The following is a 56,653-nucleotide window of genomic DNA, read 5'->3' on the forward strand; positions in this document are numbered from 1 at the left end:
TGGTAGTGTGGGGTCTCCCCATGTGAGAGTAGGTCATTTCCAGGCGCCTAATAAAGCAAAAAGCCCTAGCCTAAAACGCTAGGGCTTTTTGCTTTCTATGCTCGCCTAAATTGCTCCTGCAATTTATGGCACTTCATACATCCATGTAGGTCGCGCGAAAGCATCTACTTCACCTGCAGTCCAAAGCTGCTTACGCAGTGTGGCAGTTTATTGTTCCATTCATAAACTGCATTTCCGCAATCCTTGGCGGTCAGGCCCCTCAGCTTGCTGCTTAGCCGCTTCGCGCTACAGCCATCCATCAAGCTTCGCTTGATAAGCGGATGCCTTACGCCCCCATGTGAGGTGAGTGTTGTAGCAGTATCTAATTTTTCCTCGAAGCTGGTCATGACAGGCGCCTAATAAGACTCTACATGCAGCGAAAAGCTATTCATGCAGTGTGGCAGTTTATTGTTCCATTCATAGACTGCATTTCCGCTATCCTTGGCGGTTAGGTAGGCTAGCTGATTCGTGCTGCAGGCATCCATGTGAGAGCTGATTGGTTGCCGAATTTAACTACATCTGAACAAGATTCTCACAGTGAAACCTAGGTTTTTATCTCTTTTACTATTAGGTGGGGCTAATCTTTATGAGATCTCAGAATAATGCTGTGATCTTAATGGCTAACAAGCTACACAAATATAGGTATAATGCCGTATGAATTGTCGTCTAGGATGTGGTGCTTGCTGTATAGCGCCGTCGATCACCAGCCCTATCCCTGGCATGCCTAAAGGCAAGCCTGCCGGCGTGCGTTGCATCCAGTTAGATGAGCAGAATCTTTGTAAGATATTCGGTCATCCTGAGCGCCCTGCGCTGTGTGATCGTTTTATTGCCGAACCAGAGGTCTGCGGTTCGACGGCAGAAGAGGCACTTTGGTTGATTACATCTTTAGAAGCGGCGACGCAGTCTTAGAAGGTAGGTTATGCAGTTAACTCGTTATACAGATTTTGGTATTCGTACGTTAATGTACTTGGCCTTATCGCCAGAGAGAGAAACCCTGTTTAGAATCGCAGAGGTCACCGAGGTGTTCGATCTGTCGGCTAACCATGTGTCTAAGATAGTGCACCATCTTGGCAAAGAGGGTTATTTGCAGACGGTGCGCGGTAAGGCCGGTGGTTTTAAGTTAGGTAAGCCGGCGGACCAGATCAACATTGGCGTCCTGGTGCGCACGCTGGAAAACTCGCTCTCGCCTATCGATTGTAGCAAGCCCTATTGCCGCTTCTCGCCTGCCTGTCAGCTTAAGGGCGTGCTCGCCGAAGCGGTTGATGCCTATCTTGCCGTGTTAGACAAATACTCATTGGCCGATGTCGTCAGTAATCGTGACGAGTTAAAGGCCTTACTACCGGATCTTTCTATTCCGGTTTTAGAGCTTTAACCTCGCCCTATCTTAAATGCACCTTGTCGCTGGCCGCGGGTTCCTTCTGCGCGAGGCGATAAGGCAGCAGCCTGGAAGTATTCACTAAGGTGATCCCCTCTTCTGTAAGGCGAGGCAGATTCGCCTTTAAGAAGCTGATGGTCTCGGGATAGGGGTGAGCTATCACTATGAGTTGCCCTTCCTTATGTGCCTTCTGAATCAACTGATTAAACTGTCTCTCCAGAGCCTGGGGGGATACATCGTTATCTAAGAAGAGTTGTCTTTTCAATAAGGGAATGCCCTGCTTGTTTGCTGCGGCGCTCGCCTTGCTGTACCTGGTGGTCATGCTATCGACAAAATAGTTATCTTGCTGCTTAAGGCTTTCCATTAACCAGGTCATGGGGTCGTCGAGCTGTGTCAGCAGGCTGCCCATATGGTTATTGACGCCTTTGGCATAGGGGACACTCTTGAAAGCATCCTCGATAGCCTGCTTGAGAGACTGTTCGCCCATCTGATTTGTTAGTCCGCCGGGGCCCATCTCCTTGCCATTCAAAGCCTGCATGGGCAGGTGCAGCATGATCTCGTGGCCCTTGTCGTGGGCGATGGCGGCAAGCCTTTCTCCCAGAGGAGTATGGGGCAGTACTGAGAGGGTGATATTGCTTGGCAGCGCCAGCACCGCCTCATCGGTCTGACGATAACCTATGTCGTCAATGATGATGGAGACTTGGGCGGCGAAGCTATGTGGTGTGGTAAATAAGACAGCTAATAAGAGTAATAAGCGCACTGTTTTTGTTATTCACTAACTATTTGTTTTTATCCATGAGATCGCCGATTCGATAACCCTATCGTGGGCGCTATCATCATGGGGTGATTGCTCCTCGATTATAGGCATACTTTGTCCGGCAGTCATAGTCTCGCCAGGGATATTTATATCCGGCTTTATACCGATGGCATGTATGTCTCTGCCTTTTGGTGTGGTGTAGTGGGCTATGGTGAGCTTGATGGCATTGCCCTCGATAAGCGTGGGGATCAGGCTCTGCACCGTGCCCTTACCGAAGCTCTTTTCGCCGATTAGCGTGGCCCGCTGGTTTTCCTGCAGCGCCGCGGCCAGCACTTCTGAGGCTGAGGCCGACCCCTTGTTGATCAATACCGTGAGTGGCAGCTTGGAGAACATAGTCTGCGGCGAGGCGAAGTAGTCTGAGTTGGCATCGAAGAAACGCCCCCGGGTGGAGACGATGCGTCCCTTGGCGAGGAAGATGTCGGCTATCTTGATCGCCTGATCCAGCAGGCCGCCTGGATTGTTGCGCAGATCCAGTATCAGGCCTGTGACAGGCTCATTTTGCCACTGGGTCAGTAGCTTAATGAGATCTTCGGTGGAGTCATCCTGAAAGCTGGAGAGCTTGATATAGCCGATACCGTTATCGAGTAATTCACCCTCTACCGAGTTGACATCGATAAGACTCGGGGTCAGGGTGACGTCGAACAGTGCCTCCGAGTTGGCGCGGCTCAACGACAGGTTGATGGCCAGATTATGCTTGCTATGGAACTTGATCTCCTCCAGCACATTGTCGAGCTGCTTGGCCGTTACCGTTTCATTGTTGACTTTGACGATGCGATCCCCGGGTTGAATCCCGGCGTTGGCGGCTGGCGAGTGGGGAAATGGGCTGATGATGGTCACCTGGTTCTGCTCTGTGGCTATCTCTATGCCGAAGCCAAAGTATTCCCCCTTGTTGGCATCCTTGATATCGGAGAAGGCCTGACTGTCGAGGAAGTTTGAATAGGGGTCCAGCTTGCTGAATACCCCTTCTATGGCTGCCTGGATAAGATCTTCCTGGGAGATCTTATCCACATAGTAGGTTTCTACCGTGCTGATGATGTCGATGAGGAGTGGGTAGTTGACCTTGGGCTGGTATTCTTTGGCATTCTCATGGCCAAACAGTGTGATTGAGAGGCCTAGGGTGAGGCCTAGGGCGACACAGGTGAAATAGCGGATCATTTGAGACATGGACAGGCCCCCCATAACTCGGGGTCGTTGTCGCGTTATCGTCTACAGTATCTCGCAGGATCGACCGCTTGCCCCTTATGCCTTACCTCAAAGTATAGGCCAGGTTCTGTTTGTCCACCCGAGCGTCCGACCAGCGCTATGGTTTCCCCTTTCTTCACGCTGTCGCCGGCGTCTTTGAGCAGAGTCTGTGCGTGGCCATAGAGGCTCATATAGCCCTTACCGTGATCGACGACCATCACCATACCAAAGCCTCTGAGCCAGTCGGCGTAGATCACCTTGCCCGAGGCGATAGCGTCGATCGATTGTCCTTCGGGGGCGGCCATCATCACGCCCTTCCATTTTACTTCGCCTGAGCGTCGACTACCGAACCCGACGCGGATGCGCCCCTTGGTCGGCCAGTTAAGTTTCTGACGGCTAGAGAGGCCTTCCATGCTGGGGTTGTCTTTCATGGCTCTCAGCGCCTGTTCGACGACCCGCTTCAAGCTGGCTTCCTCTATCTGTAACTGTTCCAGCTTGGCACCGTGTGAGTTGAGGGTGCGCTCTATCTGTTTAAGGGTCTGCTGACGCTGATGTTGTTCTTGGGTGAGGGTCTTGGCCTGCTGTTGCTGATTGAGGATCAGCTCGTTGAGCTTGGTCTGCTGCGCCTTCTGTTCCAATTCGATGGCCGTTAACTCGGTCATCGTCTGTTGCAGCTGCTTAATGGCATCCATTCTCGCCTTATTGAGAAACTGATAGTAGGCGAGCAGCCTCTCTATGGTGGCTGGACTCTGCTGATTGAGCAGCATCTTAGTGTAATCGTGGTTGCCCGCCAGATAGGCGCTGGCTAGCTGATTGGATAGCGTCTTCTGTTGCTTCTGCTTGAGGGTATCAAGCTCTGCCTTGCGGCCGTCGAGCTCGGCCAGTTTCTTGTCGGTTGTTGCCAGAGATGCCCGGGTATTGGTTACCTTCTTTGCCGCGGCGGCGATCGCCTGCTCATCTTTTTTCAGCAGAGAGATGAGTTTCTCGTGTTGACGACTGGTGTCTTTCAGGGCCGACTGTTGGTTGCTTATCTGTTTCTGGATCGCTTCGAGCTCGGATTGACGCTGCTTCAGGTCTGATGCCTGCGCAGTACAAGAGAGCATGATAAAGCCAGCAAGTATGCTGGCTTTATAGAATCCGGAACGTTTAAGCAAAGAGTCGTTACTCGCTTAGGGTAATGATTGAGTGCCCTGTCATCTCTGATGGCACAGTTTGTCCCATCAAGGTTAACATGGTTGGCGCTAAATCACTTAATCTTCCGTTTGGCGAGATTTCACCCTTGCGTCCCACATAGATGAGAGGCACGAGTTCGCTGGTGTGGGCGGTATGGGCCTGGCCAGTTTGCTCGTCGGTCATTTGCTCGGCGTTACCATGGTCGGCGGTGATCAGACACTCACCGTCTACCTTGGCCAAAGCCTCGACCACACGGCCGATACAGGCATCGACTGCCTCACAGGCCTTGACGGCTGCGTCGAAGTTGCCGGTATGGCCGACCATGTCACCGTTAGGGTAGTTACAGATGATCACGTCATACTTGGTCGACTCGATGGCTTCTACCAGCTTGTCGGTCAGCTCGGTCGAGCTCATCTCTGGCTGTAGATCATAGGTGGCGACCTTAGGCGACTGAATAAGGATTCGGTCTTCACCCTCAAACGGTTCCTCTTTACCACCGTTGAAGAAGAAGGTGACGTGCGCGTATTTCTCGGTTTCCGAGATACGTAGCTGAGTCTTGCCGCTGTTTTGCAGCACTTCGCCCAGGGTGTTGACCAGATCCACCGATGGATAGGCAATCGGCGCCTTAATATCGGCGGCGTATTCGGTCAGCATGACGAAGTTGATCTTAGGGCTTACCGCACGCTCGAAGCCGTCGAATGCTGGATCGACGAAGCTGCGAGTGATCTGGCGGGCGCGGTCGGCGCGGAAGTTCATGAAGATCAGCGCGTCGTTGTCATTGAGCGTAGCGACATTTCCGTCGGCGTCTGTGATGGCAGAGCTGCCAACGAACTCATCGTTTTCATCGCGGCCATAGGCGGCGTCGAGGGCCGCAACGGCATCTTGATACTGGTGCAGTGCCTTGCCCTGGGTGATCAGCTCATAGGCTTGAGAGACGCGATCCCAACGGTTGTCTCTGTCCATGGCGTAGTAGCGGCCGATCAAGGAGGCGATACGACCTGTGCCTAGCTTGGCAAACAGTTCGTTAAAGGCTTCCAGGCTTCTCTTGGCACTTCTCGGTGGTGTGTCACGACCGTCGAGGAAGGCGTGCAGATAGACTTTTTTGGCGCCGCGCTCAACCGCCATCTTACACATGGCCTGGATATGGCTTTCATGGCTGTGTACGCCACCGGGTGATAGCAGACCCATGATGTGTACTGCACCATCGGCATCGATGGCCTTATCGACGGCGTCGACAAAGGCGGGGTTGGTGTCAAACTCGCCGTCTTCAATCGACTTACCGATACGGGTCAGCTCCTGGTAGACCACGCGGCCTGAGCCGATGTTGATGTGACCAACTTCTGAGTTACCCATCTGACCGTCGGGCAAACCGACATCCAGACCCGAGCCTGAGATCAGGCTGTTAGGGTATTCTTTGTTGAGGCGATCGAGGACAGGAGTGTTGGCGTGATATACCGCATTCATGTGGGTATTTTCACGGTAACCCCAGCCATCGAGGATCAGCAGTGCCAATGGGCGTTTGCGTGTCGTCATGGTGGTACCTATTAACGTTAAAAAGAAAACTAGAATTCTGAAATTGGATAAATATTACTACGTACAGGGACGATCAAAAAGTGATTTACACCGATAGCCCTCATCGAGCCCGTCACAATTTAAGGGATCTCTCAATATCGCCCCTCTGTAGGGGGTGAACAACATGCTGCAATCTGCCGGAACAATCGGTTATACTCTCTGCCCAAACAGTCTCTCAAGCCACAGAAGTAGGCCTAAAACTATGCAAGAATATATCGAATTTTTTAAAGCCAACCCAATGTTGAGTCTCGCCTGGGTGGGCTTGTTTGCAGCGCTTATCGTGAGCGTTTTTAAGTCTAGTATCTCAAAAGTGAAAACAGTAGATCATCAGCAGGCGACCTTGTTAATTAACAAGCAAGACGCCAAGGTGGTCGATGTACGCTCTAAGGAAGAGTTTAAGAAAGGCCATATCGTCGACGCGATCAACATGCCTTTGGCTGAAATTAAAAATAATAAGACATCTGCCCTTGAAAAGTTTAAAGCCAGTCCCATTATAATGGTATGCAATGCAGGGATGACCTCGTCGCAAGCGGCTCAGTTGATGGTGAAAGAAGGCTTTGAGTCTGTCTATAACCTCAAGGGTGGGATGAGCGAATGGCAACAAAATAACTTACCAGTTGCCAAAACCAAAAGATAACCCACACAAGGATTGCTTTTATTAAGCTTCTTTGATTAGAGTGTCATCTCTTATAAAAAATGGCTTAAATCGCCCATCTGGTGAGATTTAAGGAAATACTAAAATCGGGATGGTGGCTGAGATCTAGATTAGGACTCGAGTAACAAAGGCCCTGAAGATGATTCTCCTCACGGAATGAATCGAATAAAATTGATTAGGTAGGAAATTATGGCTGAAGCAGTAAATAACGAACAACAGGGTCCACAGTTCAACATTCAACGTGTTTACACCAAGGACATCTCTTTCGAAACGCCAAACAGCCCAGCTGTTTTCCAGAAAGAGTGGAACCCAGAAGTTAAGCTAGACCTAGACACTCGCAGCGCTAAGCTGGCCGACGATGTGTATGAAGTTGTCCTGTCGCTTACTGTGACGGCTAAAAACGGTGAAGAAACTGCTTTCCTATGTGAAGTTCAGCAAGCGGGTATCTTCGCTATCTCTGGTCTGACTGAGCAGCAACTGGCTCACTCTCTAGGTGCATACTGCCCTAACGTACTGTTCCCATACGCTCGTGAAGCTGTGGGTAGCCTGGTTGCTCGTGGTACTTTCCCACAACTGAACCTTGCGCCAGTTAACTTCGACGCCCTGTTCGCTCAATACGTGCAACAGCGTCAGGCGCAGGCAGAAGCTGCCGGTGAAGCAGCAGAAGCGAACGCTTAATTACGCATGAACAACACTGCCGATATTACGGTACTGGGGGCGGGCTCTTATGGCACCGCCCTTGCTATTTCTTTAGCCAGTAACGGACACAAAACCCTGATTTGGGGCCATGAGCCTGAACATATCGAGAACCTCAAGCGTGATCGATCCAATGAGGCGTTTCTGCCCGGTATTCCGCTGCCGGATCTTCTTATCCCCGAAGCCGACCTTGCTACCGCGTTAGCCGCCTCCAACAATGTGTTGGTCGTGGTGCCTAGCCATGTATTTGGTTTGGTGCTCAAGCAGGCTAAGCCGTTGCTGCGTAAAGATGCCCGCATCGTCTGGGCCACTAAGGGTCTGGAACCGGAGACGGGTCGTCTGCTGCAGGAAGTGGCGCGAGAAATCTTAGGTGAAGAGTATCCGCTGGCGGTCTTGTCAGGTCCGACCTTCGCCAAAGAGCTGGCGGCAGGCTTGCCCACCGCTATCTCGGTTGCCGGTACCGATGAGACCTTCACCAATGATCTGGTGGAGTTGCTACATAGCCCGAAACGCCTGCGTGTCTACGCCAACGACGACTTTATCGGCCTGCAACTTGGCGGTGCGGTGAAGAACGTTATCGCCATCAGCGCGGGCATGTCGGATGGCATCGGCTTTGGTGCCAACGCCCGTACCGCACTGATCACTCGCGGACTAGTGGAGTTGTCGCGTCTGGGTGAGGCCATTGGCGCTCAACCTTCTACCTTTATGGGCATGGCGGGTCTGGGTGACCTGGTGTTGACCTGTACCGATAACCAGTCCCGTAACCGTCGATTCGGTTTGGCGCTGGGCCAGGGTAAGGATGTCGACACCGCGCAGGCCGAGATTGGTCAGGTCGTGGAAGGTTACCGTAATACTAAAGAGGTCTATACCTTGGCTAAGCGTCTGGGTGTTGAGATGCCGATCACCGAGCAGGTGTATAAGGTGCTCTACCAGGGCGGCACGCCACACGAGGCGGCTAAAGCCTTGTTGGCGAGACAGAAAAAGTCGGAGACTACTGACAGCGAATAGTGGTCATCGGCGACTCATGCTAAAAACAATAAAGGGTGCTAAAATAGCGCCCTTTTTTATATACGGATGTATTTATCCCCCATCCATGGGGGTCAGAGTTTTATCCCCTGTGTTTGGGGGAGGTTCGGTAGCTATTAACTTGTTTGAGGCGGTATTTAAGTGAAACATCATGACGTGATTATTATCGGTGCGGGCGCGGCGGGCCTCATGTGCGCGGCGACGGCGGGTTATCGCGGGCGAGACGTTCTGGTGTTAGATAACGGCAAACAGGCAGGGCGCAAGATCTTAATCAGCGGCGGTGGTCGCTGTAACTTCACTAATCAGAGAGTCGAGCCGGCTAACTTTATCTGTACCAATCCCCACTTCGTGAAGTCGGCGCTGGCTCGCTACTCGTCACAGGATTTTATCGAGCTGGTCGAACGCCACGGCATCGAGTATCACCAGCGAGATCATGGCCAGCTGTTCTGTAACGACTCGGCCAAAGAGATAGTCACCATGCTGCTGACCGAGTGCGAATGGGCCGGGGCTCAGGTGCAGTTGCGCACCGATATTCTCTCTATCAATAAGCAAGATGATGGACGCTTCATGCTGGAGACCAGCAAGGGGGAGTACAGCTGTGAGTCCCTGGTGGTGGCGACAGGTGGGCTGTCTATGCCAAAGCTTGGCGCCTCACCTTTTGGCTATCAGATTGCCGAGCAGTTTGGCCTCAAGGTGTTGCCGACTCACGCCGGCCTGGTGCCCTTTACCTGGCACAGCGATCAGAAGCAGAAATTTGAGCCGCTCTCTGGTATTGCGGTGCCCAGTACCATTACCGCCAAAGATGGTACCCAGTTTAGCGAGGCGCTGCTGTTTACTCACAGAGGCCTGTCGGGACCGGCTATCTTGCAGATCTCCAACTACTGGCAGCCGGGGGAGAGCATCTCGATTAACCTTCTGCCCCAGCTCGACGCCGCCCAGGCCTTGAGCGAGGCACTCGACAAACATCCTAAGCAGAGCCTGCGCAATACCCTGTCGCAGTGGCTACCTAAGCGCCTGGTAGAGGTGCTGTTTGACGAGGGGCTGTTGAATCTGGCACTCAACCAACTGGTGCATGCACAGCACGATCTCATCGTCGATAGTCTTCATAACTGGCAGCTCTTGATGAACGGCACCGAAGGCTATCGCACCGCGGAAGTTACCCTGGGGGGAGTGGATACCAACGAGCTTTCGTCAAAAGATATGCAGAGCAAGAAGGTGCCAGGACTCTACTTTGCAGGTGAGGTGATGGATGTCAGCGGCTGGCTCGGGGGCTTCAACTTCCAGTGGGCCTGGGCATCTGGCGTCGCCGTCGGTCAGGCGGTGTAGCTAAGTAATTATGACTCTAGCTACGAATATGGCTATGAATAAGACTGGGCCCAGCAGGGAACAGCGTCTGTCATCGATTTAACTTACCGCTGCTAATCGCTATTCGTTTTAAAAAGGGCCTGTTGGCCCTTTTGTCTTTTCGCTTTCATTTTTTGGTTGTCAGTTTCGCCGACATCTGTGATGTTAATGGTGGGATTTAGGGACGAAAAAATCCTTTCTGCTACACTTAAAAATAGCTCTATCCAATTGAAACATTGCGGCTAATTGCTCTTGGTTGATTAGGGGATTGCATGGAAGAACAATCTGTAGTGCTGGTGGTTGATGATGTGAAGACGAATGTCCTGATCATGAGGCAGTGTCTCAAGGATATGTTTCAGGTCTGGACCGCCGACAGTGGAGAGGAATGCCTCAGGGTTGCTAGGCAGAAACCCGACATTATCTTGCTGGATGTCCTGATGCCCGGCATGGATGGCTATCAGGTATGTCGTCAATTGAAGGCCAACCCCGAGACGGCCGAGATCCCCATCATCTTCGTGACCGCTAAAGATTCGGATGAAGATGAGCAGAAGGGGTTAGAGATAGGGGCGGTGGACTATATCACCAAGCCGATCCGCCCGGCTATCGTACGCGCTCGCGTGAATACTCATATCCAACTCAAGCAGCATAGCGACAAGCTAAAATTTATGGCGCTGCACGACCAGCTTACCGGCCTCTACAATCGTCATTTCCTCGCCGAACGGGCTGCCCAAAGCCTCTCCAGCATGGTGCGACATCAGGGCGAGCTCTCCATCGTCATGCTGGATTTGGATCACTTCAAGAAGATCAATGACTTTAACGGACACCACATTGGCGATCTCGTGTTGCAGGCGGTCGCCAAGCTGTTGCAGGAGAGCTTTCGCAAGGAAGATGTGGTGGCGCGCATGGGCGGCGAGGAGTTTGTGATCTTGATGGAGTGCAACTTGGATATCGCCAGAGAGAAAACGGAAGATGTGCGTCGGCATTTGGCACATCTTAACCCCATGGGACTCGAGGTGACTGGCAGCTTCGGCGTGGTGACCGCGAATCCACAGAATGCCGATCTATCCCATCTACTAATGTTGGTCGATGAAGCCGTATATAAGGCCAAGGCCGACGGGCGTAACTGCGTGGTCTGTTATCAGGACGGCGCCTACCTGACGGTAGAACATGACTAAGGAAGCATAAAAAATGATTAAGGGAATCATTTCGGTGCTATTACTGCCACTACTCGCCATGCTCATGGTCGGCTGTGGGCCGAAAAAGGTCGAAGAGGTTGTCACTATCGCCATTAATCCCTGGCCCGGGTATGAACTTCTCTATCTGGCGAAACAGAAGGGTTTCTATCGTCAGGTGGGGGCCAATATCGAGTTGGTCCAGGTGTCGACCCTGTCAGATGCTCAGCGCGCCTACTTAACAGGTCATGTGGATGGTTTTGCCAGCACCATGATTGAGGCGATTCAGGTGGCGCCGCTGGGAGGCAAGCCGATAAAAATTGTGTTGCTGGCGGACTATTCGGATGGCGGCGATGTGATCATCGCGCCCACTTCGATAGAGAATATGCAGGCACTCAGGGGGCAGACCATTGGCTGTGAGGTCAGCTCCTTAGGGATCTTCGTGTTGGAGCGAGCCCTTCGCCAGCATCAGATGCAGCTAGATGATGTGAATGTGATTAACGTCGAGCAGGGGGCTGCGGTAAGCGCCTTGGCCGTAGGCAAGATCGCCGCCATGGTGACCTATCCTCCCTATTCGGTGGAGATACAGTCGAGCGGCGCTTATCGTCAGCTGTTTTCCACCAAGGAGATCCCCGAGGAGGTGTTAGATACCCTGTCTATCTCCTCCAGCGTACTGGCGGAGCACCCACAGCTGGTGGATCAGATCCATCAGGCATGGCAATTGACCTTGGACTATATGCGCCAGCATCCCGAGGAGGCCATGGCCATCATGGCCAAGCGTGAAGGCCTGCAGGTCGCTGAGTTTAAAGAGGCACTGGCGGATCTCAAATTGCTCAGCAGTGAGGAGCAACACAAGCTGTTTGCCCAGAGAGATAAGTTGACCCAGCTTGGCTATAGTGTCTGCGAAACCTTAGTCAAGATCGGGGCGATCGAGTCCGACTGTCTCCACGTCGACAACCTCTTCTACCAGGTGCCTTAGTCTATGTGGCGTCACTATCGAGACAAGATAGCCCAGGGCATTGTCTACAAGCTAAATCTGGCGACCTTAGTGTGTGCCTTGATCATCTCAGGGCTGATCGCCATCTATTACTATGACGAGATGAAAGAGCGTACCGAGCATCAGGTCGATTATGAGATCGCTCAGGTGTCCGTGTCACTGCGACTTGCCCTGGAGGCGAGTACCGACTTTAGCAACATGCGCCGAGTAGTTAATGGCTTGGCCGCCCAGGGGAGTATCAAGCGTCTGGTGCTGTTCGATCCCCGTGAGGAGCAGATAGTGGCCGATAATCTGGGGCAGCATCTGGGAAGTCCGCTGTCAGGCAGTCTGGAGCCCGAGCTGGTGGAGATCATCCGGCGGGTCAGCGACAAGCTGAGCGCCAAGGAGGTTTGGCGTCAGGACAGCATAGTGCATCAGGTGCAGCAGGTGTACCTGATCTCCCCCGAGCTACAGCGCCTCAGGGCCTATGTGCTCTACGTCAGGTATGATGCCAGCGAGATTGAGGCCTATAGTTTTGAGGAGTTGATTCATTATGTGGGCATTCTCCTGCTGGGTTTTGCCCTCTTGTTGACGGTCAATCTCTATGTGCAGCACAAGGTGTTGCTGGAGCCTATTCGACGCATTCAGCGCCAGATAGAGACCTTCGGCGGCCAAAAAACCATACGCCTAAATAGCGACGACGAGTTCGGCATGCTGGTCAACAGTTACAACGAAGCCGTCAGTGCGCGCAATCAGAAGCAACTCGAGCTGCAAAAATCCCGGCGCTATATCGACAATATTACCAATGTGATCCCCATTCAGCTTGCCTATGTGGATGCCCAGAGTCGTTATCGTTTCATCAACCAACATTATCTGCAGTGGCTCGGCAAGACGGAGGCGGAGGTGCTGGAGCAGACGGTGGAGGCGGTACAGCCCGCCGATGTCTATCAGTTGGTGAGGCCCTATCAGCGCGGCGTGCTGGAAGGCAAGAAGCAAGTGTTCGAGGTGGAAACCTTAGATGCGGTTCGGGCGCCCAGATTTTTCCATATTACCTATGTGCCGGACATGGGTGATGATGGCACGGTGGAAGGTTACTTCATCTGTGTGGAAGATCTGACCCGGATGAAGCTCAACGAACGCAAGATCGAATCCTATGCCCAGGAGATGGAGTTTAGCAACTGGGCCTTGTCCGAGGCGCGCGAGAAGGCCGAAGTCGCCGCCAAGACCAAGGAGGATTTTCTCGCCTGCATGAGCCATGAGATCCGCACCCCGATGAACGGTGTCATCGGTATCTTGGGCTTGTTGGGCGAGACTCAGCTGTCGCCGATGCAGCAACGTTACGTCGACGTGGCCTCGGTCAGTGCCGAATCCCTACTGTCTCTGCTCAACGACATCTTGGACTTCTCCAAGATAGAGTCGGGTAAATTTGAGATTGAGGCGATCGAGTTCGATCTGGTGGAGCTGGTGGATCTCTTTGTGCAGTCCGTGGCGCTCAAGCTGGAGGAGCGTAGTCTACCCCTGTTTGTGGATATCACCCAGCTGCAATACCGCTACGTGGTTGGCGATCCCAGCCGCTTGCGGCAGATCCTGGTGAACCTGGTGGGCAATGCCATTAAGTTCACCGAAGAGGGCTGGATCACCCTAAGGCTTGCCAACGCCTTGGATGAGTCGGGCGAGGTGAAGTTCTCCTGTGAGGTGGAAGATACCGGCATAGGCATAGCCAAAGAGAAGTTGGCTATGCTGTTTAACCCCTTCATTCAGGTCGACAGCTCGACCACCCGCATGTTCGGGGGCACAGGGCTCGGCCTCTCTATCGCCAAGCGTCTGTGTGAGCTGATGCAAGGGGATATTCAGGTCAGGAGCCAGCAGGAAGTGGGGAGCATTTTTAGCTTTACCCTGACGCAACAGTTGGCGGACCGACATGAGGCTAGCGATTGGCGTAATGGTTTGGCGCCAGAGCGGGTGATCCTTATGGGGCAGCAGGGTGCCTTTGAGCGCATGCTGGGCGAACTGCTGAGTAGCTGGGGGGCCAAGGTGGGCTACCTCGAGCCCGACGAGGCGATTCCGTCATCGGATCTACTCATCTACAGTTTTACTCCCGCGCAAGAGGCCTTCGAGGATGAGTTAACTCGCTGGCGTCAACTGGATGAGCAGCAAGAGGCCAAGGTATTACCCCTGCTCTCCTATTGGCAGCAGATAGAGTTCGAGAAGCGTGATGCCAGGGTGCCCCACCTGGGTAAGCCGTTAAATATTCGCCAGTTGATCCGCGCCCTGTCGGATCAGCCCGATGACGAGGCGCCCGAGTCGGTGGTTGAGCCCATGGTCGAGATTTCCATGCCAGACAAGCCTAAGGTGCTGCTGGTGGAAGACAATAAGGTTAACCAGTTGGTGGCCCTGGGGATGCTGCAACAACTTGGAGTCGAGGCCGATGTCGCCGCCAATGGGCGCGAGGCCCTGGCAGTATTGTCGGCGCAGCAGGGGAACCCCTATCAGTTGATCTTGATGGATTGTCTCATGCCTGAGATGGATGGTTTTCAGGCGACGGCGGCGATTCGCGAGGGGCAAGGCGGCAGTCAGTTTTGCGCCCTGCCTATCATAGCGCTGACGGCCAATGCCATGAAGGGCGACAGGGAACACTGCCTGCGGGCGGGGATGGACGACTACCTGACTAAGCCGCTGGTGCTTGAGGGGCTGAAGAAGTGTCTCTATCGTTGGTTCTCTCTGAGCCAGCAAAACTATGAGGCGACCTTGGGCCATGAGCCGGATAGCGAGCAGTCACATGTGCCCGCCGAGGTGGCCGATAGCCTGTTCGATCGCGAGAGTGTTTTGGCACTCATGTCGGGAGATGAGGCGCTGCTGGACGAGGTGTTACAGGTGTTTGATGATGAGATGCAGAAGTATCGCCAGGCGTTTCTCGATGGCATAGAGGCCGCCGATTGTGACGCTATCTGCACCAGCCTCCACGCCGTAAAGGGGGCCGCCAGCAACCTGAGCATGACGGCGCTGGTGGAGCTTGCTCGCCAGTTGGAGGCCGATGCGCGCCGCGGCGATCTTCAGGTGATAAAGGCCAGTCGCGAGGCCTTTCTGGCGTTACTCGAGGAGACCTTGGCCTGTTGCCGTTAGTCTAGCTAGGGTTTTCGCTCCCAGTTTACCTTAGCTTGCTAATATTCGACATCTGTCTCATTTTTATCTCTTTTGGGCCACTTTAGCGATAAGCAAAATATGTTATTTTAGGGCGCAACCCTAGCGGGGCGCTTTGCGCCGCGCATGACCCAACACCTAAAGGATAAAGTGGAATGGCAAAAGCAAAGATAGGCATAGTCACCGTCAGTGATCGCGCCAGCGCCGGCGTATACGAAGATATTTCCGGTAAGGCAATTATCGAGGTGTTGGGTGAATACCTCACCTCAGAGTGGGAGCCTGTCTACGAAGTCATTCCCGATGAGCAGCCAGTGATCGAACAGACCCTGATTAAGATGGCCGATCAGCAAGATTGCTGCCTCATAGTTACCACGGGTGGCACAGGGCCGGCCAAGCGCGACGTGACCCCTGAGGCGACCGAGGCGGTGTGCGATCGTATGATGCCGGGCTTTGGTGAGCTGATGCGCGCCGAGTCGCTTAAGTTTGTGCCGACTGCCATCTTGTCTCGTCAAACCGCGGGCCTGCGCGGTGATAGCCTGATCGTCAATCTTCCCGGTAAGCCTAAGTCGATCCGCGAGTGTCTCGATGCCGTGTTCCCGGCAATTCCTTACTGTATCGATCTGATGGAAGGCCCCTATCTCGTGTGTGACGAGTCGGTGATCAAGCCCTTCAGACCCAAGGCAAAATAAGCCGATTTGTTGTCACAGAAAGGCCCGGCGTTTGCCGGGCTTTTTTATGCCTTGGGGTTATGCATTGGTCTGAAATCTTGATGTTATGCCCAGTTGTGAAGATGAGTCACAGGCCCCTGCGGATGATCTGGTGTGCGCTATAGGCGCTGAACAGCAGCAGGCTGGGGATGGCGATGAAATGGGCGAAGATATTGGGCTGAGTGGTAAAATGCAGCCACAACAGCAGGGTCCAGCTAACCCCTAGGTAACCCAGGCTCAATATCAGGTGTAGTGTGCGAGTGTTCATTTGCCTGCTCCTTGTCTTTGCAATGTGCCCAGTATAAAAACTCGACAAACGGTCAAAAAGTGTCATTATTGACAAAGTTAAGGTGATAAGTGACATCTTGGGGAGGGGCGCGATGAAGACAATCATGATTTTGGCGGCGGGCAATGTGGTGGCTGGCGGCATAGTGGGACTCATAGATGTGTTCAACTTTACCAATACCCTGTATCGCAGGCTGAATCCCGAGGTCACCCAAGATCTGTTTCATTGCCACATCGTCTCAGGCGATAGCCAGGCGATCACCACCAACCAAGGGTTTCAGTTGGCGGCGATGGAGCTCAAGGATGAGACGCAGTTGCTCGAGGCCGATGCCGTGATAGTGGCTTCCTCCTTAGTGACCAATAAGGCGGAATTTAAGCAATATGCTCAGGACTTCTTGCCGCTGCTTGGGCCGCTTAGCGCCTATGCCAAGACGGGTAAGCCCATCGCGGCCTATTGCTCTGGCACCCTGATGTTGGCGGCATCCGGCTTACTGGATAACAGACGGGCCACCACAGTCTGGTGGCTGTCGCAAATGTTCGAGCGTAACTTCGCCAGGGTCAATCTCTGTATGGACTCCCTGGTGGTGTCCGACGGCCAGTTTCATACTGCGGGGGCGACCACCTCGAATCTGAGTCTGGCCCTGCATCTGGTGGGGCTACTGGCGGGTGAGGGGTTGGCACAGCAGATGGCCAAGATTTTGCTGATAGATCCTAACCGCAGCTCCCAGCAGCCCTTTATGACCATGGCGATCACCCCAGAGCAGCATTCGGATGAGCTGGTGAGAAAGATTCAGCAGTGGATGCAGTCCAATTTAGATAAAAACTGGTTGCTCGATGAGATAGCGCAGAAGTTTGCCCTGGGTAAGCGCACCCTCATTCGCCGTTTCAAGAAGGCGCTCAACGAGACACCTGCCAGCTACATGCAGCGTTTGCGGGTCGATGAGGCCAAGCGGCTGCTGGAGACCACAGAGTTGGCCCTGGAGCAGATTGTCGAGCGGGTCGGCTATGAAGATGTCAGCTCCTTTAGGAAGCTGTTCATCCAGCTGACCAGCCTCTCCCCGCGGGCCTATAGGCTGAAGTTTAATACCCATGCTTGTTGTTAACCACGCGCAGCCAAAGCCTTGGCGTCCAGGCTTACTCTTGTGTTTTCAGGTGCTGTGCTTTGAGATGCTTGTCCATGTAGGCCTTAAACTGGGCGTCACTCTCAGCTTGTTGCTTGCGCTCATGCTCGTCCATCGCACTCATCACCTGACGCTCACACTCGAGGCGGGTATTCTCCCTCTGCAGCGGATTGGTGGCATGGTCGGTCTGGGCATCACATAGGGCGCTGGCACAGCCAGATAGGTTGGTCAGGCCAAATAGTACAAATAGGCCAAGGAAAGTGTGTTTGATGGCGGTCTTGGTGGTCATATTGTCTCTGATACAAGGTTTATGTAGCGATTTGTTTTGGGGCGCCATTATAAAACCATTTGCCGTCCTGAGTACAAGTGAAAAACCTTAATAATTAAAGGGGCTTTGTTAGCCCCTTTAATCGTTAAGGCCTATAGCTAAGGCCTGTAGTGAGTATCAGTCGTTAGGCATTGCGATTTAGCGCGGCAAACTCCTGCCTAAGCTGATAATCGCTGTCGGTGACGATACGCTCCAGGACGCTGACGCGCTCGGCTAATCTTTGATTTTCCTGTTTCAGGCGGTCCATCTCATCTGTGTTGCGAGGCGTCGATCTGCGTCTGTCTAGCCTGAGGCGATGTTTATACAGTTCGCTCAGGCTGGTGGCGACCACCAATACCAACATGATGATCATGACGACTTGTTGCTTATCCATTGCATGCTCCTTATAGGGCCTCCTGATGTAGGCCCTAGTCGATTATTCGCGGGATTAGAGTCCGAAGACGATCTTCTCACTCTTTAACGAGCGCTCCATGCCGAATGCCAGGGCAAGGGCGATGATTAAGGTGATGGCGCTTGAGAGTGCCAGCTGCAACATGGGAATCTCCTTGCCCTTGATGAAGGCGATGAGCGCCTGCATTTGCCCCGAGATCGGCAGCCACTGCAGCGTGTCGGGCGCTATGTTATAGCTCGCCGCCATCGACAGCATCATGGGCACGATCAGCACTATGGTGAGGTAGGACTGGGCCTCTTTGAACGACTTGGCCATGAAGGAGACAAACAGCTGCAGCGCCGCCGCCATCAGGGCGATGGGCAGGCCGATCGTTAGCATCAACAGAATGAAGTCGATGTTGATGTTGACCGAGAAGCCCAGCTCCTGCCAAGGCACGAATCCGTAGGCGAGCTTAGAGATCACTAGGGTGAGGATCAGCCCCAGCATGGCAAAGATGGTCACCGCCGCGACCTTGGCCAGCACGATATCCCGGGTGGATACCGGATGGCTGAGCAGCAGGGCCAGGGAGTTGCGTTCGCGCTCACCGGCGCTGGTGTCTATGGCCAGATTCATGCCTGAGATAAACACCGCATAGACCATCATGAAGATGGCGACGCCTAAGATCATCCCGCCCTTAGAATCTGAGGTGGCCTGATCTTCCACCTTGACCTTGATCGGCTGCATCACCTTGGGGTCTATGCCGCGGGCGATCAGTCGCAGGCTGCCCATCTCGGCGCTGTACTGCTGCAATGCATCTTCAAGACGGCGGATAGACGATTGTAGCTTCTCGTTAGAGTTGTCGGCGATCAGCACTATCTCGGCGGCCTGACTCTTGGCCATGTTGGCGGCGTAATCCGGGCTGATGATCAGCTCTATCTCCTTGCGATCGGCCTCGTCGCCCTGGCTGATCTCGTTGCTGGCGAGATACTTCACCAGATCCGGCGCGCGCTCGCCATGGGTGATAGTGATGTTGAGCGCCTCAGGGCTGGTGATCTGACCGATTAGGATCATAAACATGCCGCACATCATCAGCGGCGCACCTATGGCGTAGTAGAGGCCGGCCATGACGGAACGTTTGTCTCTGGCGGCATCGGTCAGCTCTTTTCTGACCATAGTGATAATTGAACTCATCATGCTGCAATTCCCTCGTCGGTTCCTATGAGCTGAATGAAGGCGTCTTCCAGTGAGGCCTTGCCGGTCTTTTGGCAGAGTTCCTGGGGACTACCAACGGCGACCACGCGCCCCTCGGCCATGACGATGACGCGATCACACAGGGCGGCGACCTCCTGCATCACATGGCTGGAGAAGAGTACGCAGTGTCCCGCCTGCTTGAGATCCTTCAGCAGGTCGCGCAATACCCGGGTGCTCATCACGTCCAGGCCGCGGGTGGGTTCGTCGAGAATGATGTTGGTGGGCTCATGCACTATGGCCTGGGCCAGCGCCGTCTTCATCCTCTGTCCCTGGGAGAAGCCCTTGCATTTGCGATCGGCAATATCGTCCATATGCAGCTTGCTGAGTACCTTGGCCGAGGCGGCCTTGGCCTGGTCGCGAGAGAGGCCGTTCAGCTCGGCGAAGAAGCGGATATATTCTCTCGGTGTCAGGCGTTCATACAGGCCGAAGGGGTCGGGGAACAGGCCCAGTTGCTGCTTGGCGGCCACCGGCTGTTTGGCGACATCTATGCCGTCTATTTCGGCGATGCCCTGATCGGGCTTGAGCAGACCAAACACGGTACGCAGACAGGTGGTCTTGCCCGCGCCGTTAGGGCCGAGCAGGCCGGTGATCTGGCCGTCTAACGCCTCGAAACTCAGATCGTTCAGTGCCTGCACCTCACCGATCCGTTTAGATAAATTTGATACCTTAATCATGGTGTGCTCCTTGCTGCTTGGCGTCACCGAGAGAGGCCTGGCTGAGATTGCTCTGACTGAGTTTGTCCTGTGGGATGGCTTCTACCGTATTGGCGTTGAGGTAGAAGTTACGGCTGACGTCATTGCTCAGGCACCCCTGAGAGAGGCCGTCGACGCTGCCGCTGGCGATCAGCTCGGCAATCAGGTTATTGCCGCATGACTGATAGGCCACGCCGTGGGTGGCATAGGGGGCGACGAAATGCTTGGCATTGGTCAGTTTCGCCATCGCCAGCTCACCCCAGCTCGGTGGCGTCGCGGGATCTATCTGTCCCGACAACACGAGCGTGGGTAGGTTGCTGGCAATGGGCGCGGCAAAGCTGGCGTCGGCCGCCGGGATTTGCCAGATAGGGCAGCTCAGGTCGAAGGCCTTAATCATCTCCTGGCCGAAGTAGCTCTGGCTTAGACGCTCACGCTCGGCCTGAGAGAAACGCTGCCAATCTTCGCCGCAGACCACGGCCGAGTGCATACCGGCGGCGATGCCCGTACTATTTACCGTGAGGGCATACAGCCCCATGATGGCCTGAAAGTTCCCCTCTGCCGCCTGGTGAATGGCGTGAGGCAGCAGCGCCCTAATATTAGGCATGTAGAGTGCCATGCGGATGGCGCCCATAAACTTACCCTGGGTCATGGTGAGCTGGGTCGGGGCGTTGGTCAGGGGATCGCGAGTCTGGCTGAACTGTGGCCCCTTGCTCAGTAGAGCCTGAACCTGGTCGAGTTCCTCTTCTAGCTGAGGGAACTGCTGGTGGCATAGGGGATTGTCTTGGCAATCTTTCAGCAGCAGGTCGATGGCGCGGGTGATGGCATCACCGATGTTTAGCACGCTCTGTTGCATGGGGACCACGCCGTCCAGGGTGACTGTCGCCAGGGCCTCTGGATAGTGACGCATATAGAGCTGGGCCATGCGGGTGCCGTAGGAGATGCCGTACAGGTGCAGTTTCTGGTAACCCAGGGCTTGTCTGACCGCCTCGAAATCTTTTAGCGCTGTCTCGCTGCCATACTGGCTGACGTCGGCATCGAGTTCACTCAGGCAGGCCTTGGTCTCGGCGGCGATATCCAGTTCATCATCGTTGAAAGCCAGGCCACCCTCGAAACCCGTGCCCTCGCAGGTCAGTTGGTTAGAGCTGCCTGTACCACGCTGGTCGATCAGCAGTATGTCTCGCTGCTGACGCACCTTGGTAAAGATCTTGTCGAAGCTGGCGGCGTTTTCTATGGCCGATTGACCCGGGCCGCCGGCGATGGCTAGCAGTGCTTCTTTCTCGAAACTGGGTTTGATGGCGGGCAGAATCAGGTAGTGGATCTTTATCTGTTTGCCCTGAGGGGCGGCGTAATTTTCTGGCACGCTGATGGCGCCGCAGCGCAGACGGTCGGACAGGCCGTCCACATAGCAAGACGCTGGCTTGCTGTCTTGCTGGCTCTCTTGCCGATCACCTGCCCAGGTGGGCTGAGACAATAGGAGTAATGCCATACAGGCGGGCAGGAGTAGCGCGGCCAGCCGCTGCTGCCGGGTGAATCTATTGGCCATCAATTTAACCTTTCCTTGAAGCATGATACCGATTCCTTAGTTGAAATTTACCGTATCTATGTTAATTTAGTACTGTATCGGTGTATCAATGTATTAATACAGTGAATAAAGGCTAATGCTAGATTTACTCAATGTCAACCCCAGTAATGGCGACCCCATCTACCGCCAGCTTAGCGATCAGATAGTGCGTCTGATCGTCGGCGGCCAGCTGCAACCTCAGGAGGTATTGCCTTCGGTGCGGCAGATCGCCGAGCATCTGGCGGTCAATCCCATGACGGTCTCCCGCGCCATTCAGCAGTTGGTGGAACAGGGTTGGCTCGAGCGTCGTCGCGGCCAACCGACCCGGGTGGCGCAGCGTGGCGATAGCCAAGGCACCTCAAGTTCAGACTTGATGGCGCCTCAGGTCAATTCACTCATCGACCAGGCAAAGCAGTTAGGGGTAAGCCTGGAGGAACTCAACGCCATCATCGCCAAGGCATGGCAACAGACGCAATAAAGGAACAGATGCAGATGCAAGAGAGCAATCAAGCCATATTGGCCTTCCATGGGATCAGCAAGGCGTTTGACGGCAAGCTAGCCATTGACGATCTGTCTATGACCCTCTATCCGGGCATGGTGGTAGGTCTGCTGGGGCAAAATGGTGCGGGCAAGTCGACCCTGATGCGCTGTGCCCTGGGGATCCTAGAGGTCAGCGAGGGGCAGATAGAGATCCTCGGCGGTAGCAGCGATAACATCAGCTCGGCCCAGAAGGCGCAGATCGGCTATGTACCCCAGCAGCCCTTCGGCTATGAGGGCTTCACCGTCGACCGAGCCCTGGCCCTGCATCGCAGCTTCTATCCCAGCTGGGACGAGTCGTTGGAGCAGGAGTGGCTGAGCCGCTTCCAGCTCGACGGGACGCAGCAGGTGCAGCGTCTGTCGGTGGGACAGCGCCAGTCGCTGGCCTTGATCATGGCGATGGCCTATCGCCCCAAGTTGTTGATCCTCGATGAACCCGTCGCCAGTTTGGATCCTATCGCCCGGCGCGAGTTTATGTCGGACCTATTCGATCTGGCGCTGGATGCCGGCTCGGCGGTGCTCTTCTCTTCACACATCACCTCAGATCTCGAGCGGGTCGCCAGTCACGTGGCCCTGATGCGCAAGGGTAAGCTGGTGTTGTTTAAAGAGATAGACGCCCTCAGGGAGAGTGTGCAGCTGGTGAGCCTCAAGCACGATGCCTCCCTGCCAGAGGGGCTTGTTGTGCTCAATCGTCAGCAGGATAAGCTGCTGGTGGATCATTATGATGCCACCATGGCGCCTCAATTTGCGTCGGTCACCCCCATGAACCTGGAACAACTCTTCATGGAGCTGCACAGATGATGCCTAGAGCGCTGCGCGGTATGGCGCGCTTCTGGTTGTTCGACGTCGGCAGTGTCAGTTTCCTCGGCACAGCCCTACTGGCGCTGGCGATGATGTTGGTGCTGGCACTCTCGGGTAAGTTAGACGCCATGCCTGTGATGCTGGGGATGATACAGGTCTCTACCTGCGCGGCGATCGCCTGGCAACTCAATCGCCTGTCGGCCACCGAGTGGGCCAGCCTGGTACCGGGTTATTCACAGAGCATTCAATGGCAGGCGCTGGTGGTGGGCATGATTGCCACCCTTATCTCGCTGACCGCGGCACTTATGCTGCCCCTGCCGGGGGCAGTCGAGCAGGTGATTCTGGCCAGTCTGGCGGGGATCGCCTTCATCTATTTCTGTCGTTTGCATATCAAGGGCTTCTATTTCTCCTTCGCGCTGTTTCTGTTGTTACCGTTTCTACCGGAGATCACCGCCTTCTTACCGAGTCTCAGCTTCTGGTTTCTGCCTCTGGCGGCCGTGGGGCTTATCTATCTGATCCGCTGTGACCTGCAAGCTAGGGTCTGGCACCTTGAGGCCAGAACCGTTTACCTCAATGGTCTGGAGATGGGCTGGTTCTGGCTGCCGAACCTCGGCTCAAATACCCTGATGACCCGCCTGGACAGATGGTTGCATCCGGTAAACTTCTTCGTCGGGCCCATGCTCTCTATGATGCTGGTGCTATTGCCGGCCCTGGCGCTGCTGCTAGACCTGGTGAACTTCTTCGTCGGTATCGAGTTGCCGGTGCTCTTCATCGTGGCACAGTTCAGTGCGATAGCCTGTTCCTTGGTTCACTGGAGTCGTGTGCAGCGCTGGCGAGCGGTCGAGACCCTCTATATCTTGCCTGGCTTCGACGGTAAACGTGGGTTGGTGGAGGCCTTCGCCAGTGCCCAATACCGCTTGCTGGGTTATCTCACCCTGACCATGGCGTTGCTGGCGACTCTGACCCTGGCGTTGAGGCCTGAATTTACCCTGATTCTCTGGAGTCACCTGGTGCTCAGCACCTTCTGCGTCTGCGCCATATTGCTTGGGCTCGGCTGCGCCGCCCGCAATGCCATGCATATCTCGCTGAGTCTGTTTGTGGTGATCTGTCATGCTATCTGGCTGTCCACCGCCTTGGTGGCGATGCGAGATGGCAAGGATCTGAGCACTTGGCTGGCATTGGATATCGGCCTGGTGGCTTTTTCCTTGTTCACACTCTGGTGGGGCAAGCGAAAGCTGTGGCGTGATGCGTTGGCCTAATCCTCTTGCTGCCTGGTTTTTGTGCTCCAATTAACATTATTGGAGCAAAAACTCTTATTTTTTGCCCGCCATTGCAGTAAAATGCGGCAAAACAGGTACAAGTGTACGCTAAAAGGGTCAGAAAATTATGTCGCTCCAACAGTATCATCCAATAAGCCTGATGCAGGCCCAGAGCCAGCAGCGTGGCGATGCCATCGCGCTGGAAGGCTATGGCTTAGCCGCTCCCTGGCAGCAGATCAGTTGGCGACGCTTCGATGAGATTGGCGACCAGGTTGCCAAGGCGCTGATCGCCTCTGACTTTGCCCCCCAGGACAAGGTGGTGATCCTGTCGCAGAACTGCCCCCAGTGGACCTGTGCCGATGTCGGTGCGCTCAAGGCCAAGGCCGTTGTGGTGCCCATCTACCCTACCAGTACCCTGGAACAGGCGCGCTACATCATAGACGATGCCCAGGCTAAGCTGATCTTCGTCGGTGACGCCGAGCAATATGGCATGGCCCGTGAACTGCTGGCGATCTGCCCTAGCCTGACTCAGATAGTGGTGTTCGATGCCCAAGTCGTGTTGACCGAAGGGGAAACAGCTGTTCATTTCGATAGCCTGTTAGCGGAAACCTATTCGCCAGAGGTCGAGGCCGAGCTGGGGCGCCGTTTAGCTAACCTGGACCTGGACGATCTGCTGACCCTGATCTACACCTCGGGCACCACGGGTGACCCTAAGGGCGTGATGCTGGATTATCGCAACATCGCCTCTGTGGTGCGTCAGCACGATACGATTTTACCTTTTACGCCGGGCGATGTGTCGCTGGCCTTCCTGCCGCTGAGCCATGTGTTCGAGCGGGGCTGGAGCTTCTATGTGCTATGTCGCGGCGGCCACAACGTTTACCTTAATGACCCTATGACGGTGAAAGAGGCGATCGTCGATATTCGTCCCCATACCCTGTGTGTGGTGCCACGTTTCCTGGAGAAGGTTTACAGCGCGGTGCAGGACAAGGTGAACAAGGCGCCCGACACCCGCAAGAGGCTGTTTGCCTGGGCCATGTCGGTGGGCGAGCGTCAGTTCGAGGTCAGCCAGGGCCGAGCCAAGAGCTCCTGGTGGCTCAAGACCCAGTGGAAACTGGCCCACAAGTTGGTGTACAGCAAGCTGCAACAGGTGTTGGGTGGCAGGCTTAAGTTTATGCCTTGTGGCGGCGCTGCGCTGGATCAGAACGTGGCCAGCTTCTTCCATGCCATCGATATTCCCGTGCTCTGCGGCTACGGCATGACGGAGACCACGGCGACCGTGACCTGTAATACCCTGGATAACCGGGTGGCTGGCTCTAACGGTAAGACGCTGCCGGAGGTCGAGATCAAGCTGGGTAAAGACAACGAGATCCTGGTGCGCGGCGATACCGTGATGCGCGGCTACTACAACCGTCCCCAGGAGACTGCCGACAGCTTCGAAGACGGCTGGCTGAAGACGGGTGATGCGGGTCAGATAGACGCGCAGGGTAACCTGTTCATCACAGATCGAATCAAGGAGTTGATGAAGACTTCTAACGGTAAATATATCGCGCCCCAGCGGGTCGAGGGCAAGGTAGGCTGCTGCCCCTTCATCGAGCAGGTGGCCGTGATTGCCGATGCCAAAAACTATGTGACCGCGCTCATCGTGCCCGCCTTCGAATCGTTAGAGGCCTGGGCCGAGGAGAAGGGCTTGCACTACGAGTCGCCCATTGAGCTGCTGCGTCACAGCCATGTGATCGAGCACTTCGAGCAGCGCCTCAAGCATCTGCAGCAGGAGCTGGCGGGCTTCGAGAAGATCAAGAAGTTTACCCTGCTACCCGAGGCCTTCTCCATGGAGGCGGGGCTGCTGACACCGACCATGAAGCTGAGGCGTAAGATGATCTATCACAAGTACGCCACCGAAATTAACGCCATGTATTTGAAGTAATTAGACCCTAAGGGCGTCTCGCAACGAGGCGCCCTTAGGTCGAAAGTCCATCTTGCATCCCAAGGGCTTCTCGGTTAGCGTATTCCCACAAAAATAACGACTTAGCCTTAGGAGCTCCCTGTGCCGTTACGCTCTTTCAGTTTAACCATTCAACCCAGATTCAATGAAACCGATGGCCTGGGCCATATTAACAATACCGTTATGCCCGTCTGGTTCGAGGCGGCGCGTGAGCCCATCTTCGCCATCTTCAATCCGTCGCTCAATCTGGCGGAGTGGAACCTGATCGTGGCGGGCTTTACCATCGCCTACACCTCGCCGACCCAATATGGTCTGCCGGTGGAGATCAAGACCTGGATCAGCCGTGTGGGCAATGCCAGTTTCGAGGTGGCGCAGCAGAGCTGGCAGGGGGGTAAGATGACCGCCGAGGCCAAGACCACCCTAGTGCATTACGACTATAGCGTCGACAAGAGCCAACCCATAGGGGAAGAGGTGAAGCAGGCGCTGCTGACCCTGACCGGCGAATAGGCGGGTTACAAAAACTTCTGCACGTACCAGCAACTGGCAGTGATGGCGAGTTGCTGGGACTTGGCCCACGCTAAGCCATGGCGCACCAGGCGCCCGGCCACGCCTTGTCCTCTCAGTTCATCCGGCACGAAGGTGCGAACAAAATCTACCTTGTCGCCTTGTCGTTGATACTCTAATACCGCATCATGGCCTGCAATGGACAGGACAAATTTCTGCTGGTCGGCCTGGTGTCGAATCGTCTCTTGCGTCATAGTCTGCCTCTCGTTTGGCGGGATGAAACTTAACGTTAGCACAGGGTGATGAAATTAGTAACAAGATGATTTTGTTAAAATTAGATGAGGCCTTCGCGTGAGAATCAAGGGCCATATACACCTTAAGAGTACGCTGATCCGCTGGCTTGGGCTCTGTGTTGGGGTTTACGTTACTCAAGCATTGGCTGCTGCGGATATTAACCTGCGCCCCGCCGTCGAGGCCAAACTCAAGGGGGACATCACCAGTGCCATGGTGCTCACCGATGCCAACCTGATCACCCTAGGCATAGTGGATTTCAATCCCAACACCATAGTGGATCTGAGCGAGATAGGCGATGTCGGTAGTGAGGAGTCGCTTGAGCGCCGCAGTCAGCTCACCTCCTATACCTTGCCCTGGGAGAGTGAGCCTGTGATCCTCTCCCCCCACACCACCGGCAGCATTCAGGTGCGCCTCTCCTACGTGCATGCCAGCGACAGCATTCAGGGGCTGGAGGATGAGACCATCAGCAGCCCGCTGGAGGATACCAGTTACCTGTTGGCGGGCGAGTATCGCTGGAAGTATCAGATAAACCAGCAGTGGCGGGCGATGTTTGGCCTCGGCGCCCAGCTGCTCTGGCTGGAGAACACCTTAACCTATAAGGATCCCTTCCTGAGCAGCATTAGAGGCCAGCTCGATGAGAAGCTGGTGAACACCCGCTATGGTGCCATCATGTTAGATCCCAATGTCGAGGTTAGCTATACCGGTGACCTGCTGGGCAACAAGTGGGAGTTTATCAGTACCTTAAGATACGGCATCGGCCGCAGTGTGTTGACCGACGATGGCATGCAGGCGGTCACCCCACAGGTCGGGCGCCTGAGCAATGCCCTGGTGTTTCACTATGGCCTGCCCGACTTCTTCGAGCGACAGAACGAGATGCGTCTGTTGGCCAAACGCATCGATCTCAGTGGCGACGTGATCGATTCCATGGGCACGCGTCACTACTACGAGTTTGGCGCCGGCTGGGTAGTGCAGACACCATCCTTGTCATCCTGGCTGCGCAACATAGGGATAGGCATAACCCTCAACATCAACAGCGGCCTCAGTGGTGGCGGCATAGTGTTGCTGTTTAACGAGGAGATGTGACTTAGGCGAGCCCGTTAGTCTGCGCAGTGTTGCTTAAGCACGGCCAGTAGCTCGGCGGGTAACTCGGCCTTGGCTTGCTTGTTGAAGTCGAACATGACGGCGACCGAGGAGCCCGTGGTGGTGATCGCCTGTTGCCGCTCGCTGAACACCTGGTAATGCATGGTGAAACGATCTTTATGGATATCGCTGATGCTGACGCCGACCAATAGGGTATCAGGGAAGGTGACCGGGCGCTTATAGCGGGCATTATTGTCGCTGATCACCGGCCCCATGCCGGACTTGTAGAGTTTATCCAGCGGAAACAGCTGATTAAAAAAGTCGATACGCGCCGTTTCGAAGTAACGGAAATAGACCACATTATTGACGTGCTGCAGGGCATCCATTTCACCCCAGGCAACCTGGATGCGGGTATGGAAGGGAAAGCGACTAACGAACTGCTCCATATCTTGACCTTTAATTTTCAAACAAGCGTTTAGTTTTAGGTTAAGATATCAGCATCTCGCGACAATACCAATCCCCGAATCATTAGTCGTTAGTCGTTAGGGTTCGCTGCGCGTCGAATTGACACCCTGTTTCAGCCCGGTTTTATTCGGGCAACAAAAAAGGCACCCCGAGGTGCCTTTGTACATAGTGAGCGACAGCCTTAGAGGCTCAACTCCTTGAAGTTGGTGATCTGTGGATAGTCACCGGTGCGCTGCGTGGTCTCGCGTACCATCTGCATGACGCGCATCCCCGCCTGCTCCGCCGCCTTGAGTTCTTCTAACACATCAGAGATAAACAGCACCTGCTTAGGCGCCAGGCTGATGGTGTTGATGATGTTGCAGTAGGCCTGCTTAAACAGCTTGTTGCCGGTGCGGGTGTCGAAGTGGCCATCGAAATACTCGGTCAGATCGCCGCCATCGCTGTGGCTGAACAGCAGTTTCTGCGCATCTACCGAGCCTGAAGAGAAGCTATAGAGACGCAGGTTTTGTGCCTTGATATCTTTCACGCTGTCGATGAAGTCAGGGTAGATGTGACCCTTAAATTCGCCCTTGGCATAGCCCTGTTTCCAGATCAGGCCTTGCAGTGTCTTTAGCGGGGTCGCCTTGCGATCTTCGGCAATCCACTGCTGTAAGATCTCGACCACGCGCGCCAGTGAGGCGTCTGGCTCCAGCGCGATATCTTTCACATCGCTAATGCAGTTGTCTACTAATACATTAGTTTGATTTTCTTCTAAAAAATCAGCGAGGGCCTTAGACGAATAGGGAAAAAGGGTGTCCTGAATAAAATTCAGATCGGTTGTTGTACCTGCTGTATCTACAACTATGGCTCGAATACCCATAACGTTGGCTTACTCCACTATGCATTAATCGTTAAATGACAGACCAGATCCTAAGCGGAAAACGCCCCTTTGGCTAGTGAATTATCGCCCAAAGGCGAGCGAAGGCGCAGCGGATCAAAAGGGGAAACAGGTCTGGCGTTTTCGGGTGGAGGTTTGACTTGCTTTTGCTTAAATATCATACTCATTCGCTTGGGGCGTAAAACATGGAAAGGGAAACAAGGAAGGGCGAATGACTGTTAAATACCTCAAATTTTTTAGCTGCTTAGTCTTGATTGCTGGTAGCTACTGCCTGCCTCTTGCGGCCAAGATCAGCGTAAAGTCGCTGCCGATTCAGCTGGAGAGCTGTGAGCGTGGCGAATGCGTCGATCATTTCAAGGAATATAAGACGCTGGCCCGTTATGGTCATTCCGATGCTATGTACACCCTGGCCGAGATGTACCGTCTGGGCTATGGCACAGAGAGCGATATGCGTCTATCCACTAAGTGGTATCGCCGCGCCGCCAAGTTAGGCAACCCTTTTGCTCAGTACAAAGCGGCCATCCTCTATCTACAGGAGGGTGAGAATCAGGATATCGACAAGGCGATGCGCTACCTGCGAGACGCCAACCGCGCCGATCTTAACGAGGCGGCTCATCTGTTGGGAATGCTCTACGTAGATGGCGAGTTGGTGGAGAAGGACAAGGTGAAAGCCAAGGACTACCTGACTAAGGCCTATGAGGCGGGTCATGAGCCGACACTTAACCTGCTGGCCGAAGTTAGTGAGGTGGCCCTCGAGGTCAAGCGCCAGTCCAAGGTGGCGCCGGTTACGGCCCTGAGTCAGGCCGCTCCGACAGATGAGATGGAGGTGATCGAGGTACGCGCCCCTAGTCTGGAAGAGGTCTTTTCCTACCACATCGCCACTTTACGTGCTCGTGTGCCCGATGGCATCAGCAGTACGGGCACCTCGCTGCGGGGGCGTACCTGTGGCGAGATGATCTCCTGTAATACTCAGGAAGACAGAGAGCGTATTCGCGATTTTCTCATGTCCACCTGGTAACGGCTCAGGTCGCTCTATCACTTAACAATAATAAGGAATACACGTGATAAATAAATGGATTGCTGGTGTTATCTTACTGCTCGGCAGCGGCCTGAATCTGGCTCAAGCCGCCCAAGTGGAGACCCTAATGGTCAAGGCGCCTGGCGTCGACAAGCCGATGGCCTTTCAGGTAACCCTTCCACCTAGCTATAGCAAAAATACCGACAAGCGCTATGTGCTGCTGTTCGACTTTCATCCCCGGAGTCGTGGTTATCTGGAGGGGATGCATGATTGGATGAGCCACAACGGCGACTGGCCCTGGCTGGAGACCATCATCGTCACCGCGCCCGATGGTGATCAGGCCTTAGGTAAGCTGAAAGAGCAGGCGATCGAGCAGGAGGGCAACACGGCGCTGCTGGATTTCATGGCGCAGTCGCTGCTGCCCGCCATCGATGCCAAGTATCGTACCAATGGCTTTCGCATCATGAACGGCTTTACCGGCAATGCGGGCCTGGTGCTCTACACCTTGCTCAACCGCCCCGAGCTGTTTAATGCCTACCTGGCTGCTAGCCCTGTGTTGAGTAACGACTTTGCCTATGTGATGAAGTCGGCCGCCCAGAAGCTTGAGCGTATCCAGGGTAAGCCGCGTTATCTGATGTTGACTACCAGCGACAGCGATTTCGAGCAGCGTCAGCTGGCGGACTTCGCGGCCCTGGAGGCGATCCTCAAGACGAGTAATCATCCGGCGTTGCACTACCAGGTGAAGCGCTTCGACGGCACCTATTACATGACGCAGCCGATTCTGGCGACCGCCTATGGCATAGAGTGGCTGTTCGACGACTACCATCGGGTATTGGCGCCAGATTCTAAGATAGCCCGCGGCGGCGTGGCTACGATACTCGAGCATTATCGCTATCTGTCCGAGCAGAAATATGGCTTTGCCGTGCCCTCCACAGACTCGCTGATCGCCCTGGCCGATGCTGAGTTTGCCAAGGATAAAGACAAGGGGTTAGCTGTTTATCAGGCGGCTGTGAAGGCCAATCCAGAGTCCCACAGCGCCCACGACGCCCTGGCCCGCGCCTATGGCGAGCTACAGCAGTTTGATTTAGCCGTGGCGCAGCAAAAGCTGGCGCTGGCCAAGACAGATCACCCCTTCTGGACGCGCAAGTACAGCGAGAGCCTGGCGGCGCTCGAGGCTAAGCAGGCGCACTAGTCAGCCTCAATATTCAATACTTTCCTCTAGCCAGCATCTGCCCTCTTTTGGTGCAGCTGCTGGTGCGTTTGGGCGCAGCCAAGATCGATCTCTTGCGTTCATCTGGTCGGTTTGAAGAGTTGTAAGCCCCTATCATGACAAGGTTTTCGCTCATGCCGCCATGCTTACCCCGTGTCTCGCCCTTGCCTTCACTCTAGCCAATGGGATTGGCGTCATAGTTGCAATGCTCTGAAGAGTTACCTTTGGAGACTAGTCTATGGCGGCAATGAGTTATCTAAGCGTTATTGAGCGTTACCATGAACATGAGCAGTTGGTCAAAGAGCTGCTGGAGTCGATTCTGGTGGGGATAAGTGACCCGCTGATGTTGTCCGACCCCGGCTTTCGGGTGCGCGCCATGGCGGAGATCGCCAACTGTTATCCCTTTGTCGAGCTGCTGTATGTGCTCGATGGCGATGGGATGCAGATCAGCGATAACGTGGCCATAGTTAATCGTGTGGTGCAGGCCATCCCGGTAGGGCGCAACCTGAGCCGCAGCCACAGACCCTATTTTTCTAAGGTCGAGGAGACCCAGCGCCTCAAGATCACCACGCCCTACCTTTCTAACGCCAGCGGTCAGCTCTGTCTGTCGGCCTCCTATCGAATCGAAGACGATAGCGGCCGCGGTTTCATCATAGTGGATATCAACCTCACCCGGCTGATCGAGTTTATGATGGGCGATAGGGCCAGACGCCGCGCGACCCCCCTGTTTAAGGGGGTCTATACCACCTTGGTCATGGGGCTGTTTATCATGGTGCTGGTGTTGATTGGCATGGCCGCCGCGGATATCGGTGGTCTGCTGTCTCAGGGGGCGGTGCCCAGTGGCTCCATCAAGCCCTTTAGCATCATCATCTTCATCACCCTGGCGCTGGCGGTGTTCGACCTGGGCAAGACCATACTCGAAGAGGAGGTGTTGATGCACAAGGATATCTTTCGGCACAGCTCGACCCGGCGCACCATTACCCGCTTCATCTCTACTATCTTGATCGCCATCTCCATCGAAGCCCTGCTGACCATGTTTAAGGCCTCGCTGGGGGAGGTGAAGTATGTGCAGCCGGCCATCGGCATGATGTTCGCCGTGGTCGGCCTGCTGGTGGGGCTGGGGATCTATGTGTTTCTCGGTGCCAAGGCCGAGTTGTTGCTCAAGCAGCGCAATGGCAAGCCTTAGGTCCTTAAACCTTAGTCCTTAAACCTTAAACCTTAGGCGACAGGTTGCAGAGCTGAGGCGTCTGCCTGGCGAGCACAGGGACGTCTGTTGGATAACCCAATACTGAGTCAAAAACTCCTTCACGGTGGAGCCCTGCACCTTAAGCTGTTGATCCTTTTCCTCAGTAGATCGATGTGAGTTAACTGCTGTTTATTTGCGAACAATAGGCGTAGTTTAGGGCTAAGGTCTATTGCCTGTGAGGTTTAGCGAGTCATGGTTAGTGATCTGGTGTTAACGTCTGAAATCACCTGTCCCCATTGTGGACATATTCGGCAGGAGACTATGCCCACCAATGCCTGCCAGTTCTTCTACGAGTGCCAAGGCTGCCATAAGCTGCTTAAGCCTTTACCCGGCGACTGCTGCGTATTCTGCTCCTACGGCACGGTGAAGTGCCCCCCAGTGCAACTTGGGCAGTGTTGTCAGGGGAAGTCTTCTTGAAGCTATTTCTAGTCGCATTTTTATCACTTAAAGCAATAGGCAATAGCTACCGATGAGCTGGAGTATTCCCATTTCCACCGCGTTTACTAATGAATTTGTTAGTCGAGTGGCTACTGTTACTAAGGAGTTTATATGGCTTGGACTTGCCAAAATTGTATGACAGAGATTGATGATGACGATTTCGAGGTTTGTTGGAATTGTAGTTGCGAGAGAGGAAAGACGATAACAAAGGTTAACACGTCATTGGATTGCTTACGCTGCAATACGTCATTGACCTTTATCAGTACCAAAGAGTTTCATGAAGGAGTACGCTGGGGCATATTGGGAAACCTAGCAGAGTTCTTTGTGAACAAAGAAAGCTTGGATATGTTTGCCAGTAAAAGTTGCGGTAAAGTCGAATTCTTCCTAGCTGGCTCTCAAGAAACCACTTAAATACTAGCGAGTCTACCCCAATTTTTCACCCATTAAGCCCAATCGAAGAGATGAAAGACTAGGTGTAGATACGGCAGAGACCCTCGAAAACAGGGATGTTTTCGTGGAGCGTATAGGGACATATCCACAGCGTGTCGATGCCGTGTCTGCACATGAGCCTGCGGCAGGCAATTGATCACCGAGACGTTATGGTGAACTTTAATCTAAGCAAATTTCATTGTCCTGCAGGCCAACCCAAACGATGAGTTCGCCTCATCGCTCAGGCGGCCTAACATCATTATTGATGAGCCAGGTTCCCGTTTTTCACCACTTCCTTACACACATCCACCCCATAGCTGTAGGCGAGGGCGGCGGGGGTGGTGATATCCCACAGGCAGAAGTCGGCTTGCATGCCGACCTTGAGTACGCCGACGGATGCCTCGACGCCCAGCGCCTTGGCGGCGTTGCGTGTCATACCTGCCAGGGCTTCCTCTGGAGTGAGGCGGAACAGGGTACAGCCCATGTTGAGCATCAGCAGGCTCGAGCAGAGCGGCGACGAGCCTGGGTTGTAGTCGCTGGCCAGCACCATGGGCACCTCGTATTGACGTAGCAGGTCGATAGGCGGCATCTGGGTTTCCCGCAGGAAGTAGAAGGCGCCGGGAAGCAGGGTGGCGCAGGTGCCGCTCTCGCTCAGTGCCTTAACGCCCGCCTCATCCAGATATTCGATATGATCCACCGACTTGGCGCCCAATTTGGCCGCCATGGCCGAACCGCCCAGGTTCGACAGCTGCTCGGCGTGCAGCTTGATATCCAGTTCGGCCTGCTTGGCCGCGCTAAGCACCCGCTCTGTCTGTGCCAGGCTGAAGGCGATGTTCTCGCAGAAGACATCGACGGCATCGGCCAGCCCCTCTTGGATCACCGCGGGTAGCATCTCATCGACCACCAGATCTACATAGGCGTCGCTGTTGTCCTTGTACTCGGGCGGGATGGCGTGGGCGCCGAGGAAGGTGGTCTTCACATCCACATGGTGATGCTTGCCCAGTTCGCGGGCGACCCTGAGCAGCTTGAGTTCGGTTTCGGTATCCAGGCCATAGCCGGATTTTATCTCGACCGTGGTCACCCCCTCCTTGGCGAGGGCGTTGAGGCGTTGGCGTCCCAGCTCGAACAGCTCGGCCTCGCTGGCCTCGCGGCAGGCCTTGACCGTGCTGATGATGCCGCCGCCGGCGCGGGCGATCTCTTCATAGCTGGCGCCTTGCAGGCGTAACTCGAACTCGTTGGCGCGGTTGCCGGCAAACACCAGGTGGGTATGTGCGTCGATAAGGCCGGGTGTGAGCCAGCCGCCCTTGCCCCTGTAAACCGGCGTTGACAACACATCGAACTCGGGCAGCTCGCTGCGGGGACCCATCCAGGCGATCTTCCCCGCCTTGACGGCGATGGCGGCATCGGTGATCGCACCATAAGGCGCTGAAATTTCAGGGTCCATAGTGGCGATGTTGACGTCAATCCAAACCTGATCCCAAGTCATTGTGTATCCCTCAAGTGGCGCGCCCCTCTGAGGGCGGCAATAAATTTGTGTGAGCTAGCTTGTATTTACTTGTATATACAAGCTAGGATTATAGCGGTAAATTTCAGCATTTGAAAAGTGTAATCGAGTTTGCGGCTATGTCCGGGGCGATAGCAACCCGGCAGCCCACAAGGAGCGGAGATGGCGACGCCTAAGTTTGCAGAGATCAAACAGTTCATTCTGACAAAGGTGGAATCTGGCCAGTGGCAGCAGCATAGCCGCGTGCCGTCGGAGAACCAGCTGGCCGAACTCTTTGGCTGCAGCCGCATGACGGCGCGGCGCGCCCTGACCGAGCTGACCGAATCTGGGGTGCTGGAGCGCTCTCAGGGCCTGGGTACCTTTGTGGCCGGGCTGAAGTCTCAGTCTTCCATGATGGCGATCCGCAACATTGCCGACGAGATCAAGGACAGGGGCCATGGCTATAGCGTCAAGCAGCTCGAGCTGACCCGTGTTCGCGCCACGGCGCCCATCGCCATCTCACTGGGGCTGGAGGAGGGCAGTGAGGTGTTCTACTCGGTGTTGGTGCACTGCGAGCAGGGGACACCGCTGCAGCTGGAGGAGCGTTTCGTTAATCCGCAGCTGGTGCGCGACTACCTAGATCAAGACTTTAGCCTGCAGACGCCCCACGAATACCTCTCCTTGGTGGCGCCACTTACCGAGGCCCGCCACACCATAGAGGCTGTGGTGGCCGACGAGACTCAGCGCGCGCGTCTGCAGATAGAATCTAGCGAACCTTGCCTGCAGATCCTGCGACGCACCTGGTCCCGTCAGGGGGTGGTGAGTTTCGCCCGCCTGCTTCATCCGGGCAGCCGTTTCCGCCTCGGTGGACACCTGACCTTTAATCGCTAGTCGGCGCAACAGATTTCGGGACCGCCTGTTCCCTCAGTAGCCAATAGGTTGCGACAGGTAGTAAGTCACAGATAAACATAAAAATAATGTCATCGAGACAAGCACAATTGAGGTAAGCAAGAATGGATAAGAGACACGACCCAAGCCGTCGCATTATCGCGCCACATGGCACCACGCTGAGCTGTAAGAGCTGGCTCACCGAGGCGCCGATGCGCATGCTGATGAACAACCTGCACCCTGATGTGGCCGAGCGCCCGGAAGACCTGGTGGTCTACGGTGGTATCGGTCGTGCGGCGCGCGACTGGCAGTGTTACGACAAGATAGTAGAGGTGCTACAGCGCCTCGAAGAAGATGAGACCCTGCTGGTTCAGTCGGGCAAGCCTGTGGGCGTGTTCAAGACCCACAGCAATGCGCCGCGCGTCATCATCGCCAACTCTAACCTGGTGCCACACTGGGCTAACTGGGAACACTTCAACGAGCTGGATAAGAAGGGCCTGGCCATGTATGGCCAGATGACCGCGGGTTCTTGGATCTACATCGGCTCACAGGGCATAGTTCAGGGCACCTACGAGACCTTCGTGGCCATGGCCAAGCAGCACTTTGGTGGCGATGCCAGCGGCAAGTGGATCCTCACCGGCGGCCTGGGTGGCATGGGTGGCGCGCAGCCACTAGCCGGTACCATGGCAGGCTACTCTGTACTGGCCTGTGAGGTGGATGAGACCCGCATCGATTTCCGTCTACGTACCCGTTATGTGGACAAGAAGGCCACTAGCCTGGATGAGGCGCTGGCGATGATCGACGAAGCCAATAAGAGCGGTAAGCCTGTGTCTGTCGGCCTGCTGGCTAACGCCGCCGACGTGTTTGCCGAGCTGGTGGAACGCGGCATCACCCCAGATGTGGTAACCGACCAGACCTCTGCCCACGACCCACTGAACGGCTACCTGCCACAGGGCTGGACATTAGAGTATGCCGCCGAGATGCGTAAGAAGGATGAGGCGGCCGTGGTCAAGGCAGCCAAGCAGTCGATGGCGGTGCAGGTGAGAGCCATGCTGGCCCTACAGGCGGCTGGCGCGGCAACCACTGACTATGGTAACAACATTCGCCAGATGGCGTTCGAAGAGGGGGTGGAAAATGCCTTCGACTTCCCCGGCTTCGTGCCAGCCTATGTGCGTCCACTCTTCTGCGAAGGCATAGGTCCCTTCCGCTGGGCGGCGCTCTCTGGCGATCCGCAAGATATCTACAAGACAGACGCTAAGGTTAAGGAGCTGATCCCAGACAACCCGCACCTGCACAACTGGCTGGACATGGCGCGCGAGCGCATCGCCTTCCAGGGGCTACCGGCGCGTATCTGCTGGGTCGGCCTGAAAGACAGGGCGCGTCTGGCCAAGGCCTTCAACGAGATGGTGAAAAACGGTGAGCTGTCGGCGCCTATCGTGATCGGTCGTGACCATCTGGATTCTGGCTCGGTTGCCAGCCCTAACCGTGAGACAGAGTCTATGCTGGACGGCAGCGATGCGGTATCGGATTGGCCGCTGATGAACGCCCTGCTGAACACGGCAAGCGGCGCTACTTGGGTTTCGCTTCACCATGGCGGCGGCGTCGGCATGGGCTTCAGCCAGCACTCGGGTGTGGTGATTGTTGCCGACGGTACCGACGAGGCCGAGGCGCGTCTGGGCCGTGTGCTGTGGAACGATCCGGCCACAGGCGTGATGCGTCATGCCGATGCGGGCTATGAGATTGCCAAGCAGTGCGCCAAGGAGCAGGGTTTGGACCTGCCGATGCTTGACCTTTAAACAAATAATAAAAACAAGAGGTTGAATAAATGAGTCATCTAGTATTAAAGCCGGGCACCCTGAGCCTGGCGCAGCTGAGAAGCATTAGCCGTGGCAAGGTGAGCCTGGAGCTGTGCGAGAGTGCGGTCGCCGATATTAACACCAGCGCGGGTCTGGTGCAGAAGGTGATTGACGAAGGCCGCACCGTCTACGGCATCAACACAGGTTTCGGTCTGCTGGCCAACACTAAGATTGGCGAGGAAGATCTGCAGCTGCTACAGCGCTCTATCGTGCTGTCTCACGCCGCCGGTACCGGCCAGTACATGCAAGATGCCACCGTGCGTCTGATGATGGTACTGAAGATCAATTCACTGAGCCGCGGCTTCTCAGGCATTCGTCTCGAGGTGATCAACTTCCTGATCGCCTTGGTGAACGCTGAAGTCTATCCATGTGTGCCCGAGAAGGGCTCCGTGGGCGCCTCGGGCGACCTAGCTCCACTGTCGCACATGTGTCTGCCGCTGCTGGGCGAGGGTGAGATGAGCCACAAGGGGCAGATCATCTCTGCCGCCGAAGGCCTGGAGATCGCCGATCTCAAGCCGATCGAACTGGCCGCCAAGGAAGGTCTGGCGCTGCTTAACGGCACCCAGGCGTCTACCGCACTGGCGCTGGAAGGCCTGTTTAACGCCGAAGACCTATTTGCCGCCAGCTCTGTTATTGGCGCCATGAGCGTCGAGGCCGCCATGGGTAGTCGTAGTCCGTTCGACCCACGCATCCATGCGGCGCGTGGTCAGAAAGGACAGATCGACTCGGCCGCCGTGTTCCGTCACTTACTGGGTGAAGAGTCTGAGATCAGCCTGGATCATGTGAACTGTGAGAAGGTGCAAGATCCATACTCGCTGCGCTGTCAGCCACAGGTGCTGGGCGCCTGTCTGACCCAGATCCGTCACGCCGCCGAGGTGCTGGCCACAGAGGCCAACGGCGTAACCGATAACCCATTGGTATTCCAGGACACAGGTGACATCATCTCAGGCGGTAACTTCCACGCCGAGCCTGTCGCCATGGCATCGGATAACCTGGCGATTGCCATCGCCGAGCTGGGTTCTATCGCCGAGCGTCGTATCGCCCTGCTGATCGACTCTAACCTCTCTAAGCTGCCACCATTTTTGGTGGAGAACGGCGGGGTGAACTCTGGCTTCATGATCGCTCAGGTGACGGCGGCGGCTCTGGCCTCTGAAAACAAGACCTACGCCCATCCTGCCTCGGTAGACAGCCTACCGACCTCGGCTAACCAGGAAGATCACGTCTCTATGGCGACCTTCGCGGCGCGCCGTCTGCGTGATATGTCGGAAAACACCCGTGGCGTGCTGGCGGTCGAACTGCTGGCGGCGGCCCAGGGGCTGGATTTCCGCGCTCCGCTGCAGCCCGCGACTGCCGTGGCCAAGGCCAAGGCCGAGCTGCGTGAGGTGGTGGCCTACTATGACAAGGACAGATTCTTCGGTCCGGATATCGAGGCGGCTACGGATCTCTTGCTGAGCGCTAGCTACAACGCATATCTGCCAGCGGGCGTGTTACCTAGCCTGTAGTGTTTATGCCGTGGAAAAAAGGGCCTTAGGCCCTTTTTTATTGCGCCTAGACTCGCTAGCTTAAGTGCTAATACATATAGACCTAGTACATAAGTCTGTGTTGCCATCTATCCATCGGGCCGTTAGCGTAGAAGGCCGCTAACGCATAAGATCGCTAACGCATAAGATCGCTAATGCATAAGACAGCTAATGAATAAGACAGTTTGATGAGGAGAATGCCATGCAGGGAATCGCTTTTCAGGATGCCTACCCAGATGACTTGAGCCACTGCTATGGCTGTGGTCGCAACAATGAGCTGGGTCATCGACTCAAGAGTTACTGGCGCGGCGAGCAGACCATAGCCCGCTTTACCCCCGAGCCCTTTCATACGGCGATCCCCGGCTTCGTCTATGGTGGCCTGATCGCATCCTTGATCGACTGTCACGGCACGGGCAGTGCCAGCGCCGCGGCGCAGCGAGCATTAGAGCAGGCGGGCGAGCAGTTAGATGAAGCGCCGCGCTTCGTCACCGCCGCCCTCAACATAGATTATTTGGCACCGACCCCCATGGGAGTCGAACTCGAGCTAATTGGCGAGATCAAAGAGGTGAAGCCACGCAAGGTCGTAGTGGAGATAAGCCTGTCGGCCGCCGGTAAGGTGTGCGCCCGAGGTCATATGGTGGCGGTTAAGATGCCAGAGACCATGGCCGCCGTGCCCGCATAACAAAACAGGCCACTAGGGCCTGTTTCTACTTTCTACTCGATACTCACGCCGTCGTTAGCGCGAGCTCATGTCGATAATCTTCAGCGTCATTAGCTCCTTGCTCCACTGGGCCTTGTCGACGCCTTCGATCCAGAAGGTCTCGCTGTTGCGTGTCTGCCCCTTACGCAGATAGGTCTCGGGTACGCGGAAGATCGCCTGCCAGACGTTGACCGTCTCCGTCTTGATCAGCTCACCGGAGTCGGCGAACAGGCCTATCTCCATCTCGATGATTACATAATTTTCTTCGCTGTTGCTGCTGAGCTCGAAGTTGAGTCCCAGACGTCCCTTGTTGTCCCACTGACTCTTGAGGTAGCTCACCTTGGCGCCGCCCTTGGCTGTGGCTCTGAGCAGGTTGGCGTGATCCATGGCCGATGCCGTCATGGCACCGCCCACTACCGGGCCGCTAGCAATTACTACGGGTTGTAACTTGGCAGCCTGAGCGACGGCCTGGCTGGCTTGTTCTGCCTCTGTACTCGTTTGAGTCTGGACTGTCTCTGTCGTCGTCTGGCTTTCTGTTGTCGCCTTGCTAGCCTGCGGCGTCAGGAACACATATTCCCAGGTAAAGTCGGCGTTGAGTCTGACGGTGGCGCCATTCTCCAGGGTGATCAGGGCGACGGCATCATCAGCCTTATCGGCTGCAAAGGCGGGAGCCACCAGGAGGAAGAGTGCCATGATGGCGCAGCTTTGTAGTGCTTTATACATTGAATTTAACCAGTTTTAGCGGTTTGTCTGTGGTCACTAGCATAGTCAAACTCGGTGGAAATTCCTATATGCCGAGATCGCGAATAGGGGATTTTAGTTGCTATAGCCCAGGCTGAAGAGCGCCGACTCGCTGGCGGAATCATAGCCTAGGCCCAATACCAGATGACGACCCACCCGGTAGCGTACACCGAGCTCGCCGCCCCAGCGGGTGTCTCGCTCCGTCTCCCAGGTGGGCTTGCCGCCGACGATACGCGGCGAGATATTATTGGTGTAGGAGTATTCATGGGTGTAGGCGCTGGCGCCGCCATAGAGACTGAGATGGTCTGTGAGTCCATAGCTAAGGCCGAATCGCCACAGCTTGTCCTGGGAATAGGCCTCGCTGGGTGCCTCGACGGCGATGTCGCGCTTCTCACTCTGGGCATAACCCAGATAGTAGCCCCAGTTGGCGTAGTTCCTGTCATAATGGCTCGGCGCCAGGGTGATGCCATAGAGGGAGGAGTAGGCCGCAAGATAGTCCAGTGTGATGGCCGTCCTGGGGCTGGGACCTTGCTGTTGTTGGTCTGCGGCCATCAGGGGGCTGGCAGCGATGAGCAGCACCGCGCCGAGCAGAGGCTTTAACATAACTTTCTCCTTTCTAGGGGCTGTGATTTTTTCGGTTTCATTTTTGTTCAATCTCAACGGGTTTTGCTCAAGGCGTGAGCCGTGAATGACGAACAAGGATGAGATAGACGCGTTGAGATGAACCCCTTGGGCTGCGCCTTGTATCCATCAGCTGCAAACTGCCGCAAAAACAGATAGGAAAGGTCAACAGGCCCTAGGTACAATGGATTGTTGAGAATCTCTGTATTACAGTCAATTGGATAGGCTAAAATAGCTTTTAAAATAGGTAGTTGTATCGCTTTTGTTGGTGTGCTGAAATGGCCTTGTTGCATGGTCTTTAGCGGTTTTATCACCTAAGGTGAAATAGCAAGGAGAGAGAATTTTGGATCAAGACTTACGCTCGCAGGTGTCGCTCTGGTTGACCCACTTTGGCATAGATAGTCCAGCGGATGGAGTATCGACCGGCATCATGGTGTTTGCCTGTCTGCTGATCGCCTTCATAGGTTATGTGGTGGTAAAACGCGGTGTGGTGAGCACCATGAACATAGTGATCCAGCGGTCTAAGGTGCGTTGGGACGATATCTTCATGCAGCATAGAGTGCTGGAGAAGCTGGCTAAGCTGGTGCCCGCGCTGATCCTCAACATCCTGCTGCCGCTGGCGTTGGTGGAGCATCCGCTGCTCAGCAGCCTGGCGGACAGACTGCTGGATGTGGCGATCGTTATCCTCTTCGTGCGCGCCGTCTTCAGCGTGCTGGACGCAGGCAACGAGATCGCCGACGTCAACTTGATCAGCCGCCGATTGCCGATCAAGAGTTTCGTGCAGCTGCTCAAGCTGTTCATGTTCTTCGTCGCCATCATCATATCCATCTCGGTACTGGCCGAGCAGTCGCCGGTCTACTTCCTCAGCGGCCTGGGTGTCGCCACGGGTCTGGTGATGTTGGTGTTTAAGGACACCATATTGGGCTTCGTGGCCGGCATTCAGCTGGCGGCCAACCGCATGGTCAGCCCGGGCGACTGGATCCAGATGGATAAGTATGGCGCCGACGGCGCGGTGGAAGAGGTCTCTCTGACCACGGTCAAGGTGCAGAACTGGGACAAGACCATCACAATGATCCCCGCCTACGCCCTGGTGTCCGACGCCTTCAAGAACTGGCGCGGCATGTCTGAGTCGGGCGGCAGGCGTATCAAGCGGGCGGTGAATATCGATATCGACTCCATCGCCTTCCTCAATGCCGAACAGCTCAAACGCCTAGGTAAGATAAACCTGTTGAAGGACTACCTGGCGCGTAAGCAGGCGGAGATCACCGAATTCAACGCCAATATTCAGGATGGTGACATGCCGGTGAACAGCCGCAACCTCACCAATGTCGGTACCTTCAGGGCCTATCTGCTGGAATATATGCGTAAACATCCTAAGGTGCATCAGGAGATGACCCTGCTGGTGCGTCAGCTGGCGCCGACCACCGAGGGACTGCCGATCGAGATCTATATCTTCACCAACGACACTCGCTGGGCGGCCTATGAGGATATCCAGGCGGATATCTTCGATCATATCTACGCGATTCTACCCCAGTTTAACCTGCGCGCCTTCCAGGCACCGACCGGCGCCGATGTTCGCAGTCTTAAGGGTTAGTCTCGGGTAACCAGTATGGCGGCCAGGGAAAGAAACACGCCGCCGCTGGTGCGGTCGAACCAATGCAGGCGGTTGCTGGCCCTGAGTTTGGGCGCCAGCACATTGGCCATGCTGGCGTAGATCATCACAAAGCTGAAGTCCACCAGGGCCCAGGTGAGCGCCAGTATCGCCAGCTGAGGCCCCTGGGGCGCCGTGATATCGATAAATTGCGGAAACAGGGCGCCGAAGAAGAGCAGATCCTTAGGATTGCTGATCCCCACCAGGAAGGCCTCTTTAAACATCTGTTTCGGCGACCCCTTGCCCTTGATATGTTGCAGGTCCAGCCCCTGTGCGCTGGCCTTGGTCAATATCAACTTGATCCCCAGGTAGATGAGGTAGGCCGCTCCGCAATATTTGAGCAGGGTAAAGCCATACTCTGTGGCGCTCAGCAGGGCACCCAATCCGGCGGCGGAGGCAAACATCAGCAAGAGGGCCGAGCTGACACTCCCCAGGGCGGTCGCCAGGCTACGTACCTTGCCGAAATGGATCCCATGGCTCATGGACAATACCGCCATGGTGCCGGGTGAGATGGCGATCAGCAGGATAGCCGCCAGGTAGAGTAGCCAGGTATCTAAGTTCATCTAAAGATTGTATACAAAATGGTGTGTGGTCGCACTATAACCAGTGCGACCGGATTTGGCAATGTGCGGCGACCGATTGACGCCGCACATTGCTAGGCCCTAGGCGTGGTAGTCGGGGATGGCTTTGGCGTGGCGGCCTTTGATGCTGCGGTAGAAGTCGAGGATCTGCGGCATCTCCTTGTCGATATCGCCGGTGACGCTTATTGCCTCGGGGATCACCACTCGCTTACCGGCGAAATCCAGCGCTACCGTGACTATGGGCACCTGTGCCTTGCTGGCGATATGGTAGAAGCCCGTCTTCCAGCGTGTGACCGGGCTGCGGGTACCTTCAGGTGCCAGGGCCAGCTTAAACTGGGGGTCTTGTTGAAACAGCTGCGCCACTGCATCGACCAGGTTGTTGCTCTTGCGGCGATCGACAGGGGTGCCGCCGATGGCACGGAACAACCAGCCCCAGGGGGGAATAAACAGCTGATGCTTGCCGAGGAAGTGGATCTTCTGTCCCAGGGCGCCCCGGGCCAATACGCCTATGATGAAGTCCCAGTTGCTGGTATGGGGGCCGACGATGGCGATATATTGAGGCGCCTCGGGGAGGCGACCGTCTATGGTCCAGCCGCTGAGTTTGAGAATTGCTTTACACAAAGATTGAAACATAAATTAGGCTCTACTGAATCGGTCTAACGAGGCATTTTTATAGGGAAGATAATGCCTTACCATTATTATATACTATACCCTAATGCCTCCCATCTGGAGATGATGATGCTTAAAAATGGATTGATTTTACTGATCTTGCTGCTGGGACTCCCGGTGCAGGCGGTGCCGACGGACGATATTGCCAATATTCTGCGCCAGCAGGAAGCCGCCTGGAATCGCGGCGATCTGGATGCCTACATGCAAGGCTACTGGCAGAGCGACAAGATGCGCTTCGTCTCAGGTAATAAATTCCGCTATGGCTGGGCCGAGACACTCGCGGCCTACAAGAAGAACTATCCCGATAAGGCTACCCTTGGCCAGCTCAAGTTCACCATAGAAGAGACCAAGATGCTCAGCAACTATGCCGCCATCGTCGTTGGTCGCTGGCAGCTGACCCGGGTAAAAGACAAGCCGAACGGCGTATTTACCCTCTTGGTGGAGAAGATAGATGATAAGTGGGTGATCACTCACGATCACTCGTCGGATTAGGCAAATTCCGGCGATTCACTATCCGTGGCGGCCTCATTCTCGGGGCCGGCTGCAAACTTAAATACCTGTTTGCCCAGGTTTCTTCCCTTACCGTCATACCTGACCTCGATAAACTCGCATCTGCCCTGCTTGTCACGCAGGAAGATAGAGGTCGAGCGGGTGCCATATTCCGGATGCTTGATGTAGATAGAGGAGAGCAGACGCTCCCACTCCAGGGCGACACCGGTTTGTGGCAGATCTTCATCGGGCGCCTGTCGCTCGTCGGTCATTATGGTCAGCAGGGCCTGAATGTCTATCTCGCCGCTTCGGCCGATCTCCTGCTCTAATGCCTGTGTCCCCTTGGCCATCTTGGGCCAGATATCGTCCAGGGCGCCGTTGCTGATGGCATGAAAGCCTGGTGACAGCGGCTTCACCGTCTTGCTGATGCTGTGATAGCAGTAGAGATCCAGGTCTTTGCCGAACAGCAGATTGAAGGGGTTATAGTGCTGGCTGTGCTCCATGAGCCAGGGTGTGGTCAAGCTCTGGGATTGTGTCAGCGCCCTGATCACCAGATCGCCCCGACTATGGCGGTTGGCCTCGTGCAGCTCGGGGGCACGAATATTGGTGAGCGCGGCGATCTCGCCTTGTCGATTCACCCCGAGCCAGCTGCCACCGGCCTCGAGATCTTTACCCGCCAGCAGTTGCTTGTCCGGCGGCCAGAAGTGCGCCGGCTCCGTGGGCCTGTGGTGAAACTCGTCCCGGTTAGCACAGAGGATCAGGGGATACTGGGGATGTACGTCCAGGGCGACGAAGAGAATACACATGGATGGCTCCAGAGGGGGCGTTTGTCTTAACTTAGCCCCCCGCGGCGAGAAAAGCTATCCCTTACTTAATGCTGACCGTGCTCGTGTTCGTGGTGATGTGTGTGCTTGTGCGTATGCCCGTGTTGATGCTCATGGCTGTGATTATGCTCATGGCTGTGAGCATGGGCCTTAGGTTTCCAAAGCATGATGCGAGCCATAAACTTACGCGGACCCAGCCGTAGCAGGCTGGCGGCAAACAGTATGGCGACCAGGGCCAGACTCAGCTGGTTGATCGTCTCAGGCAGGCTGAGCAATAGGCTCCACTCAGGGATTAACCAGTGAGTGCCCAGCAGGCAGAGGCCGATCACGCCGGTGAGTGCCAGGCGTTGTGTCCAGTCCATCAGCTTGAGCTGCGACAGGTTAAACACGGGGGCCGCCAGCAGCACCAACATCACCGCCTCCATGGTCCAGCCACTGTAGGCCAGCGCCAGGGCCAGCACCGCGCCGCCTAGGTTACAGAAACGCATCGGCAGAAGCAGCAGGAGCAATACACCCACCTGCACCAGGGGTGAGGTGAGGGGCACAGACGGATGGCCGATCAGATTCGCAAGTATCAGGCTGAGGATAATCCAGGGGGCGCTGCGATCCACTAGGTGGGCGAAGCCGAAGCGCCAGGCCGAACCCGGTAGCCCCTGATGGGGATCTGTCGGTTCGACTCGGGTCATGGTGAGTAAGATCCCCACGAGTGTCAGGCCGATCAGCTGGATCAGTGCCAGGCTAGGCCCCAGCAGCAAGAGGGTGATCACCAGGGCTTCAGGTCCCGCCAGGCGTTGCAGCCAGCGCTGGCTCAGGCGCTCATGGTGAGGCGACAGGCCAAACAGATAGCGCGTCGCCGCCAGGCTATAGCTCAGCAGCAACACGGGAGCCAGGGTCAGCATCCAGTCGAGCAATTGTTCGCTGCTGTGGCTATGTTCGTGATGGTCATGGCCGCCGGAGTCGAACGCCAGCAGCACAAACAGCAGGGCGATACCCAGCAGGCTACCGATGCCGGCCTGATACTCATACTTGCCCTGTTTGTCATCAACGATGTGGCCATGGGGCTGATGCAGCACCACGTGTAGAATCGAGCCGGTGACGAAGGCCTGTAGATAGACTGTGTTGTCCAGACTCAGCTGCGCCAGTAGCTGTTCGCCGGCAAAATAGCCCACGCCGGTCAGCAACATCATGCCGCCCAGTACGATGGAGGCCCAGCGACTGCCAACCTGAGGCTTAAGCAGCCACCATATCGCCAGCCCTACGGGCAGACGATGCAAGATAACCCCCAGGGCCAGCAGGCTGGAGTTGCCGTCCTGTTGGGCCAGCACCATGGCGCCGCCATCCGTAAGGGTATGCAGCAGCAGGCCGCCAATGCCCAGGGTGAGGGTCAGGTTGTGGGTGACCTCAGAGTAGCGGTGAAACAGGCGCTCGCTCAGGGTGGGTCCCCAGAGGCCGACGACCACAAATAGCAGGGAGAGAAAGCCGCCGTGTTCCAATAACTCGGGCAGAATATGGATCAGTACCAGGCCGCCCAGGGAGACGAAGATGAAGCCATCCAAGCCTTTATGCAGACCTGTCCCCGTCGTAAAGAAACGATAGAAGAGTGGGCCTAGCAGGAGTGCAATACAACTGGCGACAAGATAGTACATATACGTGTTAACAAGGGAGCCTAGAAAGCCAGCTAGTATATCAGTCTTATGTCTGCCAATCGAACAAATAACCTGAGCGGCAAAAGAATTTACATGGCGTGTTTTGGACGGTGTGCCCGGTGATGGTTGAAAATCCTTGGCCTAGTGTCGATTTTGTTATCTTAGCTACTGATTAATATTGTCATTAAGTTATACAATATAGATTCAACTTTTGACGAATATTGAGTTATGGATATCTTTTCTGCTGCGGTAATGTTGTTTTTGATCATGGATCCCCTGGGGAACTTACCCATTTTCGCCTCGATTCTTCGTCATATCGAACCTAAGAAGCGGCGCAAGGTGTTGGTACGCGAACTGCTTTTCGCGCTGATCATCATGATGCTCTTCCTGTTCGCCGGTGAGGCGATTCTCAGCTTCCTGAACCTGAGATCTGAGTCGGTTAGCATAGCCGGCGGCATCATACTCTTCCTGATCGCCATTAGGATGATCTTTCCACAGCCCGGCGGCGTGGTGGGGCTGGCGGCGGGTGAAGAACCCTTCATAGTGCCCATGGCGATCCCCCTGATGGCGGGTCCGTCCGTGTTGGCGGCGCTGATCCTGCTGGCACATACCGACAGTTCTCGCATGCTGGACTGGACCCTGGCACTGTTTGCCGCCTGGGCGGCCAGCGCCGTGATTCTGCTCTTCTATAAGCTGTTTACCAAACTCCTGGGCGAGAAGGGGCTGACCGCGGTGGAACGTCTGATGGGCATGGTGCTGGTGATGATCTCAGTGCAGATGTTCCTCGACGGCGTGGCCAAATATATCGCCCACGCGGCATAAATCGACCCGAGGATTAGGCGGCGCCGAAATCGTCGCCGCTCACCTTAGCCCTGTGCTCCTCTCAGCCCTGTGCTTAGTCGTGGCCCTAGGGTCTGAGGCGCGACGGTTCTGCTTGCATCTGTGAGTCGACTCTGGGAATATTTGAATATTGTATTCAATTCACCCTTAAGTGATCTCATGACGCGTCTGCTTGCACTATTTTTTCGCCGCTCCCTTCTGTTTTCCCTGTCACTGCTTGCCACCGTATCTTTTGTCTCTATGGTGCAGGCCAGCGAAGCTAGCGAAGCATTTAATTATCGCGATCTGCTCAATTATCGGGGAACGCCCAGCACCATGGAGCAGCGTGACCAGCAGGGTAACCTAACGATTCCCGCCGTCTACATGGATCAGGGGGCCTGGCATGGCTTTCATCTGCCCGATACGCCGACTCACTATGGCAGTTTCACCGGCCCGCTGTTTATCGCCCAGGAGTACAGCCTGCACCTGAGCGATAGCCTGCAGCGGCTGCAGCTGATCTCGGGGGAGACGGGTCAGGGGGTGGATCTGGCCAAGGCTGAAAGAGTGGAGATCTATAGCGAGCCCTGGGGATTGGTGCAGCGCTTTGGTTTCGCCGAGTTTGCACTCGAAACCTCCTTGGCCTATAGCGATAAGCGCACCGCCATCATCTCCACCAAGCTGACTAACCTGAGCGATACGCCGCGAGCTTGGCGACTGAGCTGGTCGGGCAGCCCCTTCACCAGCCATCCTAAGCTGGCCCAGTATCGCCTGATCGACAAGCGACTGTTGTCCGAGCGCGCCGTCACCTGGCAGTTTACTCCTATCGACCAGACCTGGCAGATACAGCTCGATGATGCCAGCTATCGGCTGCAGTTTGAGCAGGCGGTAACCATATCGACCCAGGGTTCTCAAGGCTATCGCGCCGACAGCCAGGTGTTGACCCTGGCGCCGGGAGAGACTGTGACCCTGCGCGCGGCCCAGCGTTATTTTCATACCCAGGCCGAGGCCAAACGTGCCGGCGAGCTGGACTGGGCTCGGGTCTCCGAGCAGCTAGCGGTCAATCAGGCTCGTTGGCACAATCGCCTCGATAATTTGATTCGCGGCGGCGACCCTAAATCTAGACGCCTGGCGGCTAAGAGCATGATGACCCTGCTGCACAACTGGCGCAGCCCGGCGGGCGCTTTGTTGCATGACGCCGTCACCCCGTCAGTGACCTACAAGTGGTTTAACGGTGTCTGGGCCTGGGACAGCTGGAAGCAGGCGGTGGCGCTGGCGCATTTCGACGTGGCGCTGGCCGAGTCGAATGTGCTGGCGATGTTTGACTATCAGTTTGATGTTGAGGACCCGCTACGTCCCGAGGACGCGGGCAACCTGCCCGATGCCATCTTCTATAACGCCGATGCTAGTCGCGGTGGTAAGGGGGGTAACTGGAACGAACGTAACGGTAAGCCACCACTGGCGGCCTGGGCCGTGTGGCAGATCTACCAGCAGAGTCATGACAAGGCCTTGATTGCCAAGCTCTATCCCAAGCTGGTCGCCTACCATGAATGGTGGTATCGCAACCGGGACCATAACCGAAATGGGCTGGCGGAATATGGCGCCAATCGTCATCCTCGCCATGGCGAGCCGGGTAAGCCAGACAGCGAGGCGGTGATCGAGGCGGCGGCCTGGGAGTCGGGCATGGATAATGCGCCGCGTTTCGACATGAATGACCAGCTCAGGGTGCTGGAAAACTATGACGATGAGGGGCGCCTGTTGGGCTACTCCATCTCTCAGGAGTCTGTGGATCTCAACAGCTATCTGTATGCGGAGAAGGGCTATCTGGCGCAGATGGCCGAGGTGCTGGGGCTGGAGAGCGAGGCGGCCGCCTGGCGGGAACAGGTCGGGTGGCTGGGGGAGCTGATCCGCAGCGAGTTCTTCGATCTGCAGAGTGGCTTCTTCTACGACAGGCGCCTCGATGGCGAGGATTCGCGTCTGATGATTGCCGAGGGCAAGGGCGTCGAGGGTTGGTTGCCGCTGTGGGCAGGCGCTGCTAACAAGGCTCAGGCGGAGCGGATGATCGCCAGACAGCTTGGTCCAGAGAGCTTTGGAACTCTGATCCCTTTTCCTACCGTGAGCGCCGATAATCCTGCCTTTGCCCCGAGACGCTACTGGCGCGGCCCTGTCTGGCTTGATCAGGCGCTGTTTGGCCTGCAGGGAATCTCCCGTTATGGCCATGATGGGCTGGCGCGGCGCCTGGCGACTCGGCTGGTGAATGAGGCGCAAGGGGTCATGAGCGATGCGCCCATACGGGAAAACTATGATCCGCTGACGGGAGAGGGTCTGCACTGCAGCAACTTTAGCTGGTCTGCCTCGATGCTACTGCTCATCTATCGCGGCTGGCTCGGCGGCGATTAGACGCTAATACCTCTTTAGTGAAAAATAGCATGTTTGCTCTACTCTACAGGGGAAAATACTGTTAATGTCTTGTAGTGGACCTTGGGTGTTGTTGTTACGCTTGCCGCTAAGTGAGCGTTAACACCCGCCTGGCCGAGTCACCGGCTGCTAATTTCACTTCGTCTTACAGTGTCTGAGACGATGAGTTAGCCCCCTCCCCAAGTCCCCACTAGAATTATCTAAGTTAGGCAGTCTGCCTTAGGGTCACCCAGTCGGAAAGGCGTTCCGTTTGGGGATAAATGAAGGCACAAGGAATATTTAGCATGAAGAGACAGTATTATGCCGGGGCGTTGTCTGCATTGAGCCTCTCCCTCCTGCTGGTTGGCGCGTCGGCGAATGCCGCCCCTATCACCACGAAGGAAGTGACAGGCGTAGCCGACGCCGGGGTGATTAACGAGCAACAGATCCTTTATTGGCTGGTGAAGCGCGGTGAGTTGGCAGCCAATGCCAGCGAGGAGGAGAAGCGCGCCGCAGTTAAGGCTTACACCCTGAGAGCCAAGGGTTATCAGGAGAAAGGCGGTCTGGTACAGGCCAAGCTAGAGTCGCAGCAGAGCCTGCGTCAGAAGGCCCAGCAGAAGGCGCGGGTGATGTCCTTCGTGACGCCACAGGCGGACGCCGATGTGACCAAGACGGTTAAGGTGCTGGGGGTGTTGATCGACTTTCCCGATCTGCCTCACGACAACAACCGTCTGACGGCTTCCGATACGCCTATGTATTATGCCAGCTATCCGGTATCCCATTATCAGGATCTCATGTTCTCCACCACGGGCTTTACCGGCCCACAGGGGCAAAACCTGCTGACTGGGTATCAATATTATCAGGCGGAATCTGGCGGTAGCTTCTATTTCACCGGTAAGGTCTATGGTTGGTATACCGCCAACCAGAATGCGGCCTATTACGGGCAGAACGATCCTAACAGCGATAATGACGACAAGGCGGTGCCCGAGCTGGTGAAAGAGGCCGTGACCCAGGCATTGGCAGATATGACGCCCGCGGAGATCGCCTCCTTCGACGTGGAAGACCCCTATGATCTCGACGGCGACGGTAACCTGAATGAGGCCGATGGCGATATCGACCATGTGATGCTGTTTCATTCCAGCATAGGCGAAGAGGCCGGTGGTGGTGTGTTGGGCGATAATGCCATCTGGTCGCACAGATACTTTGTCTATGAAGGTAATTCGCCTGGCTATGAGATCCCAGGTACGGGCAAGAAGGTGTTTGGCTACACGGTTCAGCCCATAGATGCGGCCGCCGGTGTGGTTGTTCATGAGTTTGGCCACGATCTCGGCCTGCCCGATGAGTATGACACCAGCAATAGCGGCGACGGCTCGCCCGTGGGCTCCTGGTCTATCATGTCTGGCGGCAGCTGGACCGGCATGATTCCTGGCAGCGAGCCAACCGGCTTTAGCCCCTATGCCCGCTCTTATCTGCAAAACAAGTTTAAGGGTAAGTGGATCAACGAGACCCAGGTGGATCTGGCCGCTATTCCAAGCGGTGGCCAAGAAGTACAGCTGACCGAGGCGGTCAATGCTAATCAGGTCAACCAGATTTCTATTCCGCTACCTGCGAGTAATATTCCCTTCAAGCAGCCCTATGCCGGTAACTATCAGTATTATTCTGGTCAGGGGAACCTGCTGAGTACAGCTGCCTCCTTTAGTCTGGATTTCCCCGCGAGCAGCAGCCTGACCCTGAAGATGAAGGCGCACTGGAGCATAGAAACCGACTATGACTATGTGCAGGTCAAGGTGGGTGATGTGGCCCTAGTGGGCAACAAAACCAAGGCCAGCAATACCATCAATAATGCCAAGAATATCATCACGGGCAAATCCGCCGATGTGGCGGGCGCCGAAGGCAGCGATGCCTGGGTGGAGCTGAGTTTTGATTTAAGTGCCTATGCGGGCAGCAATGATCGCCAGATCAGTATCGTCTACTTTACCGATGAGGCCGTGGGCGACTATGGTTTCGTGTTCGATGAGCTCAAGGTGCTCGATGGCACGACCGTGATATACAGCGATGGTGCCGAGGAGCCAGACACCATGACGCTGAACGGCGGCTTTGCGCGCATCGAGAATACGCGTCCGGGTAAACCGCGTCGCTACCTGGTGCAGCTACGCAGTTACAATGGCGTCGATGTCGGTTTGAAGAGTCATGCCTATGAACCAGGGGTTCTGCTCTGGTTGGAAAACTTCAACGAGTCTGACAACAACTCCAGCACCCATCCAGGCAGTGGCCTGATCGGCGTGGTCGATGCCGACCAGATGCTTATCGGTACTAATGGCACGGCGACTCAGATCCGTGACGCCACCTTTAGCCTGTATGATCAAGGCAGCTATTTTGGTGACGATCATCTGGCAGCCAACAGCCTGTTCGATGACAGTCAGGACTATAGTGCCCCCCTCAAGCCGCAGTCGGGCATCATATTGCCACAACTGGGATTGACCATGGAGGTCGTGACTCAGAGCCAGAATTCGAGCAGTGCCAAGGTACGTTTCGAGTATTCGGGCACTGTGACGCCTCCGCCAGCGCCAGAGGCATTGAGTGCTTCGATAGCTAAGACACAAGAGGGTGAGAGCGTCAGCTTCAGTGCTAACGTGACCGGTGGTGATGGTAACTATCAGTATGCCTGGGCCTTTGGTGTCAGCGGCGCAGGGAGTACCTTAGCGGCGCCTACCTATGTGTATCAGGCATCGGGCACCTATCAGGTAACCCTGACGGTGACAGATGGCGCGGGTGAGTCGGTGACGGCCAACACTCAGGTGACTGTGGTGATCAAGCCTGTGGCCGACTTTAGCTATAAGGCCAGCGACTTGACCGTGACCTTCAGTAACCTGTCTAATCAGGGGGTAGGTACCCTGAGTTATCTGTGGAGTTTCGGTGATGGACAAACGAGCACGGCTGCCTCGCCGACACATACCTATGGGACGGCGGGTAGCTATGATGTGACCCTGACGGTCACTGATGAGGCCAATAATCAGGTGAGCAAGAGCGTGACGCTGAGCGTGACCGCCCCTGTGGTGCAGCCACCCGTTGTTCAGCCGGAGACCAAGCAGGACTCTGGCGGTGGTAGCCTAGGTTGGTTAAGCCTGTCGCTGCTGATGCTGTTGGGATTACGCCGCAGAAGCTAAATGGAAAAACGCCTCTCAATGAGGCGTTTTTTATGCCAGCTTGTCGATAAGCTCGCGAGCCTTAGGCAGGAAGATCTCGCTGACGATAAGCTGCTGCGTCCCGTGGCTGAAGTAGCGTCTGCGGCCCCACAGGGGATGGTGACTTTCCTGCTCCAGGGAGTCGATCAGGTTGGCCAGAGAGTCGCAGGCGGTAAATTGACTGACCTCTATCTTGCCCGGGGTAAAGTCGCCACTGGTAAACAGCAGCTCGCCAAGTGGGCGGGTGCCAAGGGAGAGGAAGTTATCCTGGGCGCTGTCCATCATGGCGCCAGGCACTAAGGTACGGGCGAAAACCCAGGGAATGCCGTCGAGACAGAGCAGTACTTCTCTAATCCAGGCCTGTCCCTGATGGGGGAGTTCGCCGGGAAAAGGGGGCAGCATGGCTTCGCCTAACACCTTGACCTCAAATTGGGTGCAGTGAGACTTGAGTTTTTGGGTTAAACTACCGGAAGCTAATAGCCACTCCCTAAAAGGGCTGGGTGGCAGCTGGGGAATTTGATCCGGTGAATGCCATTGAATGGATTCACCATAGGGGAAGCTTAACCTGGTCACACTCATTAAATTCTCGGTACAATACTCAAAAACGTCAGCAGTTTATCATGACGAGGCTTTGATGTCGGTAATTAAAGCCTTGAGTACTAAAGCATCTAAGTATTGGTGCCGTTAATAAGGTATTGCCTGGCTAGAAAGCGAGTGTTGACCATCAAATCATGAACGGAGTATTCGTCTAATATGAAAAAGTTTGCGCTGCTGTGCCTCATGCTAGTGACCAGTGTACTGAGCCTGGGGGCATTTGCCGAAGAGGAAGAGGTGGTCGACACCTACGCCTATTACGGTTTCGAGCCCGATATTGTGACTAACTATATCTCCAATCGTAAGAAGCTGGGGTTTGTGAAGATCAGTGTCGAACTCATGGTCAAGGTGCCGGAAGATCTGATTGTGCTCGAGCATCACGACCCGTTGCTGCGCGCCGCCATCATAGAGATCCTTGGAGCGCAGACGGAAGATAAGGTGAAATCTCTGACCGGTAAGGAGGAGATCCGCCGTGAGTGCTATGACACCCTGAATCGTCTGTTGGAGCAGGAGATTGGCAAGCCGCTGATCGTCAACCTGCTGTTTACTAAATACCTGTACGATTAATGCTTTATGGGCTGCATGCCATTGCGTGCAGCCGGGATCCCCTTAATGACCCAGTCTCCCAAGCCCCCGCGCCCCGGTGCAAGAAAGTCTACCTCTCAAGCTTCACCATCTAGGCCTGCTAAGGTATTACAGGCATCAAAGGCAGCTAAGCCGTCTAACTCAGTTAAGACATCAAAGCCAAAGCAAAAAGCAAGGCCCACATCAGGCAAGACGCCTCGTCAGCCCAAGGGGCTACATGAGCGCAATCTACACGCCAAGGGCTATGACTTTAACGCATTGGTGCAAGCCACTCCGGCGCTTAAGCCCTATGTGCGCCCCAACCCCTATGGCAATTTGTCAATTGACTTTGCTGACCCCAAGGCGGTGAAACTGCTCAACCTGGCGCTGCTCAGGTTGCATTATGGGCTTAGCTATTGGGATATCCCCGAGGGGTTTCTCTGCCCGCCGATTCCGGGCCGTGTGGACTATCTGCACTATCTGGCGGATCTGCTGGCCGAGTCCGTCCCTGCGCGTAAAGGCGCTAAGACTAACGAGGCTAAGATGGCTAACGTGGCTAATGCGACGAAGGTGCCCAAGGGAGAACGGGTGGTCGCCCTGGACATAGGCACAGGTGCCAATGGCATCTATCCCCTGCTGGGGCATCAGGTCTATGGCTGGCGCTTCGTGGCCAGCGATATCGACCCTGCGTCTCTTGCGAACGTCGAGCAGATCATCGCGAACAACCCGCAACTGGCGGGTAAGCTGAGTCTGCGCCAGCAGTCAGATCCGAAACAGATCTTTACCGGTATCATCACGGCCCAGGACAGGTTCGATTTGACCCTGTGTAATCCCCCCTTTCATGCCTCTCTGGCGGAGGCGAGCAGAGGCAGCGAGCGTAAGCTGAAGAACCTGGCTGCCAACAAGCGAGCCAAGGGCCATGAGGTGGCGCGGAGTAAGGAGAAGCTGAACTTTGGTGGTCAGAAGGCGGAGCTATGGTGTGAAGGTGGCGAACTCGCTTTTCTTAGCCAGATGATCCGTGAGAGCCAGGAGTTCGGCGCGCAGTGCCTCTGGTTTACTTCCTTGGTGTCGAAGAAGGAAAACCTCAAACCTTGCTATCGTCTGCTGGAGCAGGTGGGCGCTAAGCGGGTAGAGACACTCGAGATGGCCCAGGGCAACAAGCTGACCCGCGTGCTGGCCTGGACCTTTCTAGCCCAGGAGCAGCATCGCCTCTGGAGTCAGTATCGGGTTTAGTCGGGCCCTAGGCGCTAGTTCGCTTAGTATTTCCAGAAGTTAGGGTGGAAGAGCACTGCCACCGTCAAGATCTCCAGACGTCCCAGTAGCATGCCGATGGCCAGTGACCACTTGGCGATGTCTGGCAGGCTGGAGAAGTTCCCTGCCGGGCCGATGACTGGCCCAAGTCCTGGGCCCACATTGGTCACCGCGGTGACGGCACCGGTAAAGCTGGTGGTGGGGTCGAGTCCGGTCGACACCAAGATCACAGACAGGAGCACGATCACCAGCATAAACAGCAGGATGAAGGTGACCAGGGAGCGCACGATATCTTCGGTAATTGGCCTACCGTTGTAGCGCTCCTTGAAGATGCCGTTAGGGTGGAACTGTTGTTTTAGCTGCTCGCGCATGATGGCGATGGCGATCTGGAAGCGGAAGATCTTGATCCCCCCCGAAGTCGAACCCGAACAGCTGCCGGCAAACATCAAGAAGAGGAAGGCCACGTTGGCTAGCGCGCCCCAGGAGGTGTAGTCGGTCAGGCCATATCCCGTGGTGGTAACCACTGAGACCACGTTAAAGCTGGCCAGGCGAAGGGCATCGGCGGCCGTCATGTCGTGTCCATGGTAGAGCCAG

Annotated in this window: 54 protein-coding genes (1 of these 54 cut by a window edge); 32 read left to right on the top strand and 22 right to left on the bottom strand. The window is 55.5% G+C overall.

The window, feature by feature from the left end:
- Positions 1 to 693 precede the first annotated feature (693 nt).
- Together DB48_RS07815 and DB48_RS07820 are read left to right on the top strand one after the other, a co-directional pair.
- Complete coding sequence (locus tag DB48_RS07815) at positions 694 to 948, top strand: YkgJ family cysteine cluster protein (RefSeq protein WP_041509743.1); 255 nt, start codon at positions 694 to 696, stop codon at positions 946 to 948.
- Between the two features lie 10 nt (positions 949 to 958).
- A complete protein-coding gene (locus DB48_RS07820; RefSeq protein WP_041509744.1) occupies positions 959 to 1,411 on the top strand; it encodes an Rrf2 family transcriptional regulator in 453 nt (150 codons plus the stop codon).
- A 7-nt stretch (positions 1,412 to 1,418) separates the two neighbouring features.
- Here DB48_RS07820 and DB48_RS07825 read toward each other — a convergent pair whose 3' ends face one another.
- From DB48_RS07825 to gpmM, 4 genes are read right to left on the bottom strand one after another with little or no spacing between them, the layout of a single operon-like run.
- Complete coding sequence (locus DB48_RS07825; protein ID WP_041509745.1) at positions 1,419 to 2,174, bottom strand: divergent polysaccharide deacetylase family protein; 756 nt, start codon at positions 2,172 to 2,174, stop codon at positions 1,419 to 1,421.
- Between the two features lie 15 nt (positions 2,175 to 2,189).
- Complete coding sequence (locus DB48_RS07830; protein WP_041509746.1) at positions 2,190 to 3,395, bottom strand: S41 family peptidase; 1,206 nt, start codon at positions 3,393 to 3,395, stop codon at positions 2,190 to 2,192.
- Between the two features lie 35 nt (positions 3,396 to 3,430).
- Positions 3,431 to 4,516: a murein hydrolase activator EnvC family protein gene (locus DB48_RS07835; protein ID WP_052813715.1), complete on the bottom strand. Its 1,086-nt coding sequence runs from the start codon at positions 4,514 to 4,516 to the stop codon at positions 3,431 to 3,433.
- Between the two features lie 58 nt (positions 4,517 to 4,574).
- Positions 4,575 to 6,119 carry a 2,3-bisphosphoglycerate-independent phosphoglycerate mutase gene (gene gpmM, locus DB48_RS07840; protein WP_041509748.1) on the bottom strand — a complete coding sequence of 515 codons (1,545 nt, stop codon included), beginning with the start codon at positions 6,117 to 6,119 and terminating at the stop codon, positions 4,575 to 4,577.
- A gap of 241 nt (positions 6,120 to 6,360) precedes the next feature.
- Here gpmM and DB48_RS07845 point away from each other — a divergent pair, with 241 nt between their 5' ends.
- From DB48_RS07845 to mog, 8 genes are all read left to right on the top strand, one after another.
- Entirely contained in the window at positions 6,361 to 6,795 is a 435-nt protein-coding gene (locus DB48_RS07845; protein WP_041509749.1) for a rhodanese-like domain-containing protein, read from the top strand.
- A 207-nt stretch (positions 6,796 to 7,002) separates the two neighbouring features.
- Positions 7,003 to 7,491, top strand: a complete 489-nt coding sequence (gene secB / locus DB48_RS07850; RefSeq protein WP_041509750.1) for a protein-export chaperone SecB — start codon at positions 7,003 to 7,005, stop codon at positions 7,489 to 7,491.
- Positions 7,492 to 7,497: 6 nt separating this feature from the next.
- Positions 7,498 to 8,517, top strand: coding sequence for an NAD(P)H-dependent glycerol-3-phosphate dehydrogenase (gpsA, locus tag DB48_RS07855; RefSeq protein WP_041509751.1), 1,020 nt, complete (start codon positions 7,498 to 7,500; stop codon positions 8,515 to 8,517).
- A 159-nt stretch (positions 8,518 to 8,676) separates the two neighbouring features.
- Positions 8,677 to 9,861, top strand: coding sequence for an NAD(P)/FAD-dependent oxidoreductase (locus DB48_RS07860; RefSeq protein ID WP_041509752.1), 1,185 nt, complete (start codon positions 8,677 to 8,679; stop codon positions 9,859 to 9,861).
- Positions 9,862 to 10,151: 290 nt separating this feature from the next.
- Positions 10,152 to 11,054: a diguanylate cyclase gene (locus DB48_RS07865; RefSeq protein ID WP_041509753.1), complete on the top strand. Its 903-nt coding sequence runs from the start codon at positions 10,152 to 10,154 to the stop codon at positions 11,052 to 11,054.
- 13 nt (positions 11,055 to 11,067) lie between these two features.
- Positions 11,068 to 12,030, top strand: coding sequence for an ABC transporter substrate-binding protein (locus DB48_RS07870; protein WP_041509754.1), 963 nt, complete (start codon positions 11,068 to 11,070; stop codon positions 12,028 to 12,030).
- Positions 12,031 to 12,033: 3 nt separating this feature from the next.
- Positions 12,034 to 15,150, top strand: coding sequence for a hybrid sensor histidine kinase/response regulator (locus DB48_RS19680; protein WP_052813713.1), 3,117 nt, complete (start codon positions 12,034 to 12,036; stop codon positions 15,148 to 15,150).
- A 173-nt stretch (positions 15,151 to 15,323) separates the two neighbouring features.
- A complete protein-coding gene (mog, locus tag DB48_RS07880) occupies positions 15,324 to 15,857 on the top strand; it encodes a molybdopterin adenylyltransferase (protein WP_041509755.1) in 534 nt (177 codons plus the stop codon).
- Between the two features lie 106 nt (positions 15,858 to 15,963).
- Here mog and DB48_RS07885 read toward each other — a convergent pair whose 3' ends face one another.
- On the bottom strand, positions 15,964 to 16,143 hold the full coding sequence (locus DB48_RS07885; RefSeq protein ID WP_041509756.1) for a hypothetical protein: 180 nt from the start codon (positions 16,141 to 16,143) through the stop codon (positions 15,964 to 15,966).
- Positions 16,144 to 16,255: 112 nt separating this feature from the next.
- Between DB48_RS07885 and DB48_RS07890 the strand changes: the two genes are divergently transcribed.
- Positions 16,256 to 17,263 carry a GlxA family transcriptional regulator gene (locus tag DB48_RS07890; RefSeq protein WP_041509757.1) on the top strand — a complete coding sequence of 336 codons (1,008 nt, stop codon included), beginning with the start codon at positions 16,256 to 16,258 and terminating at the stop codon, positions 17,261 to 17,263.
- A gap of 31 nt (positions 17,264 to 17,294) precedes the next feature.
- On the opposite strand, the gene DB48_RS07895 is transcribed toward DB48_RS07890, so the two are convergent.
- The 5 genes from DB48_RS07895 to DB48_RS07915 all read right to left on the bottom strand — a co-directional run bounded on the left by DB48_RS07895 (position 17,295) and on the right by DB48_RS07915 (position 21,465).
- The gene (locus DB48_RS07895; RefSeq protein WP_041509758.1) at positions 17,295 to 17,570 is read right to left on the bottom strand and encodes a hypothetical protein; all 276 of its coding nucleotides are present in this window, start codon (positions 17,568 to 17,570) and stop codon (positions 17,295 to 17,297) included.
- A gap of 163 nt (positions 17,571 to 17,733) precedes the next feature.
- Positions 17,734 to 17,982: a hypothetical protein gene (locus DB48_RS07900; RefSeq protein WP_041509759.1), complete on the bottom strand. Its 249-nt coding sequence runs from the start codon at positions 17,980 to 17,982 to the stop codon at positions 17,734 to 17,736.
- A 54-nt stretch (positions 17,983 to 18,036) separates the two neighbouring features.
- Positions 18,037 to 19,170, bottom strand: coding sequence for an ABC transporter permease (locus DB48_RS07905; protein ID WP_041509803.1), 1,134 nt, complete (start codon positions 19,168 to 19,170; stop codon positions 18,037 to 18,039).
- Positions 19,170 to 19,904, bottom strand: a complete 735-nt coding sequence (locus tag DB48_RS07910) for an ABC transporter ATP-binding protein (protein WP_041509760.1) — start codon at positions 19,902 to 19,904, stop codon at positions 19,170 to 19,172. The genes DB48_RS07905 and DB48_RS07910 overlap by 1 nt, the downstream gene beginning before the upstream one ends.
- A complete protein-coding gene (locus DB48_RS07915) occupies positions 19,897 to 21,465 on the bottom strand; it encodes an alpha/beta hydrolase (RefSeq protein WP_041509804.1) in 1,569 nt (522 codons plus the stop codon). The genes DB48_RS07910 and DB48_RS07915 overlap by 8 nt, the downstream gene beginning before the upstream one ends.
- Positions 21,466 to 21,580: 115 nt before the next feature.
- Here DB48_RS07915 and DB48_RS07920 point away from each other — a divergent pair, with 115 nt between their 5' ends.
- From DB48_RS07920 to DB48_RS07940, 5 genes are all read left to right on the top strand, one after another.
- The gene (locus DB48_RS07920; RefSeq protein ID WP_041509761.1) at positions 21,581 to 21,961 is read left to right on the top strand and encodes a GntR family transcriptional regulator; all 381 of its coding nucleotides are present in this window, start codon (positions 21,581 to 21,583) and stop codon (positions 21,959 to 21,961) included.
- Positions 21,962 to 21,975: 14 nt separating this feature from the next.
- Positions 21,976 to 22,821 carry an ABC transporter ATP-binding protein gene (locus DB48_RS07925; RefSeq protein WP_041509805.1) on the top strand — a complete coding sequence of 282 codons (846 nt, stop codon included), beginning with the start codon at positions 21,976 to 21,978 and terminating at the stop codon, positions 22,819 to 22,821.
- Entirely contained in the window at positions 22,818 to 24,080 is a 1,263-nt protein-coding gene (locus DB48_RS07930; protein WP_041509762.1) for a hypothetical protein, read from the top strand. Before DB48_RS07925 ends, DB48_RS07930 begins: the two co-directional genes overlap by 4 nt.
- Positions 24,081 to 24,207: 127 nt before the next feature.
- On the top strand, positions 24,208 to 26,004 hold the full coding sequence (locus tag DB48_RS07935; protein ID WP_041509763.1) for an AMP-dependent synthetase/ligase: 1,797 nt from the start codon (positions 24,208 to 24,210) through the stop codon (positions 26,002 to 26,004).
- A 120-nt stretch (positions 26,005 to 26,124) separates the two neighbouring features.
- Positions 26,125 to 26,529, top strand: coding sequence for an acyl-CoA thioesterase (locus tag DB48_RS07940; RefSeq protein ID WP_041509764.1), 405 nt, complete (start codon positions 26,125 to 26,127; stop codon positions 26,527 to 26,529).
- Between the two features lie 5 nt (positions 26,530 to 26,534).
- On the opposite strand, the gene DB48_RS07945 is transcribed toward DB48_RS07940, so the two are convergent.
- Positions 26,535 to 26,780: a GNAT family N-acetyltransferase gene (locus DB48_RS07945; protein ID WP_041509765.1), complete on the bottom strand. Its 246-nt coding sequence runs from the start codon at positions 26,778 to 26,780 to the stop codon at positions 26,535 to 26,537.
- A gap of 97 nt (positions 26,781 to 26,877) precedes the next feature.
- On the opposite strand from DB48_RS07945, the gene DB48_RS07950 reads away from it, so the two are divergent.
- Positions 26,878 to 27,903 carry a Solitary outer membrane autotransporter beta-barrel domain gene (locus tag DB48_RS07950; RefSeq protein ID WP_041509766.1) on the top strand — a complete coding sequence of 342 codons (1,026 nt, stop codon included), beginning with the start codon at positions 26,878 to 26,880 and terminating at the stop codon, positions 27,901 to 27,903.
- Positions 27,904 to 27,917: 14 nt separating this feature from the next.
- On the opposite strand, the gene DB48_RS07955 is transcribed toward DB48_RS07950, so the two are convergent.
- Both DB48_RS07955 and mtnC read right to left on the bottom strand, forming a co-directional pair.
- The gene (locus tag DB48_RS07955) at positions 27,918 to 28,346 is read right to left on the bottom strand and encodes an acyl-CoA thioesterase (protein WP_041509767.1); all 429 of its coding nucleotides are present in this window, start codon (positions 28,344 to 28,346) and stop codon (positions 27,918 to 27,920) included.
- Positions 28,347 to 28,546: 200 nt separating this feature from the next.
- The gene (gene mtnC / locus DB48_RS07960) at positions 28,547 to 29,224 is read right to left on the bottom strand and encodes an acireductone synthase (RefSeq protein WP_041509768.1); all 678 of its coding nucleotides are present in this window, start codon (positions 29,222 to 29,224) and stop codon (positions 28,547 to 28,549) included.
- Positions 29,225 to 29,453: 229 nt separating this feature from the next.
- Here mtnC and DB48_RS07965 point away from each other — a divergent pair, with 229 nt between their 5' ends.
- From DB48_RS07965 to DB48_RS20405, 4 genes are all read left to right on the top strand, one after another.
- Entirely contained in the window at positions 29,454 to 30,260 is an 807-nt protein-coding gene (locus tag DB48_RS07965) for a tetratricopeptide repeat protein (protein ID WP_041509769.1), read from the top strand.
- Between the two features lie 43 nt (positions 30,261 to 30,303).
- Positions 30,304 to 31,452: an alpha/beta hydrolase-fold protein gene (locus DB48_RS07970; RefSeq protein WP_041509770.1), complete on the top strand. Its 1,149-nt coding sequence runs from the start codon at positions 30,304 to 30,306 to the stop codon at positions 31,450 to 31,452.
- Between the two features lie 256 nt (positions 31,453 to 31,708).
- Positions 31,709 to 32,656 (top strand): PDC sensor domain-containing protein, encoded by a 948-nt coding sequence (locus DB48_RS07975; RefSeq protein WP_041509771.1) that lies wholly within the window; start codon positions 31,709 to 31,711, stop codon positions 32,654 to 32,656.
- A 252-nt stretch (positions 32,657 to 32,908) separates the two neighbouring features.
- Positions 32,909 to 33,133 (top strand): GDCCVxC domain-containing (seleno)protein, encoded by a 225-nt coding sequence (locus DB48_RS20405; protein ID WP_082035608.1) that lies wholly within the window; start codon positions 32,909 to 32,911, stop codon positions 33,131 to 33,133.
- Between the two features lie 709 nt (positions 33,134 to 33,842).
- Here the strand turns inward: DB48_RS20405 and hutI are convergent.
- A complete protein-coding gene (gene hutI, locus DB48_RS07985) occupies positions 33,843 to 35,069 on the bottom strand; it encodes an imidazolonepropionase (protein WP_041509773.1) in 1,227 nt (408 codons plus the stop codon).
- Positions 35,070 to 35,249: 180 nt separating this feature from the next.
- Between hutI and hutC the strand changes: the two genes are divergently transcribed.
- The 4 genes from hutC to DB48_RS08005 all read left to right on the top strand — a co-directional run bounded on the left by hutC (position 35,250) and on the right by DB48_RS08005 (position 40,012).
- A complete protein-coding gene (gene hutC / locus DB48_RS07990; RefSeq protein ID WP_041509774.1) occupies positions 35,250 to 35,957 on the top strand; it encodes a histidine utilization repressor in 708 nt (235 codons plus the stop codon).
- Positions 35,958 to 36,079: 122 nt separating this feature from the next.
- Complete coding sequence (gene hutU / locus DB48_RS07995; protein WP_041509775.1) at positions 36,080 to 37,750, top strand: urocanate hydratase; 1,671 nt, start codon at positions 36,080 to 36,082, stop codon at positions 37,748 to 37,750.
- A gap of 29 nt (positions 37,751 to 37,779) precedes the next feature.
- On the top strand, positions 37,780 to 39,312 hold the full coding sequence (hutH, locus tag DB48_RS08000) for a histidine ammonia-lyase (protein WP_041509776.1): 1,533 nt from the start codon (positions 37,780 to 37,782) through the stop codon (positions 39,310 to 39,312).
- Positions 39,313 to 39,532: 220 nt separating this feature from the next.
- Entirely contained in the window at positions 39,533 to 40,012 is a 480-nt protein-coding gene (locus DB48_RS08005) for a PaaI family thioesterase (RefSeq protein ID WP_041509777.1), read from the top strand.
- Positions 40,013 to 40,066: 54 nt separating this feature from the next.
- On the opposite strand, the gene DB48_RS08010 is transcribed toward DB48_RS08005, so the two are convergent.
- Together DB48_RS08010 and DB48_RS08015 are read right to left on the bottom strand one after the other, a co-directional pair.
- Positions 40,067 to 40,753 carry a DUF3157 family protein gene (locus tag DB48_RS08010; RefSeq protein WP_041509778.1) on the bottom strand — a complete coding sequence of 229 codons (687 nt, stop codon included), beginning with the start codon at positions 40,751 to 40,753 and terminating at the stop codon, positions 40,067 to 40,069.
- Positions 40,754 to 40,846: 93 nt separating this feature from the next.
- The gene (locus DB48_RS08015; protein ID WP_041509779.1) at positions 40,847 to 41,374 is read right to left on the bottom strand and encodes a TonB-dependent receptor; all 528 of its coding nucleotides are present in this window, start codon (positions 41,372 to 41,374) and stop codon (positions 40,847 to 40,849) included.
- 361 nt (positions 41,375 to 41,735) lie between these two features.
- Between DB48_RS08015 and DB48_RS08020 the strand changes: the two genes are divergently transcribed.
- Positions 41,736 to 42,986: a mechanosensitive ion channel family protein gene (locus DB48_RS08020; RefSeq protein WP_041509780.1), complete on the top strand. Its 1,251-nt coding sequence runs from the start codon at positions 41,736 to 41,738 to the stop codon at positions 42,984 to 42,986.
- On the opposite strand, the gene DB48_RS08025 is transcribed toward DB48_RS08020, so the two are convergent.
- Entirely contained in the window at positions 42,983 to 43,606 is a 624-nt protein-coding gene (locus tag DB48_RS08025) for a LysE family translocator (protein WP_041509781.1), read from the bottom strand. The two genes, DB48_RS08020 and DB48_RS08025, sit on opposite strands and share 4 nt — an antisense overlap.
- Positions 43,607 to 43,705: 99 nt before the next feature.
- Positions 43,706 to 44,257: a lysophospholipid acyltransferase family protein gene (locus tag DB48_RS08030; RefSeq protein ID WP_041509782.1), complete on the bottom strand. Its 552-nt coding sequence runs from the start codon at positions 44,255 to 44,257 to the stop codon at positions 43,706 to 43,708.
- A gap of 105 nt (positions 44,258 to 44,362) precedes the next feature.
- Between DB48_RS08030 and DB48_RS08035 the strand changes: the two genes are divergently transcribed.
- A complete protein-coding gene (locus tag DB48_RS08035; RefSeq protein WP_041509806.1) occupies positions 44,363 to 44,785 on the top strand; it encodes a YybH family protein in 423 nt (140 codons plus the stop codon).
- Here DB48_RS08035 and DB48_RS08040 read toward each other — a convergent pair.
- Positions 44,782 to 45,588, bottom strand: a complete 807-nt coding sequence (locus DB48_RS08040) for an NRDE family protein (protein ID WP_041509783.1) — start codon at positions 45,586 to 45,588, stop codon at positions 44,782 to 44,784. The two genes, DB48_RS08035 and DB48_RS08040, sit on opposite strands and share 4 nt — an antisense overlap.
- A 65-nt stretch (positions 45,589 to 45,653) precedes the next feature.
- On the bottom strand, positions 45,654 to 47,252 hold the full coding sequence (locus tag DB48_RS08045) for a hypothetical protein (protein WP_041509784.1): 1,599 nt from the start codon (positions 47,250 to 47,252) through the stop codon (positions 45,654 to 45,656).
- 228 nt (positions 47,253 to 47,480) lie between these two features.
- Here DB48_RS08045 and DB48_RS08050 point away from each other — a divergent pair, with 228 nt between their 5' ends.
- The 3 genes from DB48_RS08050 to DB48_RS08060 all read left to right on the top strand — a co-directional run bounded on the left by DB48_RS08050 (position 47,481) and on the right by DB48_RS08060 (position 53,632).
- A complete protein-coding gene (locus DB48_RS08050) occupies positions 47,481 to 48,074 on the top strand; it encodes a YhgN family NAAT transporter (protein ID WP_041509785.1) in 594 nt (197 codons plus the stop codon).
- Positions 48,075 to 48,251: 177 nt separating this feature from the next.
- Positions 48,252 to 50,468, top strand: a complete 2,217-nt coding sequence (locus tag DB48_RS08055) for an MGH1-like glycoside hydrolase domain-containing protein (protein ID WP_082035609.1) — start codon at positions 48,252 to 48,254, stop codon at positions 50,466 to 50,468.
- 302 nt (positions 50,469 to 50,770) lie between these two features.
- Positions 50,771 to 53,632, top strand: a complete 2,862-nt coding sequence (locus DB48_RS08060) for an immune inhibitor A domain-containing protein (RefSeq protein WP_041509786.1) — start codon at positions 50,771 to 50,773, stop codon at positions 53,630 to 53,632.
- Between the two features lie 30 nt (positions 53,633 to 53,662).
- On the opposite strand, the gene DB48_RS08065 is transcribed toward DB48_RS08060, so the two are convergent.
- Positions 53,663 to 54,229, bottom strand: coding sequence for a chorismate--pyruvate lyase family protein (locus tag DB48_RS08065; RefSeq protein ID WP_041509787.1), 567 nt, complete (start codon positions 54,227 to 54,229; stop codon positions 53,663 to 53,665).
- A 174-nt stretch (positions 54,230 to 54,403) separates the two neighbouring features.
- Here DB48_RS08065 and DB48_RS08070 point away from each other — a divergent pair, with 174 nt between their 5' ends.
- Positions 54,404 to 54,811, top strand: a complete 408-nt coding sequence (locus DB48_RS08070) for a flagellar basal body-associated protein FliL (RefSeq protein WP_041509788.1) — start codon at positions 54,404 to 54,406, stop codon at positions 54,809 to 54,811.
- 45 nt (positions 54,812 to 54,856) lie between these two features.
- Positions 54,857 to 56,041 carry a 23S rRNA (adenine(1618)-N(6))-methyltransferase RlmF gene (rlmF, locus tag DB48_RS08075; RefSeq protein ID WP_041509789.1) on the top strand — a complete coding sequence of 395 codons (1,185 nt, stop codon included), beginning with the start codon at positions 54,857 to 54,859 and terminating at the stop codon, positions 56,039 to 56,041.
- 23 nt (positions 56,042 to 56,064) lie between these two features.
- Here the strand turns inward: rlmF and DB48_RS08080 are convergent, their stop codons facing one another.
- On the bottom strand, positions 56,065 to 56,653 hold the final stretch of the coding sequence (locus DB48_RS08080; RefSeq protein ID WP_041509790.1) for a TrkH family potassium uptake protein. 854 nt of this gene lie beyond the right edge of the window; the window shows 589 of its 1,443 coding nt (coding positions 855–1,443); its start codon lies off the right edge, out of view; the stop codon is at positions 56,065 to 56,067.

The sequence above is a fragment of the Shewanella sp. cp20 genome (genome assembly GCF_000832025.1).
In the GTDB taxonomy this organism is placed as follows: Bacteria; Pseudomonadota; Gammaproteobacteria; order Enterobacterales; family Shewanellaceae; genus Shewanella.

Bases quoted from the DNA above. Each gene is read 5' to 3' on its own strand.
- gpmM (WP_041509748.1), bottom strand. From the start codon at position 6,119: ATGACGACACGCAAACGCCCATTGGCACTGCTGATCCTCGATGGCTGG.
- DB48_RS07835 (WP_052813715.1), bottom strand. From the start codon at position 4,516: ATGCTCTCTTGTACTGCGCAGGCATCAGACCTGAAGCAGCGTCAATCC.
- DB48_RS08035 (WP_041509806.1), top strand. From the start codon at position 44,363: ATGCTTAAAAATGGATTGATTTTACTGATCTTGCTGCTGGGACTCCCG.
- DB48_RS08065 (WP_041509787.1), bottom strand. From the start codon at position 54,229: ATGAGTGTGACCAGGTTAAGCTTCCCCTATGGTGAATCCATTCAATGG.
- DB48_RS07975 (WP_041509771.1), top strand. From the start codon at position 31,709: ATGGCGGCAATGAGTTATCTAAGCGTTATTGAGCGTTACCATGAACAT.
- DB48_RS07915 (WP_041509804.1), bottom strand. From the start codon at position 21,465: ATGGCCAATAGATTCACCCGGCAGCAGCGGCTGGCCGCGCTACTCCTG.
- DB48_RS07900 (WP_041509759.1), bottom strand. From the start codon at position 17,982: ATGGATAAGCAACAAGTCGTCATGATCATCATGTTGGTATTGGTGGTC.
- DB48_RS08025 (WP_041509781.1), bottom strand. From the start codon at position 43,606: ATGAACTTAGATACCTGGCTACTCTACCTGGCGGCTATCCTGCTGATC.
- DB48_RS07820 (WP_041509744.1), top strand. From the start codon at position 959: ATGCAGTTAACTCGTTATACAGATTTTGGTATTCGTACGTTAATGTAC.
- secB (WP_041509750.1), top strand. From the start codon at position 7,003: ATGGCTGAAGCAGTAAATAACGAACAACAGGGTCCACAGTTCAACATT.
- gpsA (WP_041509751.1), top strand. From the start codon at position 7,498: ATGAACAACACTGCCGATATTACGGTACTGGGGGCGGGCTCTTATGGC.
- DB48_RS08060 (WP_041509786.1), top strand. From the start codon at position 50,771: ATGAAGAGACAGTATTATGCCGGGGCGTTGTCTGCATTGAGCCTCTCC.
- DB48_RS08010 (WP_041509778.1), bottom strand. From the start codon at position 40,753: ATGTATAAAGCACTACAAAGCTGCGCCATCATGGCACTCTTCCTCCTG.
- DB48_RS08040 (WP_041509783.1), bottom strand. From the start codon at position 45,588: ATGTGTATTCTCTTCGTCGCCCTGGACGTACATCCCCAGTATCCCCTG.
- DB48_RS08045 (WP_041509784.1), bottom strand. From the start codon at position 47,252: ATGTACTATCTTGTCGCCAGTTGTATTGCACTCCTGCTAGGCCCACTC.
- DB48_RS07920 (WP_041509761.1), top strand. From the start codon at position 21,581: ATGCTAGATTTACTCAATGTCAACCCCAGTAATGGCGACCCCATCTAC.
- DB48_RS08055 (WP_082035609.1), top strand. From the start codon at position 48,252: ATGACGCGTCTGCTTGCACTATTTTTTCGCCGCTCCCTTCTGTTTTCC.
- DB48_RS07845 (WP_041509749.1), top strand. From the start codon at position 6,361: ATGCAAGAATATATCGAATTTTTTAAAGCCAACCCAATGTTGAGTCTC.
- DB48_RS07955 (WP_041509767.1), bottom strand. From the start codon at position 28,346: ATGGAGCAGTTCGTTAGTCGCTTTCCCTTCCATACCCGCATCCAGGTT.
- DB48_RS20405 (WP_082035608.1), top strand. From the start codon at position 32,909: ATGGTTAGTGATCTGGTGTTAACGTCTGAAATCACCTGTCCCCATTGT.
- DB48_RS08005 (WP_041509777.1), top strand. From the start codon at position 39,533: ATGCAGGGAATCGCTTTTCAGGATGCCTACCCAGATGACTTGAGCCAC.
- rlmF (WP_041509789.1), top strand. From the start codon at position 54,857: ATGACCCAGTCTCCCAAGCCCCCGCGCCCCGGTGCAAGAAAGTCTACC.
- mtnC (WP_041509768.1), bottom strand. From the start codon at position 29,224: ATGGGTATTCGAGCCATAGTTGTAGATACAGCAGGTACAACAACCGAT.
- DB48_RS08015 (WP_041509779.1), bottom strand. From the start codon at position 41,374: ATGTTAAAGCCTCTGCTCGGCGCGGTGCTGCTCATCGCTGCCAGCCCC.
- hutI (WP_041509773.1), bottom strand. From the start codon at position 35,069: ATGACTTGGGATCAGGTTTGGATTGACGTCAACATCGCCACTATGGAC.
- DB48_RS08050 (WP_041509785.1), top strand. From the start codon at position 47,481: ATGGATATCTTTTCTGCTGCGGTAATGTTGTTTTTGATCATGGATCCC.
- DB48_RS07830 (WP_041509746.1), bottom strand. From the start codon at position 3,395: ATGTCTCAAATGATCCGCTATTTCACCTGTGTCGCCCTAGGCCTCACC.
- hutC (WP_041509774.1), top strand. From the start codon at position 35,250: ATGGCGACGCCTAAGTTTGCAGAGATCAAACAGTTCATTCTGACAAAG.
- DB48_RS07870 (WP_041509754.1), top strand. From the start codon at position 11,068: ATGATTAAGGGAATCATTTCGGTGCTATTACTGCCACTACTCGCCATG.
- DB48_RS07905 (WP_041509803.1), bottom strand. From the start codon at position 19,170: ATGAGTTCAATTATCACTATGGTCAGAAAAGAGCTGACCGATGCCGCC.
- DB48_RS07815 (WP_041509743.1), top strand. From the start codon at position 694: ATGAATTGTCGTCTAGGATGTGGTGCTTGCTGTATAGCGCCGTCGATC.
- DB48_RS07965 (WP_041509769.1), top strand. From the start codon at position 29,454: ATGACTGTTAAATACCTCAAATTTTTTAGCTGCTTAGTCTTGATTGCT.
- DB48_RS08030 (WP_041509782.1), bottom strand. From the start codon at position 44,257: ATGTTTCAATCTTTGTGTAAAGCAATTCTCAAACTCAGCGGCTGGACC.
- DB48_RS07910 (WP_041509760.1), bottom strand. From the start codon at position 19,904: ATGATTAAGGTATCAAATTTATCTAAACGGATCGGTGAGGTGCAGGCA.
- hutH (WP_041509776.1), top strand. From the start codon at position 37,780: ATGAGTCATCTAGTATTAAAGCCGGGCACCCTGAGCCTGGCGCAGCTG.
- DB48_RS08070 (WP_041509788.1), top strand. From the start codon at position 54,404: ATGAAAAAGTTTGCGCTGCTGTGCCTCATGCTAGTGACCAGTGTACTG.
- DB48_RS07895 (WP_041509758.1), bottom strand. From the start codon at position 17,570: ATGACCACCAAGACCGCCATCAAACACACTTTCCTTGGCCTATTTGTA.
- DB48_RS07890 (WP_041509757.1), top strand. From the start codon at position 16,256: ATGAAGACAATCATGATTTTGGCGGCGGGCAATGTGGTGGCTGGCGGC.
- DB48_RS07925 (WP_041509805.1), top strand. From the start codon at position 21,976: ATGCAAGAGAGCAATCAAGCCATATTGGCCTTCCATGGGATCAGCAAG.
- DB48_RS07885 (WP_041509756.1), bottom strand. From the start codon at position 16,143: ATGAACACTCGCACACTACACCTGATATTGAGCCTGGGTTACCTAGGG.
- mog (WP_041509755.1), top strand. From the start codon at position 15,324: ATGGCAAAAGCAAAGATAGGCATAGTCACCGTCAGTGATCGCGCCAGC.
- hutU (WP_041509775.1), top strand. From the start codon at position 36,080: ATGGATAAGAGACACGACCCAAGCCGTCGCATTATCGCGCCACATGGC.
- DB48_RS07930 (WP_041509762.1), top strand. From the start codon at position 22,818: ATGATGCCTAGAGCGCTGCGCGGTATGGCGCGCTTCTGGTTGTTCGAC.
- DB48_RS07865 (WP_041509753.1), top strand. From the start codon at position 10,152: ATGGAAGAACAATCTGTAGTGCTGGTGGTTGATGATGTGAAGACGAAT.
- DB48_RS07945 (WP_041509765.1), bottom strand. From the start codon at position 26,780: ATGACGCAAGAGACGATTCGACACCAGGCCGACCAGCAGAAATTTGTC.
- DB48_RS07935 (WP_041509763.1), top strand. From the start codon at position 24,208: ATGTCGCTCCAACAGTATCATCCAATAAGCCTGATGCAGGCCCAGAGC.
- DB48_RS19680 (WP_052813713.1), top strand. From the start codon at position 12,034: ATGTGGCGTCACTATCGAGACAAGATAGCCCAGGGCATTGTCTACAAG.